General features: G+C 73.9%; 56 protein-coding genes (1 of these 56 cut by a window edge). 37 read left to right on the top strand and 19 right to left on the bottom strand.

Annotated elements, in window-relative coordinates:
* The 6 genes in view from IEZ03_RS15550 to IEZ03_RS15525 are tightly spaced (at most 43 nt apart) and all read left to right on the top strand, a layout consistent with a single transcriptional unit that may run on beyond the window.
* Positions 1-988 carry the 3' portion of an amidohydrolase family protein gene (locus IEZ03_RS15550; protein WP_229808313.1) on the top strand. The gene continues 92 nt to the left of window position 1, outside the view, so 988 of the gene's 1,080 nt are visible here — the last part of the coding sequence; its start codon lies off the left edge, out of view; it ends in the stop codon at positions 986-988.
* Entirely contained in the window at positions 985-1,728 is a 744-nt protein-coding gene (locus tag IEZ03_RS15545; protein ID WP_184883868.1) for a FadR/GntR family transcriptional regulator, read from the top strand. The genes IEZ03_RS15550 and IEZ03_RS15545 overlap by 4 nt, the downstream gene beginning before the upstream one ends.
* Positions 1,725-2,330: a cysteine hydrolase family protein gene (locus IEZ03_RS15540; protein WP_184883870.1), complete on the top strand. Its 606-nt coding sequence runs from the start codon at positions 1,725-1,727 to the stop codon at positions 2,328-2,330. Before IEZ03_RS15545 ends, IEZ03_RS15540 begins: the two co-directional genes overlap by 4 nt.
* A complete protein-coding gene (locus IEZ03_RS15535; protein WP_184883872.1) occupies positions 2,330-2,536 on the top strand; it encodes a tautomerase family protein in 207 nt (68 codons plus the stop codon). Before IEZ03_RS15540 ends, IEZ03_RS15535 begins: the two co-directional genes overlap by 1 nt.
* Positions 2,527-3,951, top strand: a complete 1,425-nt coding sequence (locus IEZ03_RS15530; RefSeq protein WP_184883874.1) for an aldehyde dehydrogenase — start codon at positions 2,527-2,529, stop codon at positions 3,949-3,951. The genes IEZ03_RS15535 and IEZ03_RS15530 overlap by 10 nt, the downstream gene beginning before the upstream one ends.
* A 43-nt stretch (positions 3,952-3,994) precedes the next feature.
* A complete protein-coding gene (locus IEZ03_RS15525; protein WP_221480695.1) occupies positions 3,995-4,528 on the top strand; it encodes a DUF488 domain-containing protein in 534 nt (177 codons plus the stop codon).
* Here the strand turns inward: IEZ03_RS15525 and mftF are convergent.
* Genes mftF through mftA form a run of 6 tightly spaced genes read right to left on the bottom strand, consistent with a single transcriptional unit; the run spans position 4,504 to position 9,627 of the window.
* Positions 4,504-5,964 (bottom strand): mycofactocin biosynthesis glycosyltransferase MftF, encoded by a 1,461-nt coding sequence (mftF, locus tag IEZ03_RS15520; protein WP_184883876.1) that lies wholly within the window; start codon positions 5,962-5,964, stop codon positions 4,504-4,506. The two genes, IEZ03_RS15525 and mftF, sit on opposite strands and share 25 nt — an antisense overlap.
* Positions 5,961-6,743 carry a mycofactocin biosynthesis peptidyl-dipeptidase MftE gene (mftE, locus tag IEZ03_RS15515; protein ID WP_229808312.1) on the bottom strand — a complete coding sequence of 261 codons (783 nt, stop codon included), beginning with the start codon at positions 6,741-6,743 and terminating at the stop codon, positions 5,961-5,963. Before mftE ends, mftF begins: the two co-directional genes overlap by 4 nt.
* Position 6,744: 1 nt before the next feature.
* The gene (gene mftD, locus IEZ03_RS15510) at positions 6,745-7,947 is read right to left on the bottom strand and encodes a pre-mycofactocin synthase MftD (RefSeq protein WP_184883878.1); all 1,203 of its coding nucleotides are present in this window, start codon (positions 7,945-7,947) and stop codon (positions 6,745-6,747) included.
* Between the two features lie 43 nt (positions 7,948-7,990).
* Positions 7,991-9,229 carry a mycofactocin radical SAM maturase gene (gene mftC / locus IEZ03_RS15505; RefSeq protein WP_184883880.1) on the bottom strand — a complete coding sequence of 413 codons (1,239 nt, stop codon included), beginning with the start codon at positions 9,227-9,229 and terminating at the stop codon, positions 7,991-7,993.
* Positions 9,226-9,501 (bottom strand): mycofactocin biosynthesis chaperone MftB, encoded by a 276-nt coding sequence (gene mftB, locus IEZ03_RS15500; RefSeq protein WP_132052151.1) that lies wholly within the window; start codon positions 9,499-9,501, stop codon positions 9,226-9,228. Before mftB ends, mftC begins: the two co-directional genes overlap by 4 nt.
* 3 nt (positions 9,502-9,504) lie before the next feature.
* Positions 9,505-9,627 carry a mycofactocin precursor MftA gene (gene mftA / locus IEZ03_RS15495; RefSeq protein WP_184883882.1) on the bottom strand — a complete coding sequence of 41 codons (123 nt, stop codon included), beginning with the start codon at positions 9,625-9,627 and terminating at the stop codon, positions 9,505-9,507.
* Between the two features lie 67 nt (positions 9,628-9,694).
* On the opposite strand from mftA, the gene mftG reads away from it, so the two are divergent.
* Entirely contained in the window at positions 9,695-11,227 is a 1,533-nt protein-coding gene (gene mftG / locus IEZ03_RS15490) for a mycofactocin dehydrogenase MftG (protein WP_184883883.1), read from the top strand.
* 21 nt (positions 11,228-11,248) lie between these two features.
* On the opposite strand, the gene mftR is transcribed toward mftG, so the two are convergent.
* A complete protein-coding gene (gene mftR / locus IEZ03_RS15485) occupies positions 11,249-11,878 on the bottom strand; it encodes a mycofactocin system transcriptional regulator MftR (RefSeq protein ID WP_229808311.1) in 630 nt (209 codons plus the stop codon).
* 181 nt (positions 11,879-12,059) lie between these two features.
* On the opposite strand from mftR, the gene IEZ03_RS15480 reads away from it, so the two are divergent.
* The 4 genes from IEZ03_RS15480 (at position 12,060) to IEZ03_RS15465 (ending at position 14,485) form a co-directional block, all read left to right on the top strand.
* A complete protein-coding gene (locus IEZ03_RS15480) occupies positions 12,060-12,533 on the top strand; it encodes a hemerythrin domain-containing protein (protein WP_184883885.1) in 474 nt (157 codons plus the stop codon).
* 41 nt (positions 12,534-12,574) lie between these two features.
* Complete coding sequence (locus IEZ03_RS15475; RefSeq protein WP_184883887.1) at positions 12,575-13,045, top strand: hypothetical protein; 471 nt, start codon at positions 12,575-12,577, stop codon at positions 13,043-13,045.
* A gap of 122 nt (positions 13,046-13,167) precedes the next feature.
* Positions 13,168-13,515, top strand: a complete 348-nt coding sequence (gene fdxA, locus IEZ03_RS15470) for a ferredoxin (protein ID WP_132052161.1) — start codon at positions 13,168-13,170, stop codon at positions 13,513-13,515.
* Between the two features lie 115 nt (positions 13,516-13,630).
* Complete coding sequence (locus IEZ03_RS15465) at positions 13,631-14,485, top strand: universal stress protein (RefSeq protein WP_184883889.1); 855 nt, start codon at positions 13,631-13,633, stop codon at positions 14,483-14,485.
* Between the two features lie 20 nt (positions 14,486-14,505).
* On the opposite strand, the gene IEZ03_RS15460 is transcribed toward IEZ03_RS15465, so the two are convergent.
* The gene (locus IEZ03_RS15460; protein WP_184883891.1) at positions 14,506-14,724 is read right to left on the bottom strand and encodes a hypothetical protein; all 219 of its coding nucleotides are present in this window, start codon (positions 14,722-14,724) and stop codon (positions 14,506-14,508) included.
* Positions 14,725-14,951: 227 nt separating this feature from the next.
* On the opposite strand from IEZ03_RS15460, the gene IEZ03_RS15455 reads away from it, so the two are divergent.
* The gene (locus IEZ03_RS15455) at positions 14,952-15,803 is read left to right on the top strand and encodes a universal stress protein (protein ID WP_184883893.1); all 852 of its coding nucleotides are present in this window, start codon (positions 14,952-14,954) and stop codon (positions 15,801-15,803) included.
* A 42-nt stretch (positions 15,804-15,845) separates the two neighbouring features.
* Here the strand turns inward: IEZ03_RS15455 and IEZ03_RS15450 are convergent, their stop codons facing one another.
* Positions 15,846-16,667: an SAM-dependent methyltransferase gene (locus IEZ03_RS15450; protein ID WP_184883895.1), complete on the bottom strand. Its 822-nt coding sequence runs from the start codon at positions 16,665-16,667 to the stop codon at positions 15,846-15,848.
* Between the two features lie 156 nt (positions 16,668-16,823).
* Between IEZ03_RS15450 and IEZ03_RS15445 the strand changes: the two genes are divergently transcribed.
* The 3 genes from IEZ03_RS15445 (at position 16,824) to IEZ03_RS15435 (ending at position 18,339) form a co-directional block, all read left to right on the top strand.
* On the top strand, positions 16,824-17,117 hold the full coding sequence (locus tag IEZ03_RS15445; protein WP_184883897.1) for a hypothetical protein: 294 nt from the start codon (positions 16,824-16,826) through the stop codon (positions 17,115-17,117).
* Position 17,118: 1 nt separating this feature from the next.
* Positions 17,119-17,655 (top strand): GNAT family N-acetyltransferase, encoded by a 537-nt coding sequence (locus IEZ03_RS15440; protein ID WP_229808310.1) that lies wholly within the window; start codon positions 17,119-17,121, stop codon positions 17,653-17,655.
* Between the two features lie 75 nt (positions 17,656-17,730).
* Entirely contained in the window at positions 17,731-18,339 is a 609-nt protein-coding gene (locus IEZ03_RS15435; RefSeq protein ID WP_184883907.1) for a GNAT family N-acetyltransferase, read from the top strand.
* 40 nt (positions 18,340-18,379) lie between these two features.
* Here IEZ03_RS15435 and IEZ03_RS15430 read toward each other — a convergent pair whose 3' ends face one another.
* A complete protein-coding gene (locus tag IEZ03_RS15430; RefSeq protein ID WP_184883914.1) occupies positions 18,380-18,667 on the bottom strand; it encodes an FAD-dependent oxidoreductase in 288 nt (95 codons plus the stop codon).
* Between the two features lie 694 nt (positions 18,668-19,361).
* On the opposite strand from IEZ03_RS15430, the gene IEZ03_RS15425 reads away from it, so the two are divergent.
* Positions 19,362-20,441, top strand: coding sequence for a TIGR03857 family LLM class F420-dependent oxidoreductase (locus IEZ03_RS15425; protein ID WP_184883916.1), 1,080 nt, complete (start codon positions 19,362-19,364; stop codon positions 20,439-20,441).
* The gene (locus IEZ03_RS15420; RefSeq protein WP_184883918.1) at positions 20,438-21,451 is read left to right on the top strand and encodes a phosphotransferase family protein; all 1,014 of its coding nucleotides are present in this window, start codon (positions 20,438-20,440) and stop codon (positions 21,449-21,451) included. The genes IEZ03_RS15425 and IEZ03_RS15420 overlap by 4 nt, the downstream gene beginning before the upstream one ends.
* A 25-nt stretch (positions 21,452-21,476) precedes the next feature.
* On the opposite strand, the gene dacB is transcribed toward IEZ03_RS15420, so the two are convergent.
* Positions 21,477-23,003, bottom strand: coding sequence for a D-alanyl-D-alanine carboxypeptidase/D-alanyl-D-alanine endopeptidase (gene dacB, locus IEZ03_RS15415; protein ID WP_184883920.1), 1,527 nt, complete (start codon positions 23,001-23,003; stop codon positions 21,477-21,479).
* A gap of 132 nt (positions 23,004-23,135) precedes the next feature.
* On the opposite strand from dacB, the gene IEZ03_RS38715 reads away from it, so the two are divergent.
* The 6 genes from IEZ03_RS38715 to IEZ03_RS15385 all read left to right on the top strand — a co-directional run bounded on the left by IEZ03_RS38715 (position 23,136) and on the right by IEZ03_RS15385 (position 30,123).
* A complete protein-coding gene (locus tag IEZ03_RS38715) occupies positions 23,136-24,764 on the top strand; it encodes an ATP-binding cassette domain-containing protein (protein ID WP_184883922.1) in 1,629 nt (542 codons plus the stop codon).
* Positions 24,765-24,798: 34 nt separating this feature from the next.
* Positions 24,799-25,689 (top strand): branched-chain amino acid ABC transporter permease, encoded by an 891-nt coding sequence (locus tag IEZ03_RS15405; protein ID WP_184883924.1) that lies wholly within the window; start codon positions 24,799-24,801, stop codon positions 25,687-25,689.
* Positions 25,682-26,860 (top strand): branched-chain amino acid ABC transporter permease, encoded by a 1,179-nt coding sequence (locus tag IEZ03_RS15400; protein WP_229808309.1) that lies wholly within the window; start codon positions 25,682-25,684, stop codon positions 26,858-26,860. The genes IEZ03_RS15405 and IEZ03_RS15400 overlap by 8 nt, the downstream gene beginning before the upstream one ends.
* A complete protein-coding gene (locus IEZ03_RS15395; RefSeq protein ID WP_184883926.1) occupies positions 26,857-28,104 on the top strand; it encodes an ABC transporter substrate-binding protein in 1,248 nt (415 codons plus the stop codon). Before IEZ03_RS15400 ends, IEZ03_RS15395 begins: the two co-directional genes overlap by 4 nt.
* Positions 28,105-28,331: 227 nt before the next feature.
* The gene (locus IEZ03_RS15390; RefSeq protein WP_184883928.1) at positions 28,332-29,192 is read left to right on the top strand and encodes a universal stress protein; all 861 of its coding nucleotides are present in this window, start codon (positions 28,332-28,334) and stop codon (positions 29,190-29,192) included.
* Positions 29,193-29,262: 70 nt separating this feature from the next.
* A complete protein-coding gene (locus IEZ03_RS15385; protein ID WP_184883930.1) occupies positions 29,263-30,123 on the top strand; it encodes a universal stress protein in 861 nt (286 codons plus the stop codon).
* A 95-nt stretch (positions 30,124-30,218) separates the two neighbouring features.
* Here the strand turns inward: IEZ03_RS15385 and IEZ03_RS15380 are convergent, their stop codons facing one another.
* The 4 genes from IEZ03_RS15380 to IEZ03_RS15365 all read right to left on the bottom strand — a co-directional run bounded on the left by IEZ03_RS15380 (position 30,219) and on the right by IEZ03_RS15365 (position 33,648).
* On the bottom strand, positions 30,219-30,809 hold the full coding sequence (locus IEZ03_RS15380) for a TetR/AcrR family transcriptional regulator (RefSeq protein ID WP_221480696.1): 591 nt from the start codon (positions 30,807-30,809) through the stop codon (positions 30,219-30,221).
* A 100-nt stretch (positions 30,810-30,909) separates the two neighbouring features.
* Complete coding sequence (dmpG, locus tag IEZ03_RS15375; protein WP_184883932.1) at positions 30,910-31,962, bottom strand: 4-hydroxy-2-oxovalerate aldolase; 1,053 nt, start codon at positions 31,960-31,962, stop codon at positions 30,910-30,912.
* Positions 31,955-32,854: an acetaldehyde dehydrogenase (acetylating) gene (locus IEZ03_RS15370; RefSeq protein ID WP_184883934.1), complete on the bottom strand. Its 900-nt coding sequence runs from the start codon at positions 32,852-32,854 to the stop codon at positions 31,955-31,957. The genes dmpG and IEZ03_RS15370 overlap by 8 nt, the downstream gene beginning before the upstream one ends.
* Positions 32,851-33,648 carry a 2-keto-4-pentenoate hydratase gene (locus IEZ03_RS15365; protein ID WP_184883936.1) on the bottom strand — a complete coding sequence of 266 codons (798 nt, stop codon included), beginning with the start codon at positions 33,646-33,648 and terminating at the stop codon, positions 32,851-32,853. Before IEZ03_RS15365 ends, IEZ03_RS15370 begins: the two co-directional genes overlap by 4 nt.
* A gap of 131 nt (positions 33,649-33,779) precedes the next feature.
* Between IEZ03_RS15365 and IEZ03_RS15360 the strand changes: the two genes are divergently transcribed.
* Entirely contained in the window at positions 33,780-34,538 is a 759-nt protein-coding gene (locus tag IEZ03_RS15360) for an IclR family transcriptional regulator (RefSeq protein WP_184883938.1), read from the top strand.
* Between the two features lie 12 nt (positions 34,539-34,550).
* On the opposite strand, the gene IEZ03_RS15355 is transcribed toward IEZ03_RS15360, so the two are convergent.
* Complete coding sequence (locus IEZ03_RS15355; protein ID WP_184890593.1) at positions 34,551-37,337, bottom strand: FAD-binding and (Fe-S)-binding domain-containing protein; 2,787 nt, start codon at positions 37,335-37,337, stop codon at positions 34,551-34,553.
* Between the two features lie 325 nt (positions 37,338-37,662).
* Here IEZ03_RS15355 and IEZ03_RS15350 point away from each other — a divergent pair, with 325 nt between their 5' ends.
* The 6 genes from IEZ03_RS15350 to IEZ03_RS15325 all read left to right on the top strand — a co-directional run bounded on the left by IEZ03_RS15350 (position 37,663) and on the right by IEZ03_RS15325 (position 46,952).
* Complete coding sequence (locus IEZ03_RS15350) at positions 37,663-38,904, top strand: nitrate/nitrite transporter (protein ID WP_308427975.1); 1,242 nt, start codon at positions 37,663-37,665, stop codon at positions 38,902-38,904.
* 67 nt (positions 38,905-38,971) lie between these two features.
* Entirely contained in the window at positions 38,972-42,649 is a 3,678-nt protein-coding gene (locus IEZ03_RS15345) for a nitrate reductase subunit alpha (protein ID WP_184890595.1), read from the top strand.
* Positions 42,649-44,394 carry a nitrate reductase subunit beta gene (gene narH, locus IEZ03_RS15340; RefSeq protein WP_184883940.1) on the top strand — a complete coding sequence of 582 codons (1,746 nt, stop codon included), beginning with the start codon at positions 42,649-42,651 and terminating at the stop codon, positions 44,392-44,394. The genes IEZ03_RS15345 and narH overlap by 1 nt, the downstream gene beginning before the upstream one ends.
* Positions 44,391-45,080 (top strand): nitrate reductase molybdenum cofactor assembly chaperone, encoded by a 690-nt coding sequence (narJ, locus tag IEZ03_RS15335; protein ID WP_184883942.1) that lies wholly within the window; start codon positions 44,391-44,393, stop codon positions 45,078-45,080. Before narH ends, narJ begins: the two co-directional genes overlap by 4 nt.
* Positions 45,077-45,850 carry a respiratory nitrate reductase subunit gamma gene (gene narI / locus IEZ03_RS15330; RefSeq protein ID WP_184883944.1) on the top strand — a complete coding sequence of 258 codons (774 nt, stop codon included), beginning with the start codon at positions 45,077-45,079 and terminating at the stop codon, positions 45,848-45,850. Before narJ ends, narI begins: the two co-directional genes overlap by 4 nt.
* A 97-nt stretch (positions 45,851-45,947) precedes the next feature.
* The gene (locus IEZ03_RS15325; protein WP_184883946.1) at positions 45,948-46,952 is read left to right on the top strand and encodes an Acg family FMN-binding oxidoreductase; all 1,005 of its coding nucleotides are present in this window, start codon (positions 45,948-45,950) and stop codon (positions 46,950-46,952) included.
* Between the two features lie 22 nt (positions 46,953-46,974).
* Here IEZ03_RS15325 and IEZ03_RS15320 read toward each other — a convergent pair whose 3' ends face one another.
* Complete coding sequence (locus IEZ03_RS15320; protein WP_184883948.1) at positions 46,975-47,394, bottom strand: pyridoxamine 5'-phosphate oxidase family protein; 420 nt, start codon at positions 47,392-47,394, stop codon at positions 46,975-46,977.
* 155 nt (positions 47,395-47,549) lie between these two features.
* Between IEZ03_RS15320 and IEZ03_RS15315 the strand changes: the two genes are divergently transcribed.
* The 7 genes from IEZ03_RS15315 (at position 47,550) to IEZ03_RS15285 (ending at position 52,760) form a co-directional block, all read left to right on the top strand.
* Positions 47,550-47,939: a hypothetical protein gene (locus IEZ03_RS15315; RefSeq protein ID WP_184883950.1), complete on the top strand. Its 390-nt coding sequence runs from the start codon at positions 47,550-47,552 to the stop codon at positions 47,937-47,939.
* A gap of 164 nt (positions 47,940-48,103) precedes the next feature.
* Positions 48,104-48,550: a hypothetical protein gene (locus IEZ03_RS15310; protein ID WP_184883952.1), complete on the top strand. Its 447-nt coding sequence runs from the start codon at positions 48,104-48,106 to the stop codon at positions 48,548-48,550.
* 71 nt (positions 48,551-48,621) lie between these two features.
* Positions 48,622-49,500, top strand: a complete 879-nt coding sequence (locus IEZ03_RS15305) for a Gfo/Idh/MocA family protein (RefSeq protein WP_184883954.1) — start codon at positions 48,622-48,624, stop codon at positions 49,498-49,500.
* A 63-nt stretch (positions 49,501-49,563) separates the two neighbouring features.
* Positions 49,564-49,956, top strand: a complete 393-nt coding sequence (locus IEZ03_RS15300; RefSeq protein ID WP_221480697.1) for a rhodanese-like domain-containing protein — start codon at positions 49,564-49,566, stop codon at positions 49,954-49,956.
* Positions 49,957-50,265: 309 nt separating this feature from the next.
* Positions 50,266-50,973, top strand: coding sequence for a hypothetical protein (locus IEZ03_RS15295; protein ID WP_184883958.1), 708 nt, complete (start codon positions 50,266-50,268; stop codon positions 50,971-50,973).
* Positions 50,974-51,324: 351 nt separating this feature from the next.
* Entirely contained in the window at positions 51,325-51,825 is a 501-nt protein-coding gene (locus IEZ03_RS15290) for a metallophosphoesterase family protein (RefSeq protein ID WP_221480698.1), read from the top strand.
* Positions 51,826-51,926: 101 nt separating this feature from the next.
* Positions 51,927-52,760 (top strand): crotonase/enoyl-CoA hydratase family protein, encoded by an 834-nt coding sequence (locus IEZ03_RS15285; protein ID WP_184883960.1) that lies wholly within the window; start codon positions 51,927-51,929, stop codon positions 52,758-52,760.
* 100 nt (positions 52,761-52,860) lie between these two features.
* Here the strand turns inward: IEZ03_RS15285 and IEZ03_RS15280 are convergent, their stop codons facing one another.
* Entirely contained in the window at positions 52,861-53,346 is a 486-nt protein-coding gene (locus IEZ03_RS15280) for a DUF2752 domain-containing protein (RefSeq protein WP_229808307.1), read from the bottom strand.
* Between the two features lie 5 nt (positions 53,347-53,351).
* The gene (locus IEZ03_RS15275) at positions 53,352-53,642 is read right to left on the bottom strand and encodes a CD225/dispanin family protein (protein WP_131988749.1); all 291 of its coding nucleotides are present in this window, start codon (positions 53,640-53,642) and stop codon (positions 53,352-53,354) included.
* Positions 53,643-53,998 lie beyond the last annotated feature (356 nt).

Below are 53,998 nucleotides of genomic sequence, written 5' to 3'. Positions count from 1 at the left end.
GTCCCGGAGCGCGGAACGGGTGCTGCTCCTCGACCCGGACCTGTGCGGACTCGCGCCCGGGGCGCCCGTCCCGCTCGCGCCCGAGCAGCACGACATGGAGCGCCGCCTGGCCGCCATGACCGCGATGGGGGTGGACCACCAGGCCGTGGCCGCCCCGCCGTTCGTGTTCGCCTCCGAGTCCGGCGACGACCGGCTCGTGCTGGAGGTGACGCGGCTCGTCAACGACGCGCTCGCCGAGTTCGCCGCCGGTTCGGGCGGGCGCCTGTCCGCCCTGGCCACCGTGCCGGTCGGGCACCCCGGCGCGGTGCCGGAGCTGGTCCGCTGCCTGGACGATTTCGGGATGGCCGGCGCGACCATCGGCACGTTCGGCGGCGGCCGCGAGCTCGACGACCCGGTCAACGAGGACCTGTGGCGGGAACTCGCCGCGCGGCGCTGCTTCACGCTGCTGCACCCGAGCCGCGTCTCGTCCCGCGACCGGCTGGCGGACTACCACCTGGTCCAGCTGCTCGGCTACCCGATGGAGACGGCGCTGGCCACGGCTCGGCTGATCTTCGGCGGCGTCCTCGACCGGCACGACCTCGTCCTCTGCCTGGCGCACGGCGGCGGGTGCCTGCCCGCCGCCGGCGGCCGCCTCGACCTCGGCTGGCGCCGCAAGCCGGTCGCGCGGGTGACGAGCCGCACGCCGAGCGACTACCTGCGCAGGCTCCGCTACGACACGGCGGTGTTCGACCCGGGGGTCCTCGGCCGGCTGGTCGAGGACGTGACGGCCGCGCACGTCCTCCTCGGCACCGACGCCCCCTTCGACCTCGCCGACGACGACCCCGTGGGAACCGTCCGGGCGCTCGGCGTCGACGCCGAGCGGCAGGCCGCCATCCTCGGCGGCAACGCCGCTCGGCTCCTCGGCGTCCGGGTGGTCCCCGCGGCCCGCAACGGCCCGGCCGCGCCGCCCGGGCCGCTCTCCACCACCGTTGAAGGACGTACATCATGAGCACCGACAGGGCGGCGGCCGAGCTGCCCCGGCTCTCGCTGGCCGAGGCCGTCGCCAAGCGGATCGAGGCGCGCATCGCGGAGGAGGCGCTGCCGGCCGGGCACCGCCTCGGCACCCGCGACAGCCTGCGCCGCGAGTTCGACGTGGCCGCCGCGACGTTCAACGAGACGGTCCGGCTGCTGGCCGCGCGCGGCACGGTCTCGGTCCGGCCGGGCGTCAAGGGCGGGATCTTCGTCGCGTCCCCGCCGCCGCTGGTGCGGCTGGGCCGCAAGATGCTCGAACTCACCGGGGACTCGGTGTCGGTCTCCGACTGCCTGGTGGTGCGGGACGCACTGGAGCCGCTGCTCGCGCGGGAGGCCATGCGGCACCGCACCGACGCCGACATCGCCGACCTGCGGCGGCTGGCCGGCGGGCTGGCGGCGGCGCGCGGGTCGGCGGACCCCTTCGGCCGCCTCGCCGCCAACTGGGCGCTGCACCGCAGGATCGCGGAGATCACCCCCAACAAGGTCCTCCAGCACACCTACATCTCCCTGCTGGAGTTCGTGGAGAACCGGCTCCGCGGCGTCACGCCCGACGAGCCGGACGAGGAGGGCCCGCACACGGGGGGCGGCTCATCACCCGACGGGGTCGCCGTCCACCGGGAACTGGTGGAGGCCATCGCGGGCGGCGACCCCCGGCGGCTGTCCGCGGCCGTCGCGGCGCACGCCGCCCTGACCGCCTCCCGGAGGGGCGGGGCATGAGCGGTCCGCGGACGGCCCTGGTCGTCATCGACATGCAGAACGACTACTGCCACCCCGACGGCGTGTTCGCGGCGGCCGGGCTCCGCGTCACCGGCCTGGACGAGCTGGTCGGGAACGTCAACACGCTCGCCGCCGCCGCCCGCTCCGCCGGCGGCCCGGTCATCTGGGTGCGGATGGAATGGGCCGAGGACACCGACGTGGGGCTGCTCGCCGAGCGGAGCCCCTTCCTGCGCAAGGAGGGCCTCAGGCGCGGGACCTGGGGCTGCGAGCTGGTCTCCGGCCTGGACCGCGAGCCCGGCGACCACGAGGTCGTCAAGCCCCGCTTCGACGCGTTCCACCGCACCGGGCTGGCGGACCTGCTGCGCGACCTCGGCGCCGGCGCGCTCGTGGTGGCGGGCGTGCGCACCGACTTCTGCGTCGAGTCGACCGTCCGGTCGGCGTTCTTCCGCGACCTGCGGGTGGTCGTGCCGCGGGAGGCCGTCGCGGGGTACTTCGAGGACCTGCACCTGAACAGCCTGCGGCTGATGGGCACCGTCTTCGCCGAGGTCACGGCCCTCGGCGACGCGGCCGCCGCGTTCGGCCGGACGAGGGGAGACCGCTGATGCCGCTGATCGAGGTCAGCCTGGTCGAGGGCCGTCCGCCGGAGCAGCTTCGCGCGCTCATCAGCGGGCTGACGGACGCTGCGGAGGCCGCCGTCGGCGCGCCCCGCGCCAGTATCCGCGTCATCCTCCGGGAGGTGCCCGCGGCGCACTGGGCCGCCGGGGACGTGACGATCGAGGAACGCGACGAGGAGCAGCGATGGACCTGATCCCGCATGTCATCGACGGCCGCGAGACCGAGTCCCGCGAGAGCCTCCCCACCGTCGACCCGTACACCCGGCGGCCCTGGGCGCGGGTCGCGCTCGGCGGGAAGGATGAGGCGGGGCGGGCGGTCACCGCCGCCCGGCGCGCCTTCGACGAGGGCCCCTGGCCGCGGATGGGGTTCGCCGAACGGGGCGCGGTCCTGCACCGGCTGGCCGACCTCATCGAGGCCAACCTGGACGACCTCGCGATGGCCGACACCACCGACATGGGCAAGCCCATCGCCGACACGCGCTCGAAGGACGTGCCGCGGTCGGCGGCCAACTTCCGCTTCTTCGCCGACCACGCGCGGCTGTCGTCCGCCGAGACCCTGCCGATGGACAGCGGCCACCACGCCTACACCCGGTACGAGCCCGCCGGCGTCGTCGCCGCCATCGCGCCGTGGAACTTCCCGCTGATGCTGGAGACGTGGAAGGTCGCCCCCGCGCTGGCGTGGGGGAACACGGTGGTGCTGAAGCCCGCCGAGCAGACCCCCGCGTCGGCGACCCTGCTGGCGAGGCTGGCGCTGGAGGCCGGGATGCCGCCCGGCGTGCTGAACGTCGTGCACGGCTTCGGGCCGGGCTCGGTGGGCGAGGCGCTGACCGCCGACCCGCGCGTGGACCGCATCACCTTCACCGGCGAGTCGGCCACCGGACGCGCCATCGCCGCCGCCGCGGCGGCGAACCTCACCCCGGTGAGCTTCGAGCTGGGCGGCAAGGGCGCCAACCTGGTGTTCGCCGACGCCGACCTCGACCTCGCCGTCTCCTGGTCGGTGAAGGCCATCTTCGGCAACGCGGGCCAGGTGTGCCTGGCCGGAAGCCGCCTGTTCGTCCAGCGGGAGGTCTTCGACCCGTTCCTGGAGCGCTTCGTCGCCGCCGCCGAGGCCCTGGTGCCCGGCGACCCGAAGGACCCCGCGACGCAGCTGGGCCCGCTGTCCTCCGCCGAGCACTACGCGAAGGTGAAGGGCTACATCGACGGGGTCCCCGGTGACGGAGGCAAGATCGTCACCGGGGGCGTGGCGGACGAGGGGCTGTTCGTGCGGCCGACCGTCGTCCTCGACGCGCCGCCGGACGCGCGGGTGCGCCGCGAGGAGATCTTCGGCCCGGTGGTCACCGTCACGCCCTTCGGCGCCGAGGACGAGGCCGTCGCCGCGGCCAACGACACGCGGTACGGCCTGAACGCCATGGTGTTCACCGAGAACCTCTCCCGGGCGCACCGCGTCTCGGCCGCGCTGCGGGCCGGCACCGTGTGGACGAACTGCTTCTTCGTCCGCGACCTGCGCGCGCCGTTCGGCGGGGCCGGCGACTCCGGCATCGGCCGTGAGGGCGGCACCTACAGCCGCGAGTTCTTCACCGAGCCGAAGGCCGCCGTCATGGCGATCTGAGCCCGCGCCCCATGGATCCCGCGGCGGCGGGAAGGGGGATCATGTGGAACCGCTCATGACCTTCGGCCACGGCGTCGCCGGGCGCGCGGAGCTGGCGCCCCTGCTGCGGGGCGCCGGGGTGCGGCGGGTGGTGGACGTGCGCACCGCGCCGGGCAGCCGCCGCAACCCCGACGCGCGGCGCGACGACCTGGCGGAGTGGCTGCCCGCCGCGGGGATCGGGTACCGGTGGGAGCGGCGGCTCGGCGGCTTCCGCCGGGCGGCGCCGGACTCGCCTGACACGTTCTGGCGCAACGCCTCCTTCCGCGGGTACGCCGGGCACACCCGCGACCCGGAGTTCCTGGCCGCCATGGACGACCTGCTGGACGAGGCCGGGGAGGACCGCACGGCCGTCATGTGCAGCGAGTCGGTGTGGTGGCGCTGCCACCGCCGGCTCATCGCCGACTTCGCGGTGCTCGCCCGCGGCCGGGCCGTGCTGCACCTCGCCCACGACGGCCGCCTCACCGAGCATCCGCCCACGTCCGGGGCGCGCCTGCGGGACGACGGGCTCCTCGTCTACGACGGGGCCGACCCGTCATGACGGCCGGCGCGGCGCCTTCGGAAAGGGGATATCGGAAGGCGGACGTCCGGGCGCAGGGGAGCGGCCGAACGCGCACGGGCGGCCGCGGCCGTGACCCCGGACCCGTACGCCGCGTCCTCGGTGAGCCGCAGGACGGTGTAGCGGACCGGGTCGACCGCCGGCCGCTCCCGCAGCCACTCCAGCGCGACCGGCGCCAGCATCGCCGCGGCGGCGGCGCGGGCCGGGCGGCTGCGCGGGGCGGCGGCCAGGGCGAGCAGCCCGAGCGGCCACCATTCGCGGCGCAGCGCGTGCCCGACGGCGGCGGCGTCGGCGACGACGCCCTTGCCGACCAGGGAGACGGCCAGGCTCCGGCCGCCGGGCAGCCGCGACAGCCGCCGGGCGAGCAGCGCCGCCGACACGCCCGCGCACGCGGCGGCCGCACCCGGGCGCCCTCGCGCGAGCAGACCGAGGACGGCGAGGTTCCACGCCGACGGGCGGGCGGGGGCGAGCCTGCCGGGATGCCGCCGGGCCAGGTCGGCGGCGGACGTGCCGTACTCGTGGCGCCGCCGCGCCCAGTCCAGCGGGCGCAGCCGCCCGCTGTGCGTGACGTGGGCGGCGGGCTCGTACCGGACGTGCCACCCGCGGTCGCCGAGCCGCCACACGAAGTCGACGTCCTCGCCCAGCCGCAGTTCCTCGTCGAAGGCGTTCCCCTCTACCGCTGAGACGCGCACCAGCAGCGTCGCGGTGGGCACGAACCCCAGCCTTCCGCCGGGGCGGACGAGCGCGGGCCGGGCGCCCATGTCCAGGGACGAGCGGGCGGCCTCGTAGCGGGCCAGCAGCGCGGAGCCGCCGCCCGGGACATGGGCGTCCGGCAGCACCCGCGGGGCGACGGCGGCGACGCGGGGATCGTCGAAGTGCGGGACGAGCACGTCGAGCCACCCGTCCCCGGGGCGGCAGTCGGAGTCCACGAACGCGGCGAACGGCGTCTCCACCAGGCGGAGCCCGGTGTTGCGCGCGGCGGCCGGACCCCGGTTGCGGGGATGCCGGACCAGCCGTGCCCCGTGCGCCTCCGCAGCGCGGCGCAGCGGACCGGGGTCGGGCGAGCAGTCGTCCACGACGATCACCGGCACGCCCTTGACGGCCGCCAGGCATCGCTCCAGCTCGTCCGCCCGCCCGAAGGCCGGGACGACGACCGTCACGTCGTGCGGCCCGGGACGCGGGGCCGGGACCGGGTGCGCCATGCCGAGATCGAGGAGGCGGCGGGCCAGCGCCCGCCCGACGGGCGAGGAGTCCGCCAGCCCCCGCGCGCCCGCGCGGCGCAGCGCAGCCAGGTGCGGGCCGGCGGTGTCGGCGAGCCGCACCACCTTCCAGGGGGAGCCGCCGGTGGCCACCCGGCCGCCCGACCAGAAGGAGGTGTCCCGGTCCAGCGCGACGGCGAAGTCGGCGGGGAGCTTCATGGCCGGGCCTCCGTGGCAGCCGCCCGAGGTTCGAGGAGGCGGCCGCGGCCGTCCACCCGCCAGCCGCCGATCCGGCGCGCGGCGGCCGCCACCATGGCCGCCAGGATCTCGCGGCCGTGCTCACCGGACGCCCCCGCCGGGTCGCCGAGCACCCCCGACGGCGACACGGCGCGCACGCCCCGCGCGACCAGCTCCGGCATGATCGCGGCGAGCGGGCGGGTCTCGCCGGTGACCGCGTGGAACGGCCGCACCAGGCCGGGGGCCAGGTGCAGCATCACGGACGTCTCGGTGAACCCGGCGTGCGCGTCGCCGTCCGGGACGCCGCAGCCCACCCACGCGGTGTCGTGGCCCTCGCCGCGCAGCCGGGCGACCGCGGCGTCGAGCGTGGCGACGTTGCCGCCGTGCCCGTTGACCAGGGCGACGCGTCCCGCCCACCCCGCGAGCGAGCGCACGGTCTCCACGATCACGGCGTGCAGCGCCTCGTGGCCGATCGAGACGGTCCCGGGGAACCCGGCGTGCTCGCCGCTGGCGCCGTAGGCGATCGCCGGCGCGACGAGCACCGGGCGGGCCGTCCCCTCATCCCGGCGGGCGTCGCGCAGGACGCCGGCCGCCCGCGCGGCGACGGCCTCGGCGATCACCGTGTCGGTGGACAGCGGCAGATGCGGCCCGTGCTGCTCGGTCGACCCGGCCGGCACCAGGACCAGCGCCCCTTCGCCGACGTCCGGCCAGGCAGCCCCGCCCAGGCCCCCGCCCGGATCATCGTCCCCGGCACCCGCCACGTCAGTCCTCGGACCCGCCGCCCAGCGTGAGCCGGAAGTCACGCGGAACGACGAGGTCGTCCGGGGACAGGTCGCGGACGCCGGCGTGCCCCAGGCCGAGGACGGCGGAGTCGAGGCCGCTGCGCAGGATGTCCAGGACGTTCTCCACCCCGGCCTCCCCGTTCGCGGCCAGGCCCCACAGGGAGGCGCGGCCGATGAGCACGGCCCGCGCCCCCAGGGCGAGCGCCTTGGCGACGTCGCCGCCGCGCCGCACGCCGCCGTCGAGCAGCACCTCGACCTGGTCGCCGACCGCGTCCGCGATGGACGGCAGGACGCGGATCGTGGCGGGCGTCGTGTCCAGGTTGTTGCCGCCGTGGTTCGACACCGACAGCGCCGTCACCCCGGCGTCGACGGCCCGCTTCGCGTCGTCGACGCGCGTGACGCCCTTGAGCATGAACGGACCGCCCCACTCCTTGCGCAGCCACGCCACGTCCTCCCAGGTGGGCGGCGGCGTCTGCATCCACTCCCCGTAGGCGCCGAAGAAGGTGGGGGCGGGCCCGTTCGGCGGCTTCAGGTTGGGGGTGGTCAGGTCGGGCAGCCGCCCCGACTTCGCGAAGCGCCACAGCCAGCCGGGGTAGGGCAGGACGCCCGGCGCCAGCTTCGCCACCGTCTTCGCGTCGATCTTCTCCGGGATCGTGGGGCTGCCCCAGTCGCGGCCGTGGGAGAACGACCAGTCGAGCGTGGCGATGAGCGCCTTGGCGCCCGCCGCCTTCGCGCGCTCCATGCGCTGCACCATCGCGTCGCGGTCGCCGCTCCAGTACATCTGGAAGAACACGTTCGGGTTGGCGGCGGCGACCTCCTCCACGGGCTTGCTCGCGAACGAGCTGAGGCCCATGATGACGCCCCGGTTGGCGGCGGCCCGCGCCACGGCGACCTCGCCGTCGGGGTGGACGGCCTGGACCCCGGTGGGGGAGATGAGCACCGGGAACGACGACTCCACGCCCATCACGGTGGTGGAGAGGTCGCGCTCCGCCCTGTCACCGGCGGAGCTCCGGCCGACGACGCGGGGCGCGAAGCCGAGTTCGCCGAACGCCGTGATGTTGTCGTCGACCGTCCGGCCGCGCTCCGAGCCCGCGACCAGGGCCCCGTAGACCATGTACGGCAGCCGCCGCTTGGCGCGCCGCTGGGCCTCGGCCACGGTCTCGAACCACGGGTTCCTGAACATGTGGCGATCTCTCCTGCGGTGGTTTCGACCTGGCTTGGGCGGATTAAGGGATCTTCAGGCCGGCGAGGGGGTTCTCCTCGCAGGCGCTCACCGGCGGGCGTTCGGGCGGGCGGCTCATCAGCTGCACCGGGACCGGCCGCCTCCGGGCGGGCGCGGTGCGGTGCGAGTGGTCGGCGGACGGCCGGGGAATCCCCGCACGGTCCTCGGGACGGCCCGCGAGCAGCTTCTCGCCGTGCCCCTGGACGCACTCGGGGTCGGGGCCGTCCAGCGGCAGCCCGGTGAAGAACTTGGCGGCCATGCAGCCGCCCTTGCACGTGTCGTAGAAGGCGCAGGAGCTGCACGCGCCGCCGTTCTGCGGCTGCCGGAGGTCGCGGAACAGCTCCGACTCGCGCCAGATGCCGGTGAAGCCGCCCGACTGCCGGGTGTTGCCCGCGAGGAACTCCTCGTGGATCGCGAACGGGCAGGCGTACACGTCGCCGACCGGGTCGATGAGGCACACCACCCGGCCCGCGCCGCACATGTTCAGGCCCGGCAGGGGCTCCCCGTAGGCGGACAGGTGGAAGAAGGAGTCACCGGTCAGGACGCTGTCGCCGTGGGCGACGAGCCAGTCGTACAGCTCGCGCTGCTGACCGCTCGTGGGGTGCAGCTCGTCCCACACGTCGGCGCCGCGGCCGGACGGGCGCAGCCGGGTCAGCCGGAGCTGGGCGCCGTACTCGTCGGCGAGCGCCTTGAACGCGTCCATCTGCGGGATGTTGTGCCGGGTGCACACGACCGACAGCTTGAAGTTCTTCATCCCGGCGTCCGCGAGGTTGCGCATCGCGCGGACGGCGGTGTCGTAGGAGCCGGGACCGCGCAGCGCGTCGTTGACCTCGGCGGTCGCGCCGTCCAGCGAGATCTGCACGTCGACGTAGTCGTTGGCCGCGAGCCTGGCCGCCGCCTCCGGGGTGATCCGGACGCCGTTCGTGGAGAACTTCACGCCCACGTGGTGCGCGGTGGCGTAGTCGAGCAGCTCCCAGAAGTCGGGACGCACGGTCGGCTCGCCGCCGCCGATGTTGACGTAGAAGACCTGCATGGCCTCCAGTTCGTCGATGACGGCCTTGGCCTCGTCCGTGCTCAGCTCGCGCGGGTCGCGGCGCCCCGAGCTGGACAGGCAGTGCGCGCACGACAGGTTGCAGGCGTAGGTGAGTTCCCAGGTCAGGCAGATCGGCGCGTCGAGCCCGCGCTCGAACAGGTCGACCAGCCGCGTCCCCTTGGCGGGGGCGGCCGTCGCAGGGATGGTCATGGGGTCCTTTCGACGAGCATCGAGGACCGGACGAGCGTGCCGAGCGCCGCGCGGTACCGGGCCAGGTCCGACTCCGGGACGCCGGCCGCCGCGCAGGCGTCCCGGGCGGTCCGCGCGTCGCCCAGGGAGCGGACGACGTCGAGGAGCCGGCGGTCCTTGAGGAACGACAGCTTGCGCGTGCCGAAGTGGTAGAGCAGCGCGCCGAAGGGCTCGGGCCGCACCGAGACCTGCGGATGCAGGTCCCAGGCGCGGTCGAGGTCGATGCCCTGCATCGGCTAGTAGACGCCGCACATGCCGTCGATCGAGACCTCCTCGATCAGGGACTCGGCCACGTCGGCTTCCCGGGCGGCGTCGTCCGCCTGGTCCGCCACCTGGTTCTCCGGCGCGTTGGTGTCCATCAGGGCCTCCTTGTCCGACTTGGCACGGATCCTAAAGGCATCGAGTGCCAAAAGATAGGGTCCGGTCATGGTTCCGCGTGCCGACGTGCTCGTCGTGGGGGCGGGCGGCAGCGGCGCCGCCCTGGCCGCGAGGCTCAGCGAGGACCCCGGCCGCAGGGTCGTCGTCGCGGAGGCCGGGCCGGTGCCGCGCGCCCCGGCGGAGTTCCCGGCGGACCTGCTGGACGCCCGCCTTGTGCCCGGCGCCCGGCAGGGGAGCGCCGCCGTCCGGATGCTCCCCGCCGTGCTCGCGCCCGGCATGCCCTACATGGCGCCCCGGGGCCGCTTCCTCGGCGGGTCGACCACCGTCAACGGCGGCTACTTCGTCCGGGCGCGGCGCGCGGACTTCGACCGCTGGGCGGCCGCGGCGGGCGACGGCCGCTGGTCCTACGAGCGGGTGCTGCCGCTCCTCCGGGCGCTGGAGACGGACCTCGACTACGGGGACGCCCCCGAGCACGGGGACCGTGGTCCGGTACCGGTGCGCCGGGGCGGCCTGGACCATCCCGCCGCGGCCGCGTTCGAGGCCGCCGCCCGCGAGCTCGGCCACCCGGGCGAGCCGGACAAGAACGCCCAGGACGCGCCCGGGTTCGGCCCGGTGCCGTCGAACACGCGGGACGGCCGCCGCGTCAACACCGGGCTCGCCTACCTGCTCGGCGCGGCGCATCGCCCCAACCTCACCCTGCTCGGCGGCTGCACGGTGCGGTCGCTGGTGATCGACCGCGGCAGGGCCACCGGGGTGGTGGCCGAGTTGGACGGGCGGCGCACCGTCCTGGAGGCGGGGGAGGTCGTCCTGTGCGCGGGAGCCGTCGTCTCACCGCACCTGCTGCACCTTTCGGGGATCGGCCCCGCCGCGGACCTGGAGCGGGGCGGCATCCGGGTCGTGCACGACCTGCCCGCCGTGGGCGCCGCGCTGAGCGACCATCCGCAGGTGGTCGTGGAGTGGGCGCCCCGGCGGCGGCTGCCCGGACCGTCCGGCTCGTGGCTGGGCGGGGCGCTGCATCTGTCGTCCTCCGGCTCCCGCGGCGCGGGCGATCTGGAGATCCTCCAGTCCCTGGTGCCGATGGCGGGCCTGGTCGCGGGGACGACCACGGCCCCCGGCGCGCCCCTGCCCTTCTTCGCCTCGGTGCAGGCACCGCGCAGGACCGGCGGCCTGCGGAGCCTGTCGGCCGATCCCGAGGTTCCGCCGCGCGTCGAGTACGGGTACCTGGAGACCGCGGCCGACCGGCGCCGGATGCGCGAGGCGGTGCGGGCGGCGGCGGCCGTGGTGGCGACCGCCGCGTTCGCCGAGGTGGCCCAGGAGCTCGCCGAACCGGACGCGAGGACCCTGGACGACGACCATGCCCTCGACCGCTGGATACGCGCACGGCTCGGAACGTCCCAGCACACCTGCGGCACCGTCCCGATGGGGGCCGCCGTCGACGGCCGCGGCGGCGTGCGCGGGCTGGAGGGGCTCCGGGTGGCCGACACCTCGATCCTGCCGACGGCCCCGCTGCGCGGCCCGGCCGCCACGGCCGTGCTCATCGGCGAGGTCGTCGCCCGCGCCATGAACGCGCAGGACGCCTGAGCGGGCAGGAGGAGCGGCCCGTCAGGACGCGGGCGCCGTGTCGTCCAAGACCGCCGCGAGCCCGTCGCCCAGATGCCGGATCGCCTCGTCCAGCAGGTCGGACAGCGCCGTCCGGTCCCCGCCCTCCAGCCAGTGCTCGTAGGCGGAGACCGCGGCGGCGAGGACGAGGTGCCCGGTCAGCCGGGGGACCGGCGCCGACGCGGGGGCACCGGTCCGCGCCGCCACGAACTCGGTGATGATCATCCGCCAGGACGCGTAGCGCAGGGTGGCGTCCGCCTGGAGGGTCGGCACCCGCAGGATGAGCTCCATGCGCTGCCGGTGCCAGGGCACCTCCTGCGGATCGAAGCGGTTGAACCCGACCACGGCCCGGCGCACCGCGTCCATCGTCGGCGTGCCCGGACCGGCCTCGTCCAGCAGCGCGCGCAGCCTGCGCAGCTGCCCTTCGAAGTCGCCCCAGACCAGGTCGTTCTTGGACGGGAAGTAGCGGAAGAACGTCCGGCGTGCGATCCCCGCCGCCGCCGCGATGTCGTCCACCGTCGTCTCGTCGAAGCCCCGCCGGGCGAACAGCTCGAAGGCGCGCCGCTCCAGGACGGCCGGCGACGTCGCGCGCGGCCGGCCCATCATCCGCCGGACACCGGCATCCGAGCTCACGCGCCCCAGCCTGCCACGATCGGCGCCGTCATGGCCGGTCGTGCGGACGCCTCCCGGCGGCGGCCGCTCGGCGCACCGGCCGGTCGGGCCGCGCGCTTTACATTTTTTCCAATACAACCTATAAAAACAGGGAACACTGGATAAAAGCCGGAGCCTTGGCGGCCGGGAGCAGGGAGGGCGCATGGACGGCGAGGCACTGTCCGCGGCGCTGGAGCGCGAGCACCGCGAGATCGACGAAGGGATCGAGTCCTTCACCGCCGCTCTGGCGGAGGGCAGGGAGGACAGCGTGCCGCTCAAGCGCGCGTTGGAGGGGCTGCGCCGCCACATCTACCTCGAAGAGGAGTTCCTGTTCCCGCCGTTGCGGGAGGCGGGGCTGATGGCGCCGGTCTTCGTCATGCTGCGCGAGCACGGCGAGCTCTGGCGGACGATGGACCGCCTGGAGGCCGCGACCGCCCGGGGCCCCGCGAATCCCCAGGTGCGGGAGCTGTGCACCGAGTTGCCGGGGCTGCTGGACCGGCACAACTCCAAGGAGGAGCCGATCCTCTACCCGCAGGCCGACGCGGTGCTGGAGCCCGGAGCGATCGACCGCCTCCGGCGCTTCCTCGCCTCCGGCCGGCTGCCCGAGGGATGGGCGTGCCGGCAGGCGCACACCTGACGGCACCTCCGGGACCGGAACGAGAACACGCGGAGGCAGGAATGTCCCATGAGATCGAGGCGGGGCTCGCAGGCGTCCTCATCCTCGCCACGTCGGTGTGGACCGGCGGATTCGCGGCGATCGCCGTCGTGGCGCGGGTCACCGCCCGCACGCTCGCTCCCGGCGACCGGGTCGCGTTCTTCCGCGCCCTCGGCCGCGCCTACGGGGTGATCGGCTCCGCCGCGCTGGCGCTCGCCCTCGGCAGCGGAGCGGTACTGGTCGCCGGGCGGCCCTGGGACGGCGTGCTCGTCGCAGCGGCGCTGGTGGCCGCGGCCCTCGTGCTCACCCTGCTGGCCGGGGTCGTCCAGGCGCGCCGGATGACCCGCCTGCGCCACGGCGCCCTGGCGGAACCCGGCGACGAGCGGCGGGCCGATCTCGTCCGCAGGGGAGCGCGCGGCGCCGGCGTGCTGCGCGCGTTCATCGGCGCGCTGGCCCTCGTCCTCATCGCCCTCGGGGCGGTCATGGCGACCTGACCGCGGAACCGGCCGGTGAGACGTCGGTCTCGTCGCCGAGTCGGGACGACTTGTTGGGATTTATACAAGTAAAATAGTGCAAAATCGGGGCCGGGACCACGGACCTGATCGAGGAGGCCGCAGTGACATATGTGATCGGGGAGCCGTGCATCGACGTCATGGACCGCGCCTGCGTCGAGGAGTGCCCGGTCGACTGCATCTACGAGGGGGAGCGGGCGCTGTACATCCACCCCGACGAGTGCGTCGACTGCGGCGCGTGCGAGCCGGTCTGCCCGGTCGAGGCCATCTACTACGAGGACGACCTGCCGGCGGCGCTGGAGCCGTACAGGGACGACAACGCGCGCTTCTTCAGCGAGACGCTCCCCGGCCGCGACGCGCCGCTGGACACGCCCGGCGGCGCGGCCAAACTCGGCCCCCTCGGCGTGGACACCCCCTTGGTCGCCGCCCATCCGAAGCCCGGCGAGGAGTAGGCCCCGCGGATTTCCCGCGAGCCCTGGAGAAACCTCCGCCGGTCCGCGGGACGTTCGTCCGCCGAGACAGGGCCTTTCGGCCGTCGATCTTGGGGAAGGGACGTCTAGTGTCGAAATGGACTTCGAGCTGGAGGTGACGCCCATGGCGGCTCCGATCATCGTGGGGATCGACGGTTCGACCCACTCCCGGCGGGCCCTGGACTGGGCCGCCGACCACGGCGCCCGCCACCGCCTGCCGCTGCGGCTGGTGCACGCGTCGCGCGCCCTGGAGCCGGGCGGATCGATCCCGGACGACGCGCTGCGCCGGCTGGTCGCCGAGCGGGAGGACATGCTGGCCGAGGCGCGGGACCACGCGCTGAAGCGGCACCCCGGCCTGGACGTCACGACCAGCCTGCTCGACACCGATCCGGGCGGTGCGCTGGTCGACGCGAGTGACGAGGCCGCGCTGGTGGTCGTCGGGTCGCGCGGGCAGGGCGGCTTCGAGGGCCTGCTGTTCGGGTCGGTCGGCCTCCACACCGCCGCCCGGGCCCGGTGCCCGGTGATGGTGGTGACCCGTCCCGCGCCCGACCCGGGCGACGCTCCGGCCAAGATCGTGGTCGGTGTCGAGGGGGAGCCCGGCGACGAGGCGGCCGTCCGCTGGGCCTTCGCGGACGCCGCGGCCCGCGGCGCCGGGGTCGTCGCGCTGCACGCCGCCGGCGGCGAGTTCTCGCCCCGCCGCCGCGTCATCGAGGAGATGGAGCTGTCGGAGGCGGTCGCCGGGATGGGCGAGGACTTCCCGGACGTCGCCGTGCGGCCGCTGGTGTCCGACCGCACCGCGCCGCAGGCGCTGGTCGAGGCGTCGGAGAGCGCCGCGCTGGTCGTGGTCGGCGCCCGCACCCGCAAGAGCCTGATCGGCATGGGGCTCGGGCGCGTCAACCACGTGGTCCTGCACCATTCCCGCTGCCCCGTCGTCCTCGTGCCCACGTCCTGACGCCAGGGGAGCGCCTCCGGTCAGCTTCCCAGCGGGAGCAGGTCGGGCTCGGGCCGGTTCGCCGACACCGGGCCGCCGGCGTCGCCGTCCCCGGCCGGGGACAGGGCGGTCTCCAGTGTCGCCGCCAGCGCCTCCACGGTCTCGGTCAGCAGGGCGACCCGGCGTTCCAGGATCGCCACGCGATGCTCCAGAACGGGGATGGACGGCGCCGCGGACGCGGTGACGATCTGCCTAGGCATCGTGGGAGCTCCTTCGTCTCGTGCCGCGGGCCCGCCGGCGCGGTCCCGCGGTGCGGCCCGCCCCTTCTGCGGGATCTCCGGTCACCACCAGCCTCCTTCGCGCGCGCACGCGCCCGTAGGGACCTTGGTCACCTGCCGCGCGGCCGGAGGGCCCGTTCGCCGCGCCGGTGATAAGCGGCGCCAATGTGGGGACGTTCGTCGTGAGCCCTCTCGAAGAGGAGAACCCGATGTCCGAACCGATCGTCGTCGGCACCGACGGGTCCGGCGAGTCGGACCGTGCCGTGGACTGGGCCGCGGCGGAAGCCGCCCTGCGGGAGCGTCCCCTGCGGATCGTCCACGCCGTGGCGGCCCGGCCCACCAAGACGCCGCTGTTCTCGCCGGCCGAGAAGGCCGAGCGTCTCGCTCGCGTGGGGCAGGCGGTCGTCGACAAGGCCCGCGAGCGGGTCCGCGAGCGGTGGCCGGGCGTCGAGACCGCGACCGCCGTGGTCGCGGAGGAGACGCACGAGGCCCTGCTGCGGCAGGCGGAGGGGGCGTTCGAACTGGTGCTGGGCCGCCGCGGGAGGGGCGGGTTCGCCAGCCTGCTGCTCGGGTCCACGAGCCTGCGGATGGCCTCGCGCAGCACCGTCCCGGTCGTGATCGTGCGCGGGGAGGCGACCGAGCGCGGCGAGGTCGTCGCGGGCATCGACGTGCGCAAGGAAGTCGACGCTGTGCTCGAGTACGCCTTCGAGGCGGCCTCGCTGCGCGGTGCGCGGGTCCGGGTCGTCCACGCGTGGCAGCTGTCCACGACGCTCATCGACGCCGGCTACACCGTCGAGGACGAGGACGCCGGCCCGGAGCTGCGGGAGCGGGTCGCCGCGGCGTGCGAGCCGCTGCAGCGCAGGTACTCGCAGGTGGACGCCGTCGGCGAGGTCGTGCTGGAGCACCCGGTGCAGGCACTCACCAGGCCGTCCCGCGCCGCCCGCCTCCTCGTGGTGGGCGCGCGCGAGCGCCGCCGGGGCGCGCCGCGGCTCGGGTCCACCGGCCACGGCGTCGTCCACCACGCCCAGTGCCCGGTCGCCGTCGTCCCCTCCCGCCGCTGAGGCCCGCCCACCGGCGCGAAGCCCTCACCCGGCGACGACGGATCAGCCGGTCCCCGTGGACGGCTTCCTCGCGACACCGCAGAACGCCGTGACCACCGGCGGGTCTCCCCAGGGCGTCGCCTCGGGACGCCACCGGGACACCGACACGACGCCGGGCTCCAGCAGCTCCAGGCCGTCGAAGTAGGTCGCGAGCTGCTCGGGCGTGCGGAGCTTGTAGGGGTCGCCGGCTTCGGCGCGGGTCCGCTCGGCCTCGGCGGCGGCGCCGGGGTTCACGGCGGCGGTGCCGTCCTCCAGGACCAGGTAGCTGCCGCCGGGAAGCGCGCCGACCAGCCGGTCGCGGATCGCCCGCGCCTGGTCGTCGTCCTCGATGTTGCCGAGGATGCCGAGCATCATCAGCGCGATCGGCCGGTCGAAGTCGAGCGTATGGGCCGCCCGTTCGATGATGTCGCCGGGGTTGCGGACGTCGGCGTCGATGTAGTCGCACTCCCCTTCCGGCGTGCTCGCCAGCAGCGCGCGGGCGTGCAGGAGCACCAGCGGGTCGTTGTCGACGTAGACGATGCGGCACGCCGGGTCGACCCGCTGCGCCACCTCGTGGGTGTTGTCGACGGTGGGCAGGCCGGTGCCGATGTCGAGGAACTGCGTGACGCCCTCCTCGCCCGCCAGGTACCGGACCGCGCGGCCGAGGAAGGCCCGCGAGTGGCGCGCGACGTCCACGATCTCGGGGTACAGCTCGCGCACCTGGTCGCCCACCTGCCGGTCGATGGGGTAGTTGTCCTTGCCGCCCAGCCAGTAGTTCCACACCCTCGCCGAATGCGGAACCCCGGTGTCGAAGCCCGGGTCGGCAGCGGACTGGTTCTCTCCCATGGACGGCGCCCTCCGGCTCGGAAACCCTGCCGGGATTCTTCAATACGGTGCGCCCCTCGGCAACACGGCGAAAACGCCGCGTACCGCCCGGTGTGCACCCGGCCACACGCAATGGGAGATAATCGGGCACCACGAACTCCCACGCTTGGAACGACGGTGCACGAGTACTTCTATTTCGAGGTCGGTCAGTACGAACGCCATCTGGTCGAGTACTTCTACGACGGCTTCTGGGGCAAGGTGCGGATCACGGTGGACCGCCACGAGGTCGTGAAAGGCTCCCTGCTCTTCAGCTTCGCCATGACGAAGCGCTTCGAGTTCACCGTCGGTCACCAGGAGCGCCACCACGTGATCATCGACAAGACCCGCAAGGTGCTGTTCGCGGGCTTCCGCCCGTCGGTCTACAACGTGTACGTCGATGGGCAGCACGCCTTCACCCACGAGGCGGTCTGAGTTGCGCACCGAGCGGCTCGTGATGCGGCGCTGGCAGGACGGCGACCGGGAGCCGTTCGCCGCCATGAACGCCGACCCCGAGGTCATGGAGCACTTCCCCGCTCCGCTGACCCGCGCGGAGAGCGACGGGCTGATCGCCTCGTTCGAGACCCGCTTCGAGGAGGACGGCTTCGGCTTCTGGGCGCTGGAGACCGCCGGCACGGGGGAGTTCGTCGGGTTCACCGGCCTGTCCGCCGTGCGTTTCCAGGCGCCCTTCGTCCCCGCCGTGGAGATCGGCTGGCGGCTCGCCCGGTCCGCGTGGGGGCGCGGCTACGCCTCCGAGGCCGCCCGCCGCGCCCTCCGCTTCGCCTTCGAGGACGGCCTCGACGAGGTCGTCTCCTTCACCGCCGTCGCCAACACCAGATCCCGCGCCGTCATGGAACGCATAGGCATGACCCGCGACCCCGCGGACGACTTCGACCACCCGCTAGTGCCGGACGGCCACCCCCTCGAACACCACGTCCTCTACCGCACCACCACCGCCAGGCACGCCGGGTAGCTCCCTGCGGGCCCCATTGCGGACCGTCGCAAAGCGAGTTTCGTCCTCGGCGGATTACCTCCTACCCTGGCCGGGATGATCGACAACATTGGCGGAGCGCGTCCCGCCGGCCCCGCGGACCTGCACGCCATCGCCGACACCCTCGCAAGTGCGTTCGCCGACTATCCCTGGACCCGCTGGACCGTGGCCGCCGACGACCACCCGCGCCGCCTGCGCGCGCTCCAGCTCTACTTCACCGAGAAGGTGGGGCTCCCGTACGGCCGCGTCTGGACGGCCGGTGACAACGCCGCCGCCGCGGTGTGGACGACTCCCGGTATCGACGTCCCGCCCGAGGTGTTCACCGGACCGGAACTCGCCGCCCTGTACGGCGACCGCGCCCCGTACGCCATCGAGGCCGAGGAGTTCCTCGCGCCCTACCGCCCGTCCCGGCCAGCATGGTTCCTCGCGACCATCGGCGTCCGCCGCGACATGCAGGGACGCGGCCTCGGCCAGGCCGTCCTCGCACCCGGCCTGGCCGAGGCGGACCGGACCGGCCACGACGCCTACCTGGAGACCGCCGACGAACGCAACGTCCGCTTCTACGAGCGCTTCGGCTTCGAGACCACCGCCGACGTCCACCTCCCCGGCGGCGGCCCCCGCACCTGGTGCATGATCCGCCGTCCGAACACCGCCGCGCCCCGCTAGGCGCCGCCCTCCCCGGGCGGCCGTCTGACCACGGGCGGGGTCACATCGTGTCGAGGAGGTTGGGGCGGCCTGTGCGGTAGCGGTGGGGGTCGATCTCCTTGAGGCCGTCCAGTTCCGGTGGTTGGTACAGGGGCCAGATCTGGGCCCGCTCGGCGGGGGAGCCGGCCGCGTCCAGCAGTGCGTTGACGGCCGCGCGGCCGGACTCGTTGGCGCCCTCCATGGTGGCCAGGCCGACGCTCGTGCGGACGTAGTCGCCCGCCAGGAAGAGGTTCGGGATCGCCGTGCGGGGGTGCGGCCGCTTCTGCCGGCTCCCGACCGTGTTGACCATGAGCGGCTCGTCGTTTCTGCGCCCACGCCTCCTCGGCGACCTGGGCGGGGCTGCACTGCTTCGCCGGCTTGCCGTACACGATGCCCGGCGTGTCCCAGTCGGAGATGTCCAGGGACAGGGGTGTCGAGGGCCAGGACGGCGGGGGTCAGCAGCTCCCGCGCGCGTTCGACCGGCATCGCGCTGACGAACCAGTCGGCCTCGGCGCTGCGGCGGCGGCCCGCCGCGTCCACCAGCCGGACGGACCGCACACGGCCCGAGGCGATCTCCGGGGCCTCGACCGTCTGCCCGACCTCGAACCGCACGCCGCGGTCACGCAGGTAGCTCACCCAGGGGTCGATCCACGCCTCGCTGGTGGGCGCGTTGAGCATCCGGGCCAGGCCGCCGTCCGCGCCGAGGCCGATGCCCGACAGCAGGAACGCCTGGCCCATGGCGCCGACCGTCTTGGTGCTGGCGACCTTCTCCTTGACGGCGACCAGCCCGCGCGTCAGGAACCGCGCCACGATCGCCCGGTAGTCCTCGGACTTGCCCTCCGCCCGCACGTACTCCCACCACGTGACGTGCCCGCACCCCCGTCCGCTCGATCTGGCTGACGGTCTGCGGCGGGCCTCCGCCGCCGCCTTGATCTGGACAACTGTCCAGACTAGAGTCCGCGTATCGCGCGGCGGCCGGGCCGCCTCTACCCGAGGGACCGCCCATGGACGACCTCCCAGAACTGGGCTTCTACGGACTGGCCGGGCACTCGGCCACGCCCCGGGACCTGATCGCCGAGGTCGCCGAGGGCGAGCGCCTGGGGCTCGGCTCGGTCTTCCTGTCCGAGCGGTTCACGACCAAGGAGGCGGCCGTGCTCTCCGGGGCCGCCGCCGCGGCCGGGGAGCGGATCGGCATCGCCACCGCCGCCACCAACCACAACACCCGCCACCCCCTGCTGACCGCGACCCTCGCGACGACCATGCACCGCCTCTCCGGCGGGCGCTTCGCGCTCGGGCTCGGCCGCGGGTTCGACATGCTCTTCGACGTCATGGGCCTGCCGCGCGTCACCAGCGCGCAGATGGAGGACGCCATCGGCATCCTGCGCCGGCTCTGGCGCGGCGAGGCGGTCGCCGGCCACGACGGGCCCGCGGGGAACTTCCCGTACCTCAGCCAGGACCCCTCGTTCGACGAGGACATCCCGATCATCCTCACCGCGATGGGGGAGCGGACCCTGGAGTTCGCCGGGCGCGTCGCCGACGGCGTCGTCCTGCACACCTTCTTCACCGACGAGACGCTCGCGAGATCCGTCGAGACCATCCGCCGCGGGGCGGCCGAAGCGGGCCGGGATCCCGCGTCCGTCCGCGTGTGGTCGGTGCTGGCCACCGTGGGCGACCACCTGGACGAGGAGCTGCGGCTGCGCAAGCTCGTCGGCCGCCTGGCCACCTACCTGCAGGGCTACGGGGACCTGCTGGTCCGCGTCAACGGCTGGGACCCCGCCGTCCTGGCCCGCTTCCGCGCCGACGACCTCGTCTCCGGCTACCCCGGCGCCTTCGACGTGATCGGCACGGCCGCCGACCTGGGGCACGTCGCCGGGCTGATCCCGGACGAGTGGCTGGCCGCCTCCGCGACCGGCACGCCCGGCGAGTGCGCGGCCCGCGTCCTCGACCAGTTCGACGCGGGCGCCGACGGTGTCATCCTGCACGGCGCGACCCCCGCCGAACTCGCCCCCGTCCTTGACGCCTACCGCCGCGTCCGCCCGGCCGGCCTCGCGGCCCTTCCCCGCAACCCGGGCCGCGCCCGGTGACGCCGGCGGACCTCACCCCTGCCTGGCTCGGCGGCGTCCTGGACTCCCGGGTCGACGAGGTGGCCGCCGAGCCCGTCGGCACCGGGCAGATCGGCGCGTGCTTCCGGCTGACGGTGACCGGTGACGGCGTCCCCGGCCGCCTGGTGGCCAAGCTCCCCGCCGCCGACCCCGCCGCCCGCGCCCTCCTCGGCGGCGCCTACCGCACCGAGGTCCTCTTCTACCGCGACATCGCCCCGACCGTCGCGATCCGCACCCCGCGCTGCCACCACGCCGCGATCGACCCCGGAACCTTCGACTTCGTCCTCCTCCTGGAGGACCTCTCCCCGGCGGCCCAGGGCGACCAGCTGGCCGGCTGCCCGCCCCGCCAGGCCGCCGCCTGCATGACCGCCCTGGCGGGCCTGCACGGCCCCCGCTGGTGCGACGACTCCCTGCTCGGCATCGAGGGCCTCCACCACAACACCGCCGCCGACGCGGACACCCTGGCCGAGGTCTACGCCCCCGCCGTCGAGACCTTCATCGACCGCTTCGGCGACCGCCTCCACCCCGCCGACCGGGAAACCCTGCGCCGGACCACCGACACCATCGGCCCCTGGCTCGTCGCCCGCTCCGAACGCTTCGGCCTCGTCCACGGCGACTACCGCCTGGACAACATCCTGTTCCCACCGGACGGCGACCCCCCGACCACCGTCGACTGGCAGACCCTCACCATCGGCCTGCCCGCCCGCGACCTGTCCTACTTCCTGGCCACCAGCCTCACCACCGACGACCGCCGCACCCACGAACGCGACCTCGTGGCCCGATACCACGAGGCCCTCCTCACCCACGGCGTCAGCGACTATCCGCTAGACCTCTGCTGGGACGACTACCGCTTCGCCCTACTGCAAGGCCCCCTCATCACCGTCCTAGGCTGCGCCTACGGCACCCCCACAGAACGCGGCGACACAATGTTCCTGACCATGGCCACCCGAGCCTGCACCACCATCCGCGACCTGGATCCCCCAACGCCGTGACGACGCCCGGCCGCCGGTGCCCGGTCTAGGGCAGGCGGCCGTTTAGCCAGGTGGGTTCGAGGTGGCCGCCGTCGACCCGGTCCATGTTGTGCAGGGTGGTGCGGGACGTGTCGTCGTCGCCGGTGGCGAGGCGTATGGCGATCTTGTCTTCGATGTCCTTCGGGGCGCCGCCGGAGTAGCCGTTGAAGACGCTGGAGAAGATCAGGGTGCGGCCGGCCGGGTCGCGCACGTAGCCGGACAGTGCGGTGACGCCCGTCAGCGTGCCGGTCTTGGCGCGGACGTTCCCGGCGGCGGCGGTGCCGCGCATGCGGTTCGCGAGTGTGCCGCCGGTCAGCGGGCCGGGCTCCCCGGCGATGGGCAGCGCGGTGTACCAGGCGGGGAACCAGGGCCGCTTCCGGACGTTCCGCAGCAGCGTGCCGAGCTGCGCGGCCGTCGTGCGGTTGCCGCGCGAGAGGCCCGATCCGTCCGTCATGGTCACCTGCGACGTGTCGACGCCGAGGCGCCGGAGTTCGGCGGTGACGGCGGGCAGTCCGGCCTCCCAGGTGCCCTTGCGCTGTGCCTCGCGGCCGATGGCCTTGACGAGGGTCTCGGCCATGACGTTGTTGCTGAGCTTGAGGAACGGTACGGCGAGCCGGGACAGCGGCATTGAGGTGCGGGTGGCCACCGTCCGGGCGTCCGCGGGTGTCCGGCCGCGCTCGGTGGCTCCGGCCACCCGGACGCCGTGCGCCTTGAGCGCCTTGCGGAAGACGTCCGCCGCGAACAGCGTCGGCTCCTCGACGGTCCGCAGGACGCTGGTGGGCGCCGCGCCCGCCGGGTGGGAGCCGGTGATGACGATCGTGTTGGTGCCGTTGCTCCGGTCGACCGCGAGGGTGGACGCGGACCCGGGCGCGCCGGTGACGGCCCGGTTGTCGATCTTCACCGCCTCCGTGTCGGGGGTCAGCCCGACCCGGACCGGCCGCCCCTGCCGGGCGGCGGGAGCGAGTGAGATCTCGACCGAGCCGGCGTCGAAGTCGTCGTTGGGCGAGACGGTCAGCGCGGACGTCTGCGCCGCGTAGGCGTACTGGAGGTCGGCGGGGTCCCAGTCGGCCGGGGTCCGCCGGGCGTCGAACCAGGTGTCGTCGGCGACGAGGTCGCCCCTGATCCTGGTGATGCCCTTGGCGGCGACGGCCGCGGCCAGCCGGTCGTACTCGGCGGCCCGCATGGTCGTGTCGCCGGTGCCGGTGAGGTAAAGGTCGCCGCCCTTGACGCTCACCGTCGTTCGGAACCGGTATCCGGAGCCGAGGATGCCGAACGCCGCCGCCGCGGTCTGCAGCTTGTTGTTCGAGGCAGGGGTGCGCGGCGCGCCGGCGTCGCGGTCGTAGAGGGTCTCGCTCGTCCTGGCGTCCCGGACGGTCACGCCGATCGCCGCGCCTTGGAGGCGCTCGTCCCGCAGGATCGCGTCCAGGTCCGCCGCCAGGTCCCCGGGCGGGGCGGCGTGGGCGGGGAGGGCGTGGGCGCCGCCCAGCGCCATGCCGCCGCCCAGCAGCAGGGCGATCCCGGCGCTCTTGATCATGTCGTGAGTCTACGCGGGGTGACCGCGATCACAAATTCATATGATCAACTCTTGACGCGCGACAAAAGTTTGTCTAGCGTTCGTCGCTGTCGAGGTAAGCGTCCCTTTGCCCCGCGTTGAAGGGAAGGCCCCATGCGCACCGGATCCGGATCCGCCTGGGAGGCCGTTCCCGCGCCCGGGGCTCCGCTGCTGGACGTCGACGGCCTCGACGTCGGCTACAACGGTGCGGTACGGGCCCTGCGCGGGGTGTCGCTGCAGGTCGCGCGCCGGGGGGTGGTCGCCGTCCTCGGCGGCAACGGCGCCGGGAAGACCACCCTCTTGCGCGCGATCTCCGGGACGCTCGGTTCCGCCGGCGGCGCCGTCACCGGCGGGACGATCCGCCTCGACGGCCGCGACGTCCGCGGCCTGCCCGCCGCGGAGATCGTGCGGGCCGGCATCGCGCAGGTCCCCGAGGGCAGGCGCGTGTTCCGGGACCTCACGGTGGAGGAGAACCTGCGGGCCGGCGGCCTCACCGCGGCGCCGCGCACCAGGAGCGCGGCGCTCCAGGGGATCTACGAGCTCTTCCCCGATCTGGCCGAGCGCCGCCGGGAGCGGGCCGGGCTGCTGTCCGGGGGCCAGCAGCAGATGCTCGCCATCGGCCGCGGGCTGATGAGCCGGCCCCGGCTGCTCCTCCTGGACGAGCCGTCCCTCGGCCTCGCGCCGCAGCTCGTCGCGCGGATCGGCGAGATCGTCACCGAGATCAACCGCCACGGCACGGCGGTCCTGCTGATCGAGCAGAACGCCGTCATGGGGCTGCGGGTGGCCGACAGCGCCTACGTGCTCGAAGTCGGGAGGGTGGCCGCGTCCGGCCCGGCCGAGGTCCTGGCCGGCAGCGACGAGATACGCGGCCGCTACCTCGGTGCGGGCGCGGGCACCGCGTCCTCCGCCGATCCGGGGCCGGACGACGGCCGGGAGCCGGACACCGGGCCTCCGGGGCCGGCGGCGGCCGTGCGCGCCGAGGCGCTGAAGGTCGACGGGGTGACGGTCCGCTTCGGCGGCGTCACCGCGCTCGCCGACGTCTCCTTCGAGATCGAGCCGGGCACCGTGCACGCCCTCATCGGCCCGAACGGCGCCGGCAAGTCGACGTGCATCAACGTCCTCGGCGGGGCGTACCGGGTCGCCGCCGGCACCGTCCGCTACGGCGACCGGACGCTCACCGGGCTGCGCGCCGACCAGATCGCCGGCCTCGGCGTCGCGCGGACCTTCCAGAACATCTCGCTCTCCCTGGACGCCACCGTCGCCGACAACCTCCTCACCGGGCGGCACCGCCTGATGCGCTCCGGCGTGCTCGGCGGCGCGCTGGGCCTGCCCCGCGCCCGCCGGGAGGACCGCGAGCACCGCGCCCGGGCGGAGCGGGTCGCCGAGCTGCTCGGCCTCACCGCCCTGCTCGGCCGGTCCGTGCACACCCTCTCCTACGGCGACCGCAAGCGGGTCGAGCTGGGCCGCGCCCTGTGCGCCGAGCCGACCCTGCTGCTCCTGGACGAGCCGGTCGCCGGCATGAACCCCGCCGAGTCCGCCGAGATGGCCGCGACGATCGCGGAGGTCCGGCGCGAGCTCGGGATCTCCATCCTCCTCGTCGAGCACGACATGCCGTTCGTGATGGGCCTCGCCGAGCGCGTCACCGTCCTCGACTTCGGCCGGCGCATCGCGGACGGCACCCCCGCCGAGGTGCAGCGCGACCCGGAGGTCCTGCGGGCCTACCTCGGGTCGGAGGCGGCATGAGGGACGGCCGCAGAAGGGACGGAGTACGCGCCCCATGAGCTACCTGCTGACCCAGCTGGTCAACGGCGTGTCGCTCGGCCTCGTGCTCGGGCTGATCGCGGTGGGGTTCGTGGTCGTGTTCAAGTCCACCGGGGTGCTGAACTTCGCGCACGGGTCGGTGCTCCTGCTGGGCGCCTACCTCGTGGCCCGGCTCCACCCGGAACTCGGGTTCTGGGGCGCGCTCGCCGCCGGGGTGGCGGGTGCGGCGCTGGTCGCCGCGCTGATCAACACGCTGCTGGTGCGGCGGGTCGCCGAGCACGACCCGGGCGTGCTCGCGATCCTGACGATCGGCGTGGACATCCTGCTGCTCACCGAGCTGACCAGGCAGATCGGCAACGACGTCCTCGACATCGGCGCCCCGTGGGGGGCGTCGGTCGTCGGCGCGGCGGGGGTGAGCCTGCCGGCGTCCCGGGCGATCGCCGCGGGCACGGCGGTGGTGCTGTTCGCCGCGCTCGGCGCGCTAGCCGCCCGCACCGACTGGGGGCTCGCGATGCGCGCGGCGGCGGCCGACCCCGACACCGCGTCGCTGATGGGCATCCGGCTCAGCCGCACGAGCGCGGTCGGGTGGGGGCTGGCCGGCGCGCTGGCCGCCGTCGCGGGGGTGTTCCTGACCTCCTACCCGACGCCCGGCGTCGAGCCCGGCGTCTCCGTCGTCGCGTTCGCCGCGATCCCCGCGTGGGTGCTGGGCGGCTTCGACTCGGTGCCGGGCGCGGTCGCCGGCGGCCTCGTCATCGGGGTCGCGCAGGCGCTCGCGATCGGCTACGAGTCCGAGCTGCACTTCCTCGGCGGCGGGTTCGGCGAGGTCGTCCCCTACGCGGTGATGGTGCTCGTCCTGCTGCTGCGCCCGCACGGGTTGTTCGGACAGAAGGAGGCCATCCGTGTCTGACCGGCCCGCCGCGTCCCTCCGGCTCGATTCGCCGCTCCGGCTCATCTCGTCCCTCCGGCTCGATTCGCCGGCGCGTGCCGCCGGCGCCGTCCTGCTGCTCGCCGCGGTCGCCGGCCCGCTGTGGCTCACCGACTTCTGGCTGCAGGCGGGGCTGTTCGCGATGGCCGCCGCGGTCGGGGCGATCGGCCTCACCCTGCTCGTCGGCGTCGCCGGGCAGCTGTCGCTCGGCCACGCGTTCTTCCTCGGCGTCGGCGCCTACACCTACACCCTCCTCGCCGGGGAGCGGGAGGACGGGATGTCCGGGTTCGGGCTGCCTCCGGTGGCGGCCCTGCTCGCCGCCGCGGCGGTGGCGGGGGCGGCGGGCGCGGCGTTCAGCCCCATCGCCGGACGGCTGCGCGGCATCTACCTCGGCCTCGCCTCGCTCGGCCTCGTGTTCCTCGGCCGGCACGTCTGGCTCAACGCCGAGGACGTCACCGGCGGCTACAACGGCCGCACCGTCGAGGCGTTCGCGGTGCCCGGCTTCAGCTTCAGCGACGAGGACCCCGACTACCTGGCGGTGCTCGGCACGCCGTTCGGCGAGCTGCACCGCCTCTGGTACCTGTTCCTCGCCGTCGCGCTGCTCGCCGCCTACTGCGGCCGGGGGATCAAGGCCGGGCGGGCGGGACGGGCGATGGCCGGCGTCCGCGACGGGGAGACCGCCGCCGCGTCCGTCGGCATCCGGGTCGCCCGGGTCAAGGCGACCGCGTTCACCGTCTCCTCCGTCTACGCCGGGGTCGCCGGCGCGCTGACGGCGCTGGCGTTCGGCCGGGTCGCGCCGGACTCGTTCGCGCTGACGGTGTCCATCGACTACCTGGTGATGATCGTGCTGGGCGGGGCGGGCTCGATCGCGGGCGCGTCCGCCGGGGCGGTGTTCGTCTCGGTCCTGCCGCTGATGCTCGTGCAGTACAGCGCGCACCTGCCGTTCCTGTCCGCCCCCGGCTCGGGCGGCGTCGACGCCGCCACGCTGAGCCGGTTCGTCTACGGCGTCGCCATCGTCGCCGTCCTGATCTTCCTGCGCGGGGGCCTCGCCGGGGCCTTGCGCCACCTGGGGATCCGCACCGCGCGGGCCGGGCGGCCGTCCCGGCCCGCGCGCCCGGCCGAACGTTCCACCCCGAAGGAGTCCGCCCCATGACGATCCGACCCCTCGCCGCGGCGGCGCTGTGCCTGGCCGCGCTCACGGCGTGCAGCACGACCGACCCCGACGCCGGACCCGGAGACGGCGACGGCTCGGGGATCCGCACCGGCAACGGCGTCACCGATTCGGAGATCAGGATCGGGGTGCTCACCGACCTGTCCGGGCCGTTCAAGGCGGGCGCCGCCGTGCAGGTGCAGGAGAAGAAGGCGTACTGGGCGGCCAGGAGCGCCCAGGGCGGCATCTGCGACCGCAAGATCACGATGGACGTCCGGGACCACGGCTACAACCCGCAGCGCGCGGTGTCGCTGTACCGCAGCATGGCGCCGGACGTCGTGGCGCTCCAGCAGGTGCTCGGCTCGCCCGCGGTCGCGGCCGTCCTCCCGCTCGCGGAGAAGGACGACCTCTACGTCGGCGGCATGGGCTGGGCGAGCGTCGCGCTGGAGTACCAGGTGGCGCAGATCCCGGGCACCACCTACAGCATCGAGTCCGCCAACGCCGTCGACTACCTCGTGGACACGCTGAAGGTCCCGGCGGGCAGCACGATCGGGCACGTCTACTTCGAGGGCGACTTCGGCGGCGACTCGCTCGCCGGCGCCGAGCACGCGGCCGCGGCGCGCGGGCTGAAGATCCACCCGATCAAGATCACCCCGCAGGACTCCGACATGTCCGCCCAGGCGGCGGCGCTGGAGCGGGCGGGCGTCAAGGGCGTCATCCTCGGCGCCTCCCCGTCGCAGCTGTCCTCGCTCGCCAGCGTGCTCGCCTCGAACGGGGTCGACGTCCCCCTGATCGGCAACACGCCCACGTTCAGCCCGGCCCTGCTGAACACCCCCGCGAGGGAGGGGCTGCTCAAGAACTTCTACACGGTGACGAGCGTCGCGCCCTACAACGGGGAGGGCGCCGCGGTGAAGACGGCCGCCGAGATGTTCGAGAAGAACGCGCCGGACGGCACCAAGGGCTGGGAGGTCCCGCTCGCCTACGGCCAGTCCGAGCTGCTCGCCGAGGCACTGGAGAAGGCGTGCGAGAACGGTGACCTGACGCCCAAGGGCGTGGTCGCCGCGATGCACGAGACGTCCGGGCTGGACACCCAGGGCCTGTTCTCCGGGACGCTGGACTACACCAAGCCCGGTGAGCCCCCGACGCGCAAGGTGTTCGTCTCCAGGGCGGACCCGGAGGCGCCGGGAGGGCTCAAGGTCCTCGACACCATCGAAGGCCCGAGCGCCCTCAGCTACAAGTTCGAGTGATCCGAGTCATCGGACGGGCCCGCGCCCGTCCGATGATCCGTCCGATAAAGCGCCTGGCACGCTCCATCCCCGGCGGGCGCGCCGATCCCGCCGTCCGGGGACCTCCGGCCTCTTCTGCGCGGCCCGGTTAGCGCGCAGACTGGGCATTGGGCACTTTCTTCCGGCGCCGCTCCCGTTACACGGTGCGGCCGCCGGATATGAAAAGTGTTCACCAAGGAGGCGGGCACATGAACGGCGTGGATGGGAACCAGCGGCCGCACGTCCTGTTCGGCTACGACGGGACGCAGGAGAACGAGGGCGCCCTGCGCTGGGCGGTCGAGGAGGCCCGGCAGCGCGACCTCGACCTGATGATCTGCCACTGCTGGCACTGGCCCTACGCCAGCGGCCACGAGGACCCGGACGCCGAGGCGATCAGGACGCGCGCGGGGGAGAACCTGCTCGCGCAGGGCGTCCGCCGCGCGCGGGAGCTGGGCGCGCCCGGGACGGTGCGCCGGCACCTCCTGCGGGGACCGGTGGAGGAGGCGCTGCTGGAGGCGTCCCGCACGGCCGAGCTGACCGTGATCGGCTCGGGCGAGCGCCCGGGCATCGGCGCCACCGCGCTGGAGGTGCCCGCCCGGGCGGGACGGCCGGTGATCGTCGTCCCGGACACCGCGCCGTGGCCCCGGCGGGTCGTCGCGGGGACCGACGCGGGGGAGGGCTGCCCCGCGGTGCTCGGCTTCGCGTTCGGCGAGGCGGCGCTGCGCGGCTGGGACCTGCACGTCGTCTACGGCTGCTGGGAGCCCGCGGTGGTGAGCGAGGATGACCTGGCGCTGTTCAACGACCCGGAACTGCTGGAGAAGCGCCGCACCGCCGAGCTGGACGAGGTCGTCGCGCCGTGGCGGGAGCGCCACCCGGAGGTCGACGTCACGGTCTCGCTGATGCTGGAGCGCCCGTGCGAGGCGCTGGGCCGGGCGGCGGACGGCGCCGGGCTCCTCGTCATGGGCGACCGCGGAACCGGTTTCGACCCGCTGGGCGCGACCAGCTCCGCGATGCTCCGCCGGGCCTCCCTGCCCGTGGCGATCATCCCGGGCCGAAGGTCCCGAACCTGACGGACCAGCGCCCCTGACCGGCGTCCCCCCGTCTCGCGAAGCTGGGGAGCGAGACGACGAGGGAGGCATCATGAGCGGCGACCGCGGTGTCGTGGTGGGATACGACGGTTCTCCGGCGGGCGAGGCGGCGGTGCGGTGGGCGGCCGTGGAGGCGCGGCTGCGGGGCGTGCCGCTGACGGTGGCGCACGCCTGGGACCTGTACGGGGCGGCCGGCCCGATGGCCGTCCCGATCGGCGACCTGGTGGCGGCGGCCGAGAAGGTCGTCGCCGAGGGGGCGGACCACGCCCGCGAGGAGACCGGCGAGGTGCGCGCGGTGATCGGGCGCGGCGGCGCGACGTCCGTGCTGCTGGAGGCCGCCGACGGCGCGGAGCTGATCGTCGTCGGTACGCGCGGCCGCGGCGGGTTCGCGGGCCTGGTGCTCGGATCGACGGCCGTGGAGCTGGCGTCGCACGCCTCGGTCCCCGTGGTGGTCGTGCGGGAGCGGCACGCGGAAGGGCGGCCGGACGGCCCGGTCGTGGTCGGGGTGGACGGGTCCGCGGCGTCGCTGGAGGCGATCGCCCTGGCGTTCACCGAGGCGGACCTGCGCGGGGCCGAGCTGGTCGCGGTGGCGGCCTGGCCCGCCGAGGTCGAGATCGGGCCCGCGCCGCTGCTCGACACCGGATCGCTGCGCGAGTTCGCCGCGGAGCGGCTCGACCGGCTCGTCGCGCCGCTGCGCGACAAGTACCCCGGCGTGCGCGTCCGGACCGAGGTCGTGACGGGGCGGCCCCGCGAGGTGCTGCTCGGCGCGGCCGCGGACGCCCGGCTCGTCGTCGTCGGCTCCCGGGGGCGCGGCGGCTTCCGCGGCCTGCTGCTCGGCTCGGTCAGCCACGCCCTGCTGCACCACGCGGACGCACCGGTCGCCGTGGCGCACGCCCCGCGCGGCGCCGAGTGAGCGTGGCGCCGGCCGGGCGTGGCGCCGGATGACCGAAGGCGGGACGGCCGCCCGGGACGGCCCCGGCGCGCCGTCCCGCATCCGGTGCAGGTGGGTCAGGGCTTCGCGACCAGCGCGGCGGCCGCGTCGAGGGCCGGGCCGGTCGGCAGCCCGGGGTCGAGGACGAGCTGGAGGAGCAGCCCGTCCAGCAGGGCGGTGCACAGCGTCGCGGTGCCGGCGCGGCGCTCCGCGGGCCAGTCCGGGCGCAGCTGCGCCAGCCGCTCGGTGATCCGGTCGCGCAGGCCCCGCGACCAGTCCCGCCGCTCGGCGGCCATCCGCGGGTCGCGCAGCGCTCTGACCAGCAGCTCCGCGGCCAGCCTGAGGTTGCGCTCACCGGCGGCCATGTGCGGGACGAGATCGTGCAGCGCCGCCACCGCAGCCGGAGGGTCGGGGGCCGCGAGCAGCGCGTCCACCACCGGGTCGACGATCATCTCGGTGGCCCGCTGCGCGACGGCGACGTGCAGCCCCGGCAGCCCGTTGAAGTAGTGGTGGAGCAGCCCCGGACGGGTACCGGCGCGGTCCGCCACGGCCCGCGCCGTGATCGCCGCCCAGCCGCCCTCGGCGAGCAGATCGAGCCCGATCCGCACGAGCTGCTCCCGGCGCGCCCGCCCGCGAGGAGTCGACGCGCGATGGTCCTCGTGGGTCATGCCGCCAAGCTATCCCAGCGTTTGCATCATGCAAAGATCACCGGCGCCGGGCGCGCGGTGGACGGGAGCCCCTCCCCGGAGCGGGCTCCCGTCCCGCCGCCTACTCGGCGCGCTCGCGCTCCGCGCGGAGCTGGAGCGCCACGTCGATGATCATGTCCTCCTGGCCGCCGACGTAGCCGGCCTCGCCGACCTTCTGCAGGATCTCGTGCGCCGGGACCTCGTAGCGCTCGGCGGCCCGCTCGGCGTGCAGCAGGAAGCTGGAGTACACGCCCGCGTACCCCTGGGTGATCGCGCCGCGGTCCGCGAACGGGAGCCGGTGCAGGAACGGCTTCACCACGTCGTCGGCGGCGGCCATGACGCCCTGCACGTCCACCCCGGTCGGGACGCCGAGCCGCTCGAACGTCGGGACGAGCACCTCGGTGGGGGAGTTGCCCGCCCCCGCGCCCAGCGCGCACAGCGCGCCGTCGATCTGCAGCGCGCCGTTCTGCTGCGCCAGGACCGAGTTCGCGACGCCCAGCGACAGGTTCTGGTGGCCGTGGAAGCCGACCTGCGCGTCCCGCCCGATCTCCTTGACCAGCGCGCTGATCCGCTCCTGCGCCTCCCCGAGGACGAGGGCGCCGGCGGAGTCGACGACGTAGACGCACTGCGCGCCGCCGTCCACCATGATCCGGGCCTGCTTCGCCAGCTCCTCCGGCCCGACCCGGTGCGCCATCATCAGGAACCCGACCGTCTCCATGCCGAGGTCGCGGGCGGCGGCGAAGTGCTGCAGCGACACGTCGGCCTCGGTGCAGTGCGTCGCGATCCGCGCCACGGCCGCGCCCGCGTCGTGCGCGAGCCGGAGGTCCTCGACCGTGCCGACCCCGGGCAGCATCAGCACGGCGATCCTGGCGCGGGTCGCCTCGTCCACGGCGGCGGCGACGAGCTTGACGTCGTCCTCCAGCGAGAAGCCGTAGTTGAACGACGAGCCGCCGAGGCCGTCGCCGTGCGTGACCTCGATGACCTCCACGCCGGCGCCGTCGAGCGCGTGCACGACCCCGCGCACCTGCTCCTCGGTGAAGCGGTGCGCCATCGCGTGGCTGCCGTCCCGCAGCGTCGAGTCCGTGATCCTGATCTTGTCTGCGGTGCGCTGCTCCGCGGTGTCCCGCTCAGTCATCGGTGGCCTTCCTGCGCGCGAGCTGCTCGCCGACACGGGCGGCCGCCGCGGTCATGATGTCGAGGTTGCCGGCCCACGGCGGCAGGTAGTCGCCGTTGCCCCTGACCTCCAGGAACACCGCGACGCGGGCCATGCCGTTCCAGATGTCGCGCGGCTCGTCGAACTGCGGCTCGGCCCGCAGCGTGTACCCGGGCACGTACGCGGCGACCTCGGCGACCATCTTCTCGACCGACTCGGCGATCGCCGCGGTGTCGGCGTCCGACGGGATCGCGCAGAACACCGTGTCCCGCATGATCATCGGCGGGTCGACCGGGTTCAGGATGATGATCGCCTTGCCCCGTCCGGCGCCGCCGACCTTCTCGATGGCGCGGGCGGTGGTCCGGGTGAACTCGTCGATGTTGGCGCGGGTGCCGGGACCGGCCGAGCGGGACGCGATCGACGCGACGATCTCCGCGTACGGCACCGGGACCACCGACGACACCGCGTGCACGATCGGGATCGTCGCCTGGCCCCCGCACGTGATCATGTTGAGGTTGGGCGCGTCCGACAGCGTGTCCAGGTTCACCGGCGGGCACACGAGCGGCCCCGCGGCGGCGGGCGTGAGGTCGACCGCGGTGATCCCGGCCTCCTCGTAGCGCGGGGCGTTGGCCAGGTGCGCCTTCGCCGACGTGGCCTCGAACACGATGTCGGGCAGCGTGGGCTGCGACAGCAGCCAGTCCACGCCCTCCGCCGACGCCGGGACGCCCAGCTCGCGGGCGCGCTCCAGACCGTCCGACTCGGGCACGACGCCCACCATCGAGTGGACGTCGACCAGCTCGCTGCGCATCAGCTTGACCAGCAGGTCCGTGCCGATGTTGCCGGGACCGACGATCGCGGCGCTCAACTTGCTCATCGCCCTACCTCCCTTCCGAACCGTGCGGTCACCGAGCCGATCCCGGCGAACGTTGCGGTGAGGGTCTCACCGGGGGCGACCGGAACGGCCGCCGTAATGGAGCCGGGCAGCACGACGTGCCCCGCCTCCAGCGTCACTCCGCGCTCCCCGAGGACGTTCGCCAGCCAGACCAGCGCGTTGATCGGCGAGCCCAGCACCGCCCCGCCCGCGCCGGTGTCGATCAGGTCGCCGTCGCGGTGGAGCAGGCAGCCCATCAGCGACAGGTCCAGGCCGTCCAGCCGGACCGGCCGGGTGCCGAGCACGACACCGCCGCTGGAGGCGTTGTCGGCGATCGTGTCCGGCAGGGTGATCTTCCAGTCCGCGATCCGGGAGTCGATCACCTCCAGCGCCGGGAGCACGTACTCGACGGCCGCGACGGCGTCGGCGGCGGTCGCGCCGGGGCCGGCCAGCGGGCGGCCCAGCACGAACGCGATCTCCGGCTCGATCCGGGGCTGCAGGAACCGGCCGGTGTCGATGGGTGCGCTGTCCTGGAAGAACATCGAGTCCAGCAGGACGCCGAAGTCCGGCTGGTCCACGCCCATCTGGCGTTGCATCGCCGCGGAGGTCAGCCCGACCTTGTGGCCCTTGATCCGCGCGCCCGCGCCCGTCCACGCCGTCACCTGCGCGAGCTGGACCGCGTAGGCGTCGGCCACCGTCATGTCCGGATGGTCCGCCGTCAGCGGCGGGACCGGGGTGCCGGTCGCGTACGCGTCGAGCAGCGCGGCGGCGGCCTTCTCCACCGAACCGGGGTCCATGGGATGTCCTCTCTCGTCTGCGCATGTCGTCCGCGCGGTCCGAGCCTGCCGCGCCCGGGACGCCCCGGGCAATGCGGCCGTCCCGCGTGGTGGGACATCGCTCTACATTGGGGGGCTCCTACATTGGGGGCATGGCGTCCGACGACACGTTCCTGCGCCGCGCCGTCGCGGTGCTGACCGCGTTCCGCGCGGACGACGACGCCCTCGGCGCCGCCGAGCTCGCCCGGCGCAGCGGCCTGCCGAGGTCGACGGCGCACCGGATCGCGCTCGACCTCGTGGAGGCCGGGCTGCTCGAACGGCAGGGCACGCGCGTCCGGCTGGGTCTGAAGCTGTTCGAGATCGGGCAGCGGGTGCCGCGCCAGCGGGTGCTGCGGGACGCGGCCGTCCCGTACATGTCGGACCTGCGGGAGGCGACGCGGCAGACCGTGCATCTCGCCGTGCTGGAGGGCACCGAGGTCGTCTACGTGGAGATCCTCGGCTCGCCCGGCGGGCCGAAGCTGCCCTCGAAGGTGGGCGGGCGGCTGCCCGCCCACGTCACCGGCGTCGGCAAGGCGATCCTGGCGTTCTCCCCGCCGGACGCGGTGCAGGCCGTCCTGGACGCCGGGCTCGTCAAGGCGAGCGAGCGCAGCGTCACCGCGCCGGGCCTCCTCGCGCGGGAGCTGGCGACGATCGGCCGCGAGGGCGTCGCCTACGACCGCGAGGAGTCCGGCCGCGGCATCGTCTGCGCCGCCAGCCCCGTCCTCGGCCCGGACGGGCTGGCCGTCGGCGCCCTGTCGGTGTCGGGGTGGTCGAACCGGCTGCGGCCGGCCGCCGTCGCCCCCGCGGTCCACACCGCGGCGCTCACCCTGTCGCGCACCCTCGGGCAGCGGCAGGGTGCGGGCGCGCCGTGACCCGGGATCAGGTCAGCGGGGGCCGGCGTCGGGGAGGTGCCGGGCGAGGAGCTGCGCGAGGTGCTCGCCGTCGCGGTCCGCGAGCTCGCGGAGCTGGGTGCGGCAGCTGAACCCGTCGGCCAGGACGACCTCGCCGTCCCCGGTCCTCCGGACCGCCGGAAGCAGCCGGTGCTCGGCGACGGCGACCGACACGTCGTGGTGCCCCTTCTCCACGCCGAAGTTGCCCGCGAGGCCGCAGCAGCCCCCGAGCCTGCCGACCTCGGCGCCCGCGTCGCGCAGCAGCGCCGCGTCCTTCGTCCAGCCCATGACCGCGTGGTGGTGGCAATGCGGCTGCGCGATCCCGGTGACCCCGGAGAGGTCGGGCGGTGTCCAGCCGGGGGTCTCGGCGAGCAGCTCCGCGAGGGTGCGGGTCGCGGCGGCGACCTCGCGCGCGGCGGCGGCGTCCGCCCCGCTCAGCAGCTCCTCCGCGTCGGACCGCAGCACGCCCGTGCAGGACGGCTCCAGCCCGACGACCTTCGCGCCGCGCCGGACGTGCGGCAGCAGCGCGCGGACGGTGCGCCGCGCCTGTGCGCGGGCCCCGGCCAGCTGCCCGGTGGAGATCCACGTGATTCCGCAGCACACGGGACGTTCGGTGACGCCGACCCGGTATCCGGCGTGCTCCAGTACCCGCACGGCCGCCTTGCCGACGTCGGGCGAGAACGCGTCGGTGAAGGTGTCCACGAACAGGACGACCTCGCCGTTGCGCCCCTCGCCGCTGCGCCCCTCACCTCGGCGGGACGCGAACCAGCGCCGGAACGTGACCGGGGCGAAGGCGGGCAGCGTGCGCCGCCGGTCGATCCCCGCGCTCCAGGCGACGGCGGGCCGCAGCGGCGCCGCGCGCATCCCGGCGTTCGCGTACTTGATCAGCGCGGGGACCCGGGCGAGCAGCCGCGTCCAGCGGGGGAGCCACCCCAGCGCGTAGTGGGCGCGCGGCCTGATCCTGCGCCGGTACCGCCGGTGCAGCGCCTCCGCCTTGTAGGACGCCATGTCGATGCCGGTCGGGCAGTCCGACGCGCAGCCCTTGCACGACAGGCACAGGTCGAGCACGTCGTGCAGCGCGGCGGACTTCCAGCCGTCCGGGCCGAGCTTCCCGCTGACGACCTCCTGCAGCACCCGGGCCCGGCCGCGCGTGGAGTCCTTCTCCTCGCGCGTCGCCAGATAGGACGGGCACATGACGCCGCCCGCCGCGGTGTTGTCGGCGCGGCACTTGCCGACCCCCGTGCAGCGGTGCACGGCCCGCGACAGGTCCCCGCGGTCGTCGCGGTAGGCGAGGGCCAGGCCGCGTTTGAGCGGGACGGCCTGCTCCGCGCGCAGCCCGCCGTCCACGGGCGCCGGGCGGACGATGATCCCCGGGTTGAGCACGTCGCCGGGGTCGAAGACGTCCTTGACCTCCGCGCACAGCGCCAGCGCCTCGGCCGAGTACATGTGCGGCAGCAGTTCGCTGCGCGCCCTGCCGTCCCCGTGCTCGCCGGACATGGTGCCGCCGTGCCGGGCGGCCAGCGCGGCCGCCTCGCCCAGGAAGTCGCGGAACACGCGGCGGCCGCCCTCCCGCCCGAGCGGGAAGTCGATGCGGACGTGGATGCAGCCGTCGCCGAAGTGCCCGTACGGGACGCCGAACAGCCGGTACTCCGCCAGCAGCGCCTCGAACTCCCGCAGGTACACGCCGAGCCGCTCGGGCGGCACCGCGGCGTCCTCCCAGCCCGCGTGGGCCTGCTCACCCTCGGGGGTGCGCGCCACCAGCCCCGACCCGTCCTCCCTGATCCGCCACAGGGCGTCGGCGAGCGCCATGTCCTCGACGAGCATCGAGTCGGTGCAGCCGGAGTCGGCGGCGACCTTGCGGGCGGCGTCGCGCAGCGGCCCGGCCTCGGGACCGGCGAGCTCCACGAGCAGCCATCCCGACCCGCGCGGCAGCGGCGGCACCGCGTCGGCGCCCCGCCGCTCCCGCACGACGCCGGTGATGCGCGAGTCGAGCCCCTCGCAGGCCACCGGCCCGTGCGGCAGGATCGCGGGGACGGCGTCGGCCGCCTCCGCCATCGACCCGAACCCGAGGACGGCCAGCAGGCGGCGGCCCGGCTCGCGGACCATCCGCAGCCGCGCCGCCAGGGTCAGCGCGAGCGTCCCCTCGCTGCCCACCAGCGCCCGCGCGACGTCGAAGCCCTTCTCCGGAAGCAGGTGCTCCAGCGAGTAGCCGGAGACCTGCCGCCCGAACCGCCCGAACTCCGTCCGGATCAGGGCGAGGTTCGCGTCCACCAGCCCCCGCAGGCGCTCCAGGACCGCGGGCTCCGGGCCGCCGCCCCCGGGGACGTCGCCGAGCCCCAGCCGCTCCCCGGATCCGGTGACGACGTCCAGCCCGAGCACGTTGTCGCTCGTCCGCCCGTACCCGAGCGCCCGCGACCCGCACGCGTTGTTGCCGATCATCCCGCCGAGCGTGGCCCGCGTCCGGGTGGACGGATCGGGCCCGAACCGCAGGCCGTGCGCCGCAGCCGCCTCGTGCAGCCGCGCCTGCACGATCCCCGGCTCGACCAGCGCCGTCCCCGCCTCGGGGTCGATCTCCAGCACCCGGTTCAGGTGCCGGCTGACGTCCACGACGACACCGGGCCCGACCGCGTTGCCCGCGATGGACGTGCCGCCGCCCCGCATCGTCAGCGGGACCCCGGCCTCGCGGCACACCCCCAGCACCGCCGGCAGCTCGCCCGCCTCTCTGGGCGTCACCACGACCCGGGGCGGCACCCGGTACAGCGAGGCGTCCGACGAGTACATCGCCCGCGCCAGCGCGGAGTCGTCGACCCCGCTCGCCCCGGCCCGCCGCAAGGCCTCCACGAGCTCGCGGTGATCGGTCACTGAGCCGCCTCGACCCGGCGGTGAACTGCCTGCATACCGACAACGTTAGGTCATCCCGCCCGCCCGTCGGCGCGTGTCCGGGCACGGAGCGCGGGGCCGGATTCCACGCCGGGACCAAGGTCCCTTCACGGGGACCGGGACGGTCGGGGAGGGTGAGACCACGGGAAACCGATCATGGTTACCCGGTGTGGGGGCCGGGAAGGTCCACCGGGATCGGAATCGCGATGGCGGAAGTGGTGCGGACGTGACGGAGACACGACGGGACACCGGTGCCGGATCGCCGCCATCGGGGCGCGCCGAGGGCGCGGGGCGGCCGATCACCATGCTGGCGATGGCCACCCTCGGGTTCGCGCTGAACTTCTGGGCCTGGGCCCTGCTCAGCCCCCTCGCCCCCCGGTTCCAGGAGTCCCTGGGGCTGACGTCCGTCGAGCAGTCGCTGCTGGTCGCGGTGCCGGTGATCGTCGGGTCGGTGGGCCGGATCCCGGTGGGCGCGCTGACCGACAGGTTCGGCGGCCGGGTGATGTTCCCGGCGCTGTCGGTCATCACGATCGCGCCCGTGCTCTACCTCGGGCTCTGGGGGAACTCGTCGCTGGCGTCGCTGCTCGCCGGCGGGTTCTTCCTCGGCGTCGGCGGCACCGTCTTCGCGGTGGGCGTGCCGTTCGTGAACGCGTGGTTCCCGCCGGAGCGGCGGGGGCTGGCGATCGGGATCTTCGGCGCGGGGATGGGCGGCACGGCGATCACCGCGCTGACGACGGTCCCGCTGGTCGACCGGTACGGGATGGAGTTCCCGTTCCAGTTGATGGCCGTGGTCCTCGCCGTCTACGCGGTCGCCGCGTGGCTCATCGTGCGGGACGCCCCCGGGCGCACGATGCCCGACGCGTCGCTCGCCAAGCGGCTGGCGGCGACGGCGAGGCTGCCGGTGACCTGGCAGATGTCGGCGCTGTACGCGGTCGCCTTCGGCGGCTACGTCGCGTTCTCGGTGTACCTCCCGACCTACCTGAAGGAGGAGTACCACCTGACGCAGGCGGACGCGTCGAACCGGATGGCCGGGTTCGTCCTGCTGGCGGTCCTGATGCGGCCCGCCGGCGGGTGGCTGTCCGACCGGATCGGCGCGGTCCGGGTCATGGTCGCCGCGCTGCTGGTGACGACGGCGGGCGCGGCGGTGCAGGCGTTCTCGCCGCCGCTGATGCCGGTCGGGACGATCGCGTTCCTGGCGATGGCGGCGGCGCTCGGCGCCGGCAGCGGCGCGACGTTCGCGCTGGTGGCGAAACTCGCCCCGGCGAACAAGGTCGGTGCGGTCACCGGCGTGGTCGGCGCGGCCGGTGGCCTGGGCGGGTTCGTCCCGCCCCTGATTATGGGCTCCATTTATGGCAGTTTCGGGTCGTATGCAGTGGGACTCCTGCTCCTCGCCCTCGTGGCGGCGGCGGCCGCGGTGTTCACCGCGACCGTCGTCCGGCGGGCCGTGGTGAGCGGGCGGAGCGCCTGATGGGCTCGGATACGGCGATGCGGGAAGAGGCGATTCGAGGGTGAGTTCGACCAAGGGCCGGCCGGGCATGGACGGGCCGCTGGAAGACGCGCTGGTGGGGACCCGCAGGTTCTTCACCCGCGCCCGGGTGTCGCCGGATCTCCGGACGGTGACGAAGGCGGGCGGCCGCGAGGCCGACGCGTTCTACCGGGACCGCTGGTCGCACGACAAGGTGGTGCGCTCCACCCACGGGGTGAACTGCACCGGGTCGTGCTCGTGGAAGGTGTACGTCAAGGACGGCATCATCACCTGGGAGGCGCAGCAGACCGACTACCCCTCGGTCGGCCCCGACCGGCCGGAGTACGAGCCGCGCGGCTGCCCCCGCGGCGCGTCGTTCTCCTGGTACACCTACTCGCCCACGCGGGTGCGTTACCCCTACGTGCGCGGCGTCCTGCTGGAGATGTACCGGGAGGCCAGGGCCCGGACGGGCGACCCGGTGGAGGCGTGGCGGGAGATCGTCTCCGACCCGGACAGGGCCCGCGCGTACAAGGCGGCGCGCGGCCGCGGCGGCCTGGTGCGGGCCACGTGGGACGAGGCGACCGAGCTGATCGCCGCCGCGCACGTGCACACGATCGCCGAGTACGGGCCCGACCGCGTCGCCGGCTTCTCCCCGATCCCGGCGATGTCGATGGTGTCGCACGCGTCGGGCTCGCGGTTCATCTCGCTGATCGGCGGGACGATGCTGTCGTTCTACGACTGGTACGCCGACCTCCCCGTCGCGTCCCCGCAGGTGTTCGGCGACCAGACCGACGTCCCCGAGTCGGGGGACTGGTGGGACGCCGGGTACCTCATCATGTGGGGCTCCAACGTCCCGGTGACGCGGACGCCCGACGCGCACTGGATGACCGAGGCCCGCTACCGGGGCCAGAAGGTCGTGGCGGTGTCGCCCGACTACGCCGACAACGTCAAGTTCGCCGACGAGTGGCTCGCCGCCCAGCCCGGCACGGACGGCGCCCTGGCCATGGCCATGGGGCACGTCGTCCTCAAGGAGTTCTTCGTCGACCGGCAGGTCCCGTACTTCACCGACTACGTCAAGCGCTACAGCGACCTGCCGTTCCTGGTGCGGGTGGACAAGCGCGGCGACGCCCACGTCCCGGGCAAGTTCCTCACCGCGGCCGATCTGCCCGGTGCCGAGGCCGGCTCGGAGAACGCCGCGTTCAAGACGGTGGTCCTGGACGCCAACACCGGGCACCCCCTCGTCCCGAACGGCTCGCTGGGCTTCCGGTACGGCGAGTCGGGCGAGGGCCGCTGGAACCTCGACCTCGGCGACGCCGACCCGCTGCTGTCGGTCGAGGGCGGCGACGCCGTGGAGGTCGAGCTGGCCCGCTTCGACGGCCCCGGCGGCTCGCCGGGGACGATCCGGCGGGGCGTGCCCGTCCGGACCGTGGCCGGCCACCTGGTCACGACCGTCTACGACCTGCTGCTCGCCCAGTACGGGGTGGGCCGGGACGGCCTGCCCGGCTCCTGGCCGTCCGGGTACGACGACGCGTCGCAGCCGTGCACCCCGGCGTGGCAGGAGGCCATCACCGGCGTCCCCGCGCAGGCGGCGGAGCGCATCGGGCGGGAGTTCGCCGCGAACGCCGAGGAGTCCCGCGGCCGGTCGATGATCATCATGGGGGCCGGCGCGAACCACTGGTTCCACTCCGACACGATCTACCGGGCGTTCCTGGCGCTGACGACGCTGACCGGCTGCCAGGGCGTCAACGGCGGCGGCTGGGCGCACTACGTCGGGCAGGAGAAGTGCCGCCCGGTGACGGGGTGGGCGCAGCTCGCGGGCGCGCTGGACTGGTCCCGGCCGCCCCGCCAGATGATCAGCACGGCGTTCTGGTACCTGCACACCGACCAGTTCCGCTACGACCACTTCGGCGCCGACACCCTCTCGGCGGCCCGGCCGCCGGGCGGCGCCGCGGGGCAGCTCACGGGCCGGTCCACCGCCGACGCCATCGCGCAGGCCGCCCGGCTCGGCTGGATGCCGTCCTACCCGACGTTCGACCGCAACCCCCTGGACCTGACCGACGAGGCGGCGGCCGCCGGGAAGCAGCCCGCCGACCACGTCGTGGACGAGCTGAAGGCCGGACGGCTCAAGTTCGCCTGCCAGGACCCCGACTCCCCGGAGAACTTCCCCCGCGTCCTCAGCGTGTGGCGGGCCAACCTCCTCGGCTCGTCCGCCAAGGGCAATGAGTACTTCCTCAAGCACCTCCTCGGCACCGACAACGCCGTGCGCGCGAGCGAGACCGGACCGGCGGACCGCCCGAAGGAGGTGGTCTGGCACGAGGAAGCCCCGGCCGGCAAGCTCGACCTGCTGCTGTCGCTCGACTTCCGGATGACCAGCACCACGATCTTCTCCGACGTGGTCCTGCCGGCGGCGACCTGGTACGAGAAGCACGACCTCAACACCACCGACATGCACCCGTTCGTGCACTCGTTCAACCCGGCGATCTCACCGCCGTGGCAGACCCGCAGCGACTGGCGGGCCTTCCAGGACATCGCGGTCGCGTTCAGCCGGCTCGCCGAGCGGCACCTCGGCGTCCGCAAGGACCTCGTCGCGGTGCCGCTGCTGCACGACACCCCCGACGAGATGGCCACGCCGCACGGCCGCGTCGCCGACTGGGCGAAGGGGGAGTGCGAGCCCGTGCCCGGCGTGACGCTGCCGAAGCTCGTCACGGTGGAGCGCGACTACCCCGCGGTCGCCGCGAAGATGACGGCGCTCGGCCCGCTCGCCGAGCGGCTCGGCGCGACCACCAAGGGCGTCACGTTCGACCTGGAGCGCGAGGTCGAGTACCTCAAGCACAAGAACGGCGTCGTCCGGGGCGGCCCGGCCGACGGGCGGCCGTCGCTGAAGCGCGACGTGCACGCCTGCGAGATGATCCTCGCCCTGTCCGGGACGACGAACGGGCACCTGGCCACCCAGGGGTTCCGGGCCGTGGAGCGGCGCACCGGCACCCGGCTCGCCGACCTCGCCGCCGAGCACGAGGGCAAGCAGATCACCTTCGCCGACACCCAGGCCCGTCCCGTCCCGGTCATCACGTCGCCGGAATGGTCGGGGTCGGAGAGCGGCGGGCGCCGCTACTCGCCGTTCACCATCAACGTCGAGCGCCTCAAGCCCTGGCACACCCTCACCGGGCGGCAGCACTTCTTCCTCGACCACGACTGGATGGAGGAACTCGGCGAGCAGCTGCCGACGTTCCGGCCGCCGCTGAACATGACCGCGCTGTTCGGCGAGCCCGAGATCGGGGAGACCGGTGAGCTGGGGCTGACCGTCCGGTACCTCACCCCGCACAACAAGTGGTCGATCCACTCCGAGTACCAGGACAACCTGTTCATGCTGTCGCTGTCGCGCGGCGGCCCGTCGATCTGGATGAGCGGCGCGGACGCGGCGAAGATCGGCGTCCGCGACAACGACTGGATCGAGGCCGTCAACCGCAACGGCGTCGTCGTCGCCCGCGCGATCGTCTCCCACCGGATGCCCGAGGGGACGGTGTACATGTACCACGCGCAGGACCGGCTGATCGACGTCCCGCGCTCGGAGACCTCCGGCCGCCGCGGCGGCATCCACAACTCCCTCACCCGCCTGCTGATCAAGCCGAGCCACCTCATCGGCGGGTACGCGCAGCTGTCGTTCGCGTTCAACTACCTCGGCCCGACCGGCAACCAGCGCGACGAGGTCACCGTGATCCGCCGCCGCTCCCAGGAGGTGACGTACTGATGCGCGTGATGGCGCAGATGTCGATGGTCATGAACCTCGACAAGTGCATCGGGTGCCACACCTGCTCGGTCACGTGCAAGCAGGCGTGGACGAACCGCAGCGGTGTCGAGTACGTGTGGTTCAACAACGTCGAGACCCGTCCCGGGCAGGGCTATCCCCGCCAGTACGAGGACCAGGAGCGCTGGAAGGGCGGCTGGACGCTCAACAAACGCGGGCGCCTGGCGCTCAAGGGCGGCGGCCGGATCCGCAAGCTGCTGACGATCTTCGCGAACCCGAAGCTGCCCGGCATCCACGACTACTACGAGCCCTGGACCTACGACTACGAGAACCTCACCAGCGCCCCCCTGCAGGAGCACACCCCCGTCGCGCGGCCCAAGTCCCTGCTGTCGGGCGACGACATGCAGATCACCTGGTCGGCGAACTGGGACGACGACCTCGGCGGGTCGATCGAGCACGGGGACAAGGACGTCCTGCTCAAGGAGATCTCCGACAAGGTGAAGATGGAGTTCGACAAGACCTTCATGTTCTACCTGCCGCGGATCTGCGAGCACTGCCTCAACCCGAGCTGCGCGGCGTCCTGCCCGTCCGGCGCGATCTACAAGCGGACCGAGGACGGCATCGTCCTCGTCGACCAGGACCGGTGCCGGGGCTGGCGGATGTGCGTCTCCGGCTGCCCGTACAAGAAGATGTACTTCAACCACCGGACCGGCAAGGCCGAGAAGTGCACGTTCTGCTTCCCGCGCATCGAGGTCGGCATCCCGACGGTCTGCTCGGAGACGTGCGTGGGGCGGCTCCGCTACATCGGCCTGATCCTCTACGACGCCGACAAGGTGCTGGAGGCCGCGTCCGCGCCCGAGGACACCGACCTCTACGAGGCGCAGCGCGGCGTGTTCCTCGACCCGAGCGACCCGCGGGTCGTCGCGGCGGCCGAGCGGGACGGCATCCCCGCCGACTGGATCGAGGCCGCGCAGCGGTCCCCGATCTACTCGCTGATCAACACCTACAAGGTGGCGCTGCCGCTGCACCCGGAGTACCGGACGATGCCGATGGTCTGGTACATCCCGCCGCTGTCACCGGTCGTGGACGTCGTCCGCGACACCGGCCACGACGCCGAGGACCGCGGGAACCTGTTCGCGGCGATCGACGCGCTGCGCATCCCGGTCGAGTACCTGGCGGAGCTGTTCACCGCCGGGGACACCGCGCCGGTGGACGCCGTCCTGCGCCGGCTGGCGGCGATGCGCGCCTACATGCGCGACATCAACCTCGGCCGCGAGCCCGACGAGTCGATCCCGGCGGGCGTCGGGATGTCGGGCGAGGCGATGTACGACATGTACCGGCTGCTGGCCCTCGCCAAGTACGACGAGCGGTACGTGATCCCGACGGCGCACGCGGAGCAGGCGCACGGCCTGGAGGAGCTGGCCACGGAGTGCTCGCTGAACTACGAGGGCGGGCCCGGCATGGGCGGATCCGGCCTGGGCGGAGGATCCGGTCCGTTCGGTGAGGGCTCGGGAGGCCCGAACCCGGTCGCGGTGGAGAACTTCCACATGCTCCAGCAGCGCCAGACGGCCGACAACCCCGTCGACCCGGAGAACAAGCACCAGCGCGTCAACCTGCTCAACTGGGACGGCAAGGGCGCCCCGGCCGGGCTGTTCCCGAAGCGCGAGGACGGCGGGGACGGTCCGGGGCCGGACGGCGCGAACCCGCCCGCCGACTCCGGCGACGCCGAAACGGAGCCCAAGCCATGAGGGACCGGGGCCTGAAGAAGAAGGGGTTCGCCGAGGCGGAGCTGGCCACGGCCTGGCAGGTCGCGTCGCTGCTGCTCGGCTACCCCGACGAGGAGCTCCTGGCGCGGCGCCCGCTGCTCCGCCGGGCCGTGGCGGGGCTGCCCGCGGCCGCCGGGACGCCCCTGGGCGGCTTCCTGGACCACCTGGACGCGACGCTCCTGCGGGAACTGGAGTCCGACTACGTCGAGACGTTCGACCACCGCAAACGGTGCTGCCTCTACCTGACCTACTACGCCTACGGGGACACCCGTAAGCGGGGGATGGCCCTGCTGCGGTTCAAGCAGGCCTACGAGGCGGCGGGGCTCGTCCTGGACGACGGGGAGCTCCCCGACCACCTGGCCGTGGTCCTGGAGTTCGCCGCGACCGGAAACCTCACGGAGGGGCGGCGGCTGCTGCTGGAGCACCGCGCCGGCCTGGAGCTGCTCCGCCTCGCGCTCACCGAGTCCCGGTCGCCGTGGAGCGCGGTGCTGGAGGCGGTCTCGGCGACGCTGCCGCCGCTGAGCGGCCGCAACGAGGAGGCCGTCGCCCGCCTCATCGCCGAGGGCCCGCCCGAGGAGGAGGTCGGCCTCGCCCCCTACGGGAGCGGCGCCGGGACCTCGGGCCCCGTCTTCCTGCCCGATCCGGTCCTGGAGGCCCGTTCATCATGACCAGTCAGCTGCCCGCCCTCGCCGCGCAGAACGGCGGTGAACCGGGCGTCGCCGGCATCCTGCTGTGGGTGGCCCTGCCCTACGTCACCATCGCGGTGTTCGCCTTGGGGCACATCTGGCGGTACCGCTACGACAAGTTCGGCTGGACGACCCGCTCGTCCCAGCTGTACGAGCGGCGGCTGCTGCGCATCGGCAGCCCGCTGTTCCACTTCGGAATCCTCGTCGTGCTGCTCGGCCACGTCGGCGGGCTGCTCATCCCCGACCGGTGGACGGCGGCCGTCGGCATCACCGAGCACATGTACCACGTCATCGCCGTCGTCCTCGGCACCGTCGCCGGGTTCTGCACCCTCGCGGGCCTGGCGATCCTGATCTACCGGCGCCGGACGGTCGGGCCCGTGTTCGCCGCCACGACCCGCAACGACAAGCTGATGTACGCGGTGCTCGCGGCGGTCATCCTGCTCGGGCTCGCCGCGACCGTGGCGGCCAACATCGTCGGCGGCGGCTACAACTACCGGGAGACGGTCTCCCCGTGGTTCCGGTCGGTGTTCTACCTGCGGCCGGACCCGGACCTGATGACCGGCGTGCCGATCCTGTTCCAGCTGCACGCGATCAGCGCGCTGGTGCTGTTCTGCATCTGGCCGTTCACGCGGCTGGTGCACATGCTCACCGCGCCGGTCGGCTACCTGACCCGTCCCTACATCGTGTACCGCAGCCGCGACGAGCAGCTCGGCATGCACAAGCCGCGCCGCGGCTGGGAGCGGGTGCCCTGACCTGGAAGGCCGTCCTCCCCGGTTATGGACTTTCGGCCCTGCCCCGCCCCTGGCGCGGGGCGGAGGCTGGAAGGGCAGCATCCGGAAGGAGCCGATCATGCGGAGCACGCAAACGGATATCGAGCGGGTCGCGGCCGACGCGCGGCGCGCCGTCGAGGACGCGATCTGGGCGCCCTCGGTGCACAACACCCAGCCCTGGCGGTTCGGAGTGGCCGGAACGCGGATCACGCTGCGCGCCGACCCCGACCGCAGGCTCGGCGTCGCCGACCCGCGGGGCCGGGAGATGCTGATCAGCTGCGGGGCCGCGCTCTACACGCTGCGGGTGGCGCTGCGCAGCCTGGGCCACGACCCGGTGGTCCACCTGCTGCCCGACCCTGACCGGCCGCAGCTGCTCGCAGACGTCGACCTGCGGCCCGGCGAGCCCGCCGACGAGGCGGTCGAGCGCGAGCACGCGCAGGTCCGGCGCCGCCACAGCCACCGGGGCGGGTTCCTGGCCGCCCCCGAATCCGGCGTCCTGACCGGGCTGCGGCACGCCGCGGAGCGGGAGGGGGCCCGGCTCGTCCAGGCCGTCGACGTCCACGTCAAGGGCGCGCTGGCGGCCCTGACGGACGCGGCCGAGCACGTCCAGCGCCGCACCCCCGCCTACGCCACGGAGATCGCCCGCTGGGCGCCCGCGCCCGGGACGTCCCGGAAGGACGGCGTCCAGCAGGACGCCTACCCGCGCCGTACGCCGCTGACCGCGCCGCACTTCCCCGCCCGCGACTTCGCGCGCGGCCGGGGCTGGGGCGTCGAGGCCGCCGAGGACGACACGGCCCTGACCGGGCTGGTCGTGCTGCTGGTCTCCAAGGGCGACACGCCCGCCGACTGGGTGAAGAGCGGCCAGGCGCTGCAGCGCGTTCTGCTGCGGGCCGCCGCCCACGACCTCTCTGCCGCGTACCACACCCAGGCGCTGCAGGTGCCGGACCTGCGCGAGTTCATCCGCGCACAATTCTGCGGCGACGCCTACCCGCAACTGCTCCTGCGGCTAGGTGTGGCGAACGGCGAGAAGCTGACCAGCGTCCGCCGTCCCGTAGAGGAAGTCCTGACGGAGGAGCCCTCCTAACCCGGTGGCCGAGGCGCCGCAGTCAGCGGTGCGTCGAACCGGTGATCCGGCGGCCGGTGAGGAGCTCGGGCCGGATGCGGATGAAGTGCTCGCGTTCCCCCGGAGCCCAGCTGCGCAGCGGCAGCGCCTCGAGCGCCGCCGCCTCGGCGCGGTCGGCGACGTGCCTGGCCCGCCCGACGGCGACCACCGACCATCCCGTCCTGGCCCGGACGTCGAACTCGTCGATCTCGAACGCGACGACGGTGTCGGCCGCGGCGGTGGCGAGCCTGGACCGCCGCGACGTCCTGATCACGATGTCGCCGCCGCTGAGCGTGAAGTTGACCGGCTGGATCGCGGGCAGCGCCTGATGGGTGAAGACGATGCGTCCGATCTCGGCGCGGGAGAGGAGGTCGCGGCACTCGTCCTCGTCGAGGATCTCGAGGCCGCTCTGGTCGAGCTTCATGAGACCCAGGGTGGGGCAGCCCCGGCCGGGGCCGTTAGGGACCAAGGTCCCTAACCGGGCAACGCGCGGGGTGCCGCGCGACCCGGCCGCGGCAGGCGGTAGCGTCCCGGTGAACCGTTACCGATCACCGCCCCGGTACGCCCAGGAGGCACCCCGTGCTCGAGGTCACCACCGCCGATCTGCGGCTCTTCCTTCACGTCCTCGCCGCGACGATCTGGGTCGGCGGGCAGATCACGCTCGGAGCGCTCGTCCCGGCGCTGCGCGGGTTCGAGGGCGTCACCAAGGTCGCCGCCCGCCGCTACAACACGGTCGCGTGGCCCGCGTTCGCCGTCCTCGTCCTCACCGGCGTCTGGAACATCACGGCCGGCGACATGGGCGACGCGGCGCAGCGCACGCTGGAGGTGAAGCTCGTCTTCGTCCTCCTGTCCGGCGTGGCCGCGTTCCTGCACACCCGCGCGACCTCCAAGGCCGGCCTCGCCGTGTGGGGAGCCCTGGGAATGCTGGGCGCCCTGGCGGGCCTGTTCTTCGGCGTCCAGCTCGGCTGACCCCGCGCCCGGAACGCCATGGAGTCTCGTGCTTCATTTGGGGCTTGAGTGGCGTCCCGGCGGCGCGGCCGTGCCTAGGCTGGAGGCGTTGGGCCCCGCCCAGCGGCGAGGGATGGGCGAGACCTCATCCGACCTCCCTCGCAGCTGCCCGTCGGGGGGACGACATGAGGCAGAACATGATCGTGGTGGTGGCCGCGCTCGCCGCGGCAATCCTGGCGTGCGCCGGCGCCGTCGCCTTCATCACGCTGGGTCCGGACGGGGACCGCGACGCCGGGAGGGTCTCGGGCACCTCGGCGCCGCCCTCGCAGCAGCAGGACCGGAGCCAGGAGCGGGAGAGGACCTCGCCCGAACCGAGGCCGACCGTGACCGTCACCGAACCCCGGACGGCGGTCCCCGGCCAGCCGGGCGAGTCGGCCGCGGACGCCAACTTCCTGGAGCTGATCGCCGCCGACGGCATCGTCGCGCCGGACGACTGGGCCATCGAGGCGGGCCGGGCGACCTGCGGCCAGGACTACGCCTCCGCACGCGAGTACCTCACGGACGGCGGCCTCTACGACCACCACGTCCAGACGTTCCTGGACGATTGGATGATCACGCACGGCGGCTGCTGAGGGCCGCCCGCCCCGGCGCGGACGGCCCTTCGGCACCCCCGGCCCGCGGGTAGATCGTCTAGGTTTGCCCCATGAGCGATTCTGTGGCGGTGGGCCTGGTCGGTGCGGGTCCCTGGGCCGGGATGGTGCACGCGCCCGCGCTGGCGGCGGGACCGTCCACGCGCCTCGCGGGAGTGTGGGCCCGCCGCGCGGAGGCGTCCGCCCGGCTGGCGGCCGAGCACGGCGCCCCCTCCTTCGCGCGGATCGAGGAGCTGTTCGACGCGTGCGAGGCCGTGGCGTTCTCCGTGCCGCCCGACGTGCAGGCCGACCTCGCGGCGCGGGCCGCCCGCGCCGGCAAGGCCGTCCTGCTGGAGAAGCCCCTCGCCATGGACCTCGACGGCGCCCGCCGGCTGGCCGGCGCCATCGCCGAGGCGGGCGTCGTCTCCCAGATGGTCTTCACCCTGCGGTACTCCCGCGCAGCCCGCGAGTTCCTCCGCCGCGTCCACGCGATGGAGCCGTTCGGCGGCTACGGCTCGTTCGTCTCCTCGGCGCTGAGCGGCGGGCCGTTCGCCACCCCGTGGCGGCTGGAGAAGGGCGCGCTGCTCGACCTCGGCCCGCACATCGTCGACCTGCTCGACGCCTCGCTCGGCCGCGTCGCCGGCGTCCGCGCGCACGGCGACCCGCTGGGCTGGGTGGGGCTGACCCTGGAGCACGAGGGCGGTGCGGTCAGCCAGGCGTCGGTCTCCATGGCCGGTGCCGGCGAGCTGCCCCCGGCCCACATCGAGGTCTACGGGCGCCAGGGCCACGCGCGGCTCGACTGGTCCCAGCTCGGGGACGACGCGTTCGCGACCATGGTCGCGGAGTTCGCCGCGGTGGTCCGCGGCGGGCCCGCCGTCCCCTTGGACGCCGCGCACGGCCTGCGGATCCAGGAGATCCTCGCCTCCGCCGGCACCCAGCTCAGGGCGGGGTGAGGGCGACACGCCGCACGTCCCCCGCGGCACCGGCCAGGGGAAACGGCTGCGATGCTTGATGCCATGGCTCGTACGATCGATGACATCCTTGCCGAGGCGCGCGACCGGCTGGTCCGCGTCTCTCCCGAGCAGGCCCACGCGGAGACGCGGGACGGCGCGCTGCTCGTCGACATCCGGCCCGCGGCGCAGCGTGCGGACGAGGGCGAGGTGCCGGGCGCGCTGATCGTGGAGCGCAACGTCCTCGAATGGCGCCTCGACCCGGCCTCCGACGCCCGGCTGCCCGTGGCGACCGGCCACGACGTGCGCGTCATCGTGCTCTGCTCCGAGGGGTACACCTCCAGCCTCGCCGCCGCGTCCCTGCACGACCTCGGCCTCACCCGCGCCACCGACGTCGTCGGCGGCTTCCGGGCGTGGCGCGCCGCCGGCCTGCCCGCGACGGGAGGAGCGGACGGCTGAGCACCCGCCTTCCCCGGCGGGAACGCCGGCCCCGGCGATAATCGCCATTTCACCGGCCATTTCTCTCCGCGTGCGCCCGGACGATTTCAGAGGGTGATTCCGCAGTTGAGTTAGTGATCATCAATGTGGTTTTATCGAACCCTGATAAAACGCGAGATTTCTTCTCCTCGGGTCTTTGTTTTCGAGGATCACTCGGGTACAAACAGAATGTATTTCGCGTGGTCATGACTCCCCGCTCACCGCGCGAAAGGGGGTCGCGTGCGGCTGCCGCACGCGGAAGCAGATAGCCCTCTCCGAGGAGGAGACCCCGTGAAAGCTCCCATCCGGCTCGTCACTCCGCTCGTGGCCGCGTCCGCCGCGCTGGCCATGACCGCGGGCACCGCGTCCGCCGCCACCACGACCATCCGCGAGGAGACCGCCACCGGAGCCCCCTACTCCGGAAACTGGCAGGTCACCACCGTCGGGACGCTCGACTTCGCCGTCACCTTCCTCGGCGCCCAAGTGACCGGGTCCTGTGAGGACGCGACGCTGCAGGGCACCGTGGAGTCCACCGGTGCCGGCGAATTGACCGCGGCGTCGATCGGCGCCTGCCAGACCTCGAACGGACTCAGCTCGCCCGCGACCGACCTCGACCTGAGCGAAGTGCCCGACCGGAGCGGCAGCGTCACCTACGACCCGGTCGCGAACGGACGCGACGGCGTCCTGTCCATCGCCGCCGGGCTGAGCTTCAAGATCGAGGGCCAGGTGCTCGGCTTCACCGTCACCTGCTTCTACGGCTTCCAGACCGGCGGCACCCCGGGCCTCGCGTTCGACGTCTACAACCGCGACAACCCGAACCGCCCGCTCCCCGGCCACGACGACGCACAGGGCGCCGCGGACAACATCACCCTGGTCCGGCAGGCGGGCAGCAGCGCGCTGTGCCCGTCCAACGGCACCGGCAGCGGCTCCGCCATCGCCCGCGGGGAGACCACCCCCGGCTCCGGCGTCTTCGACCGGAAGCTGTACATCACCTCGTAGGTTCCCGCCGGCTCGTCCGGGCCGTACCCGTCACCCCCCGCCCACCGGGACGGCCCGGACCACCCTTGTACGGCGAAATGAAGCGGCCGGGCCCCGGGGCCGGTGCAAGGGAGTGTCATCCTCCTCGGGGCCCGGCCGCACTGCCCTCGCGGTGCTGGGTCGCCGTGTCGGAGCGACCGGGGGCGTACGGCCGGAATCCTCCTGGACGAACGCGAGGGAATCCGAGCGTAACTCCGCAGGTCAGCACGTGGTAATGACACGGTGCTTACAGTTGTTTCCCACGGGTGTCGCGACCCCGCGGTGGCAAAATCACCCGCCCCGCCGAGCGCGCCGCGAACCGTGCGCGTGACAATGGAGAACGTGAGAGCGGTCGCCATTTCCGACACCCATGCGCCCCGGCGCTGGAAGTCCTGCCCGCCGCGGGTGGCCGAGCACCTGCGGGACGCCGACGTGATCCTGCACGCCGGCGACGTGTGCACCGCGTCCGTACTCGACGAACTGGCCGGGTACGCGCCCGTCCACGCCGTCCTCGGCAACAACGACGGCCCCGACGTCGCCGAGTGGGGCGCCCCCGAACGCCTCGAACTCGACCTGGACGGACTCAAGGTCGCCATGGTCCACGACAGCGGCCAGGCCCGCGGCCGCACCGCCCGGATGCGCCGCTGGTTCCCCGAGGCGGACCTCGTCGTCTTCGGGCATTCGCATATCCCGCTGGACGAGACCGGCGACGGTGTCCGCATCTTCAACCCCGGATCGCCCACCGACCGGCGGCGCCAGCCGCACGGGACGCTCGGCATCCTGGACATCCGCGACGGCCGGCTCACCGGCGCGGAGATCGTCCCCGTCACGTGACCGGACCGCGCGCTCCAGGGCGGGACCTCCCTCGACCGGCCGCGGCGGCGCATGGAATCGTCGGTCCCCGAAGTGATCGCCGACAGACGGGAAGCCCCGGCATGACCGACCGCGTGACCGTGCACGTCCATGAGGGAGTCGCCGACGTGCGGCTCAACCGGCCCGACAAGCTGAACGCCCTCGACATCGCCACGTTCGAGGCGCTCGCCGAGATCGGCGAGGCGCTCTCCGGGGACCCGTCCGTCCGCGCCGTGGTCCTGTCGGGCGAGGGCCGCTCGTTCTGCGCCGGGCTGGACTTCGCCAACTTCGCCGCCATGGCCGGCGACGCCGCGGACGCCGAGGGCGGCGCCCGGTTCCGCCGCCTGGCCCAGGACATCACCGCGCGCGAGCCGGGCCGCATCACGAACCTCGGCCAGCAGGCCGTGCACGTGTGGCGCGAGATGCCGCAGCCCGTCGTCGCCGCCGTCCACGGCCACGCCCTCGGCGGCGGCCTGCAGATCGCCCTCGGCGCCGACATCCGCATCGTGGCACCGGACGCGAAACTGTCCGTACTGGAGATCCGCTGGGGCCTGGTGCCCGACATGACGGGCACCGCCGCGCTCATCCGCCTCACGGGGGAGGACGTCGCGAAGGAGCTCACGTTCACCGGCCGCATGATCAGCGGCGAGGAGGCCGCACGCATCGGCCTCGCCACCCGCACCGCGGACGACCCGCGCGCCGCCGCCACCGAACTCGCCCGGGAGATCGCGGCCAACAGCCCCGCCGCGATTCGCGGCGCCAAACGCCTCCTCAACCGCGCGGCGGACCACGACCTGGCCGAACAGTTCATCGAGGAGTCCCGGACGCTCGGCGAACTGCGCGGCACCCCCAACCAGGTCGAGGCGGTCCGGGCCTATTTCGAGAAGCGTCCGCCCGTCTTCACCGACCCGTCGTGAGCCCCGGCCGCCCGCCCACCCCGCACGCCGGGGCCAACGGTCATCGATCAGGACCCGGGTGCGCCGTGGGCGGGTGGTGCCGAGTTGACGTCCGCGTGCGTCAGGCGGCGAGGAACGAACCGAACGGCAGATTGCGCACAAGCCAAAAAAGCAGGATGACACCGAAGAACACCCAGATGAACGCGGGGTGGGCCACCTTCGTGCGGGTGGGGCGGTCCTTGGCTCGGGCCAGTGCCCACCGCGACCAGAAGAAGACCAGCGCGGGGATTACGGCCACGGTGAGCACGTTCAACGCGAAGGCGTCCTGGACGTGGCCGTGCGCAAGAGCGTGGATGGTGCGCATGGAGCCGCAGCCGGGGCACTGGAAGCCCGTCAGCGCGAGGAACGGGCAGGTCGGATAGTGCCCCTGCTCGTTCGGGTCGACCGCGGCGATGTAGGAGACGGCCGCGATGGTGATGATCAGCACACCACCCGGCCTGAGCAGCCGGAGCGCCACCGCGGCCGCGGAACGGCCGCGCGGCCCGCCCCGCCGCCCGGTGAAGGGTCCGCCCGGCTGACGCAGGGCGGACCGGCGCCCGTCAGTCATCGAGATCAGGTGCTGGAGCTGCTCGCGACCGCGACGAAGAAGTAGATGACACCGACGATGACGCCCAGGACGGCGGAGACGATGGCCCACGTCTTCGCGTTGTTGGACGCCTTCATCGCGCCGGCGTGGTCACCGGCCTGCCACTTGGAGTTGACCTGTGCGGCGAAGACGATCGACACCACGCCCGCGGGCAGGCAGCAAAGGATCGTCGTCGCGATCGCCCAGGGCAGGTGGTTCGGGGGAGGGCTCCCCGCGCCGTAGGGGTTCGGCGGCGGCGGAGCTGGCGGGTAGGCCATGGTGGTACCTCTCGTGATGGGCTGGATAATCCAAGTAGATAGATGACTATCAGCCCCGGCAGGTTCCCGACCATCCCACAACTCGTCCGGCGGACGTCCCGCAGGACCCCTCCGGTTTGACGAAGCCGCAGGGACCCCGTAGGTTAACCCCTCGTCCCCCGACGGATGCCGGATGCCTGCAACGGCGGCCGGCCGACCGGGGACCCACCACCGAACAGACCGACACGGTTTCGCCGTGCCCGGCGTGCTGTGGTGACGCCGAAACGGCCGATTTTGCTAATCGCGCCGGATCTGGTGAAATGGTTTCACCGCCCGGAAGGCGCCGCGCAAGCGGCATCGGAACGGCGCTGCCGACA

This window comes from Actinomadura livida, from assembly GCF_014648675.1.
GTDB lineage: Bacteria > Actinomycetota > Actinomycetes > Streptosporangiales > Streptosporangiaceae > Spirillospora > Spirillospora livida.
The sequence above is the reverse complement of the archived record's forward strand: the minus strand, read 5'-3'. Positions and strand labels throughout refer to the sequence as shown.

What these genes read in the sequence shown, in the direction of transcription:
- IEZ03_RS15545 (WP_184883868.1), top strand. Translation starts at nt 985, where the DNA reads ATGAGCACCGACAGGGCGGCGGCCGAGCTGCCCCGGCTCTCGCTGGCC.
- IEZ03_RS15540 (WP_184883870.1), top strand. Translation starts at nt 1,725, where the DNA reads ATGAGCGGTCCGCGGACGGCCCTGGTCGTCATCGACATGCAGAACGAC.
- IEZ03_RS15535 (WP_184883872.1), top strand. Translation starts at nt 2,330, where the DNA reads ATGCCGCTGATCGAGGTCAGCCTGGTCGAGGGCCGTCCGCCGGAGCAG.
- IEZ03_RS15530 (WP_184883874.1), top strand. Translation starts at nt 2,527, where the DNA reads ATGGACCTGATCCCGCATGTCATCGACGGCCGCGAGACCGAGTCCCGC.
- mftF (WP_184883876.1), bottom strand. Translation starts at nt 5,964, where the DNA reads ATGAAGCTCCCCGCCGACTTCGCCGTCGCGCTGGACCGGGACACCTCC.
- mftD (WP_184883878.1), bottom strand. Translation starts at nt 7,947, where the DNA reads ATGTTCAGGAACCCGTGGTTCGAGACCGTGGCCGAGGCCCAGCGGCGC.
- mftC (WP_184883880.1), bottom strand. Translation starts at nt 9,229, where the DNA reads ATGACCATCCCTGCGACGGCCGCCCCCGCCAAGGGGACGCGGCTGGTC.
- mftB (WP_132052151.1), bottom strand. Translation starts at nt 9,501, where the DNA reads ATGCAGGGCATCGACCTCGACCGCGCCTGGGACCTGCATCCGCAGGTC.
- mftA (WP_184883882.1), bottom strand. Translation starts at nt 9,627, where the DNA reads ATGGACACCAACGCGCCGGAGAACCAGGTGGCGGACCAGGCGGACGAC.
- mftG (WP_184883883.1), top strand. Translation starts at nt 9,695, where the DNA reads ATGGTTCCGCGTGCCGACGTGCTCGTCGTGGGGGCGGGCGGCAGCGGC.
- IEZ03_RS15480 (WP_184883885.1), top strand. Translation starts at nt 12,060, where the DNA reads ATGGACGGCGAGGCACTGTCCGCGGCGCTGGAGCGCGAGCACCGCGAG.
- IEZ03_RS15475 (WP_184883887.1), top strand. Translation starts at nt 12,575, where the DNA reads ATGTCCCATGAGATCGAGGCGGGGCTCGCAGGCGTCCTCATCCTCGCC.
- IEZ03_RS15465 (WP_184883889.1), top strand. Translation starts at nt 13,631, where the DNA reads ATGGACTTCGAGCTGGAGGTGACGCCCATGGCGGCTCCGATCATCGTG.
- IEZ03_RS15460 (WP_184883891.1), bottom strand. Translation starts at nt 14,724, where the DNA reads ATGCCTAGGCAGATCGTCACCGCGTCCGCGGCGCCGTCCATCCCCGTT.
- IEZ03_RS15455 (WP_184883893.1), top strand. Translation starts at nt 14,952, where the DNA reads ATGTCCGAACCGATCGTCGTCGGCACCGACGGGTCCGGCGAGTCGGAC.
- IEZ03_RS15450 (WP_184883895.1), bottom strand. Translation starts at nt 16,667, where the DNA reads ATGGGAGAGAACCAGTCCGCTGCCGACCCGGGCTTCGACACCGGGGTT.
- IEZ03_RS15435 (WP_184883907.1), top strand. Translation starts at nt 17,731, where the DNA reads ATGATCGACAACATTGGCGGAGCGCGTCCCGCCGGCCCCGCGGACCTG.
- IEZ03_RS15430 (WP_184883914.1), bottom strand. Translation starts at nt 18,667, where the DNA reads ATGGTCAACACGGTCGGGAGCCGGCAGAAGCGGCCGCACCCCCGCACG.
- IEZ03_RS15425 (WP_184883916.1), top strand. Translation starts at nt 19,362, where the DNA reads ATGGACGACCTCCCAGAACTGGGCTTCTACGGACTGGCCGGGCACTCG.
- dacB (WP_184883920.1), bottom strand. Translation starts at nt 23,003, where the DNA reads ATGATCAAGAGCGCCGGGATCGCCCTGCTGCTGGGCGGCGGCATGGCG.
- IEZ03_RS38715 (WP_184883922.1), top strand. Translation starts at nt 23,136, where the DNA reads ATGCGCACCGGATCCGGATCCGCCTGGGAGGCCGTTCCCGCGCCCGGG.
- IEZ03_RS15405 (WP_184883924.1), top strand. Translation starts at nt 24,799, where the DNA reads ATGAGCTACCTGCTGACCCAGCTGGTCAACGGCGTGTCGCTCGGCCTC.
- IEZ03_RS15395 (WP_184883926.1), top strand. Translation starts at nt 26,857, where the DNA reads ATGACGATCCGACCCCTCGCCGCGGCGGCGCTGTGCCTGGCCGCGCTC.
- IEZ03_RS15390 (WP_184883928.1), top strand. Translation starts at nt 28,332, where the DNA reads ATGAACGGCGTGGATGGGAACCAGCGGCCGCACGTCCTGTTCGGCTAC.
- IEZ03_RS15385 (WP_184883930.1), top strand. Translation starts at nt 29,263, where the DNA reads ATGAGCGGCGACCGCGGTGTCGTGGTGGGATACGACGGTTCTCCGGCG.
- IEZ03_RS15380 (WP_221480696.1), bottom strand. Translation starts at nt 30,809, where the DNA reads ATGACCCACGAGGACCATCGCGCGTCGACTCCTCGCGGGCGGGCGCGC.
- dmpG (WP_184883932.1), bottom strand. Translation starts at nt 31,962, where the DNA reads ATGACTGAGCGGGACACCGCGGAGCAGCGCACCGCAGACAAGATCAGG.
- IEZ03_RS15370 (WP_184883934.1), bottom strand. Translation starts at nt 32,854, where the DNA reads ATGAGCAAGTTGAGCGCCGCGATCGTCGGTCCCGGCAACATCGGCACG.
- IEZ03_RS15365 (WP_184883936.1), bottom strand. Translation starts at nt 33,648, where the DNA reads ATGGACCCCGGTTCGGTGGAGAAGGCCGCCGCCGCGCTGCTCGACGCG.
- IEZ03_RS15360 (WP_184883938.1), top strand. Translation starts at nt 33,780, where the DNA reads ATGGCGTCCGACGACACGTTCCTGCGCCGCGCCGTCGCGGTGCTGACC.
- IEZ03_RS15355 (WP_184890593.1), bottom strand. Translation starts at nt 37,337, where the DNA reads ATGTACTCGTCGGACGCCTCGCTGTACCGGGTGCCGCCCCGGGTCGTG.
- IEZ03_RS15345 (WP_184890595.1), top strand. Translation starts at nt 38,972, where the DNA reads ATGGACGGGCCGCTGGAAGACGCGCTGGTGGGGACCCGCAGGTTCTTC.
- narH (WP_184883940.1), top strand. Translation starts at nt 42,649, where the DNA reads ATGCGCGTGATGGCGCAGATGTCGATGGTCATGAACCTCGACAAGTGC.
- narJ (WP_184883942.1), top strand. Translation starts at nt 44,391, where the DNA reads ATGAGGGACCGGGGCCTGAAGAAGAAGGGGTTCGCCGAGGCGGAGCTG.
- narI (WP_184883944.1), top strand. Translation starts at nt 45,077, where the DNA reads ATGACCAGTCAGCTGCCCGCCCTCGCCGCGCAGAACGGCGGTGAACCG.
- IEZ03_RS15325 (WP_184883946.1), top strand. Translation starts at nt 45,948, where the DNA reads ATGCGGAGCACGCAAACGGATATCGAGCGGGTCGCGGCCGACGCGCGG.
- IEZ03_RS15320 (WP_184883948.1), bottom strand. Translation starts at nt 47,394, where the DNA reads ATGAAGCTCGACCAGAGCGGCCTCGAGATCCTCGACGAGGACGAGTGC.
- IEZ03_RS15310 (WP_184883952.1), top strand. Translation starts at nt 48,104, where the DNA reads ATGAGGCAGAACATGATCGTGGTGGTGGCCGCGCTCGCCGCGGCAATC.
- IEZ03_RS15305 (WP_184883954.1), top strand. Translation starts at nt 48,622, where the DNA reads ATGAGCGATTCTGTGGCGGTGGGCCTGGTCGGTGCGGGTCCCTGGGCC.
- IEZ03_RS15300 (WP_221480697.1), top strand. Translation starts at nt 49,564, where the DNA reads ATGGCTCGTACGATCGATGACATCCTTGCCGAGGCGCGCGACCGGCTG.
- IEZ03_RS15290 (WP_221480698.1), top strand. Translation starts at nt 51,325, where the DNA reads ATGGAGAACGTGAGAGCGGTCGCCATTTCCGACACCCATGCGCCCCGG.
- IEZ03_RS15285 (WP_184883960.1), top strand. Translation starts at nt 51,927, where the DNA reads ATGACCGACCGCGTGACCGTGCACGTCCATGAGGGAGTCGCCGACGTG.
- IEZ03_RS15280 (WP_229808307.1), bottom strand. Translation starts at nt 53,346, where the DNA reads ATGACTGACGGGCGCCGGTCCGCCCTGCGTCAGCCGGGCGGACCCTTC.
- IEZ03_RS15275 (WP_131988749.1), bottom strand. Translation starts at nt 53,642, where the DNA reads ATGGCCTACCCGCCAGCTCCGCCGCCGCCGAACCCCTACGGCGCGGGG.